We start from the raw sequence: 57,671 nt of genomic DNA on the forward strand, positions 1-57,671 counted from the left end.
GGCGATCGCTGCCTATCAGAAGCGGATGGGAATTGAAGAAATGTTCCGAGATTACAAAAGCGGAGGCTATTATTTAGAGGGAACAGGCTTAAAAGGTCAGCGGTTGATGACCCTCATTTTATTAATAGCACTCGCCTACAGTAGTGCCATCATGCAAGGAACAAATCTCAAAATGAAATCGGTCAAAAAGTACATTGTTCGCCCTCAAGAGTCACAAAGAAAATATGCAAGACGGAGTACCTTTGGCAGTGGTTTAGATAGCCACCAATGGCTAACATACCTGGAAAAATATGCCGACGCAGTTCAAGAGTTAATGACTTTAACCCCGACTAAGCGCTACTTTTACCAACAGGGGATGAGAGCTATAAGTCAGATTCAGTCTAGCTCTTAGCCATCTTGTCACCCCCCCAGGACAGTGGGTGTATCTTTTTGCTTAAGACTGAAAAAGAATCATTGTTTGGAAACATAAAACTTAATTTGGCAACGTTTAGACCAATTAGGATTAGTCCCAGGAACTTCCTTATATTTTCAAGGAATTAGGGTCAGAAAAACGCAGCCAGTAGCAGGATTTGATATTGCTTGTAAATGGAAATAAAATTACCGGGGAAGGAAAGTAAAAGACGCCTGGTTTATTTTAACAGATTTAGGCTCGTTGCCATTCGCGATCTCCGCTTATAAACAGCGAATGGGAATTGAAGAAATGTTCCGAGATTGCAAGACAGGAGGTTATAATCTAGAAGGGAGTGGTTTAAGGGGAGACCGACTGATTAAGATGATTCTGTTAATGGCTATCGCCTACACCTCCGCGATATTTCAAGGCATTGAAACTCAGAAAAAGCAGGTACAAAAATATGTATCTCGCCGCTCCGAACCGATAAAAAAATACCGTAGACGGAGTATATTTGGCGTTGGTAAGGATGGAGAACAGTGGGTTGATTATCTCGATCGGCATTTATTAGAAATTCAACAGTTAATGAAGTTGACTCGAAATAAACGTTGCTTTTATCAACAGGGTATACGGGCTGCCACCCTTATTGCGTCTATCTCCTAAACCTCTTTGTCACCCCCCCAGGTCCCGACCAAAGCAAGGGTTTCAGGCTACGACCTAAAAAGTTTCCCGACTATTGTCTTAACCGCCAAGGCGGTTCGCGGTTGCTATAAATGTTGATTTTTGAGTGTCTTAAAGCCAATCTTCTTGATCGCTTTTTTGCTTTCTATAAACCTCACCTTGGGCGTGAATTTTACGGGTTTGTTCGTAAAGAGTTTCTTCGGTATAATTCCATTTTTGCAGGACTTTTTTTAAGTCTGCTTGGATATCTCTAGCGCCGGGAAAGCCTCGGTAGCGAATTATTAATCTTGCTAATTCCGATAAATTGTAGTCGTTTGCTTCTGAGGCTAATAAAGTATTGACACTGGCTCGATCGCGCTTGTATTGCGGATGCTGCTGATCTTGAGTTTTTTCTACTGAATCCATACTATTTATGTTTCCCAATCATTTAGAATACCGAGATACCCGACTTCTTCAAGAAGTCAGGTATCTAATTAGACGTAGGACACGGCCGGGTTTAAGCCCCTACTGCACTTCTTCAGTCAGCCCCAGAAATTTTTGTGTTTGTTGAGTAATACCAAATACCCGATCGCCGTGACAAAAGATTTCCCAAGCGCGAATTCCCATAAAACCAATACCTGCAACCGTCAAGGGCATCGCTGCGGCACCTAAAAGCGCGGCAATGGGGGGAAATATCATGCACAGTGTTAACAGAATGCCAGTAATAACACCACCAGCAATGCCAGCTTTGGCGGTGGCGGTGGCGACTTGTTCGACTAACTCTGACTGGGTAATTTTGCCTTCAACGCACAATAGCGAGTTTTCTAAGATAGAAAATATTAACTCAATTACTGCTGCGGCGATCGCCCCTTTCATTGCAGCCCCAACAATTTCCGCAACTGCTGCTTTAAACGCAGCATCCGCTAAAACTTGCTTAGCAACTGCTAATTCTGCTGCAGTCATGTCTGCACCACCGCGAGCACGATTCACCCAAAAATATTCAAAAATCCCGTTAGCAGCTTCGCTTCCGCCTCCATTGACGTACGCTTGGATGTGACTCCAATCTTTATCTTGACAGAAGTTGCGAATTGCTTCTGGGCCTTGGGCACGAATTTGGGCGGGTATGGATTCAAATACTTTTGCTGCTTCTTGAACATTTCGCATTCCGTCACGCACCCCAGCCCTAGCAAATTTGAATTGCAGATTTGTTGGCAGGTTCTCAAAACGGATGTTATGTGCTATTTTAAAAGCTTCTTGAGTGGCGATCGCCCCGGCACTAACCATTGAACTTGGCGCTGATTGTACCCACGCCGTTAATACAGTTGCACTTTCCTCGAATTTTGCATCAATTTGGTTGCCTAAGTTTTGGATATCGGCAACAGTTTCTTGTACTTTAGCCGTTAGGAATTCGAGCGGATTATGGTTAATTTCCATGTTGCTCCAGCTTGCATCGTTAATGATTAAATTATTTTGACTATAACATTCCTCTTCAGTAAGTGTTATTGTTTACTGAATTGCTTCTATCTTCTAACTCCGGCTGTAAATTGAGAGCTTTTTTTTGATAAAATAAACCTTCATTGATTCGCCCTTCCTCTTCCAAACTTTTGCCTAAATTCCAATAAGCGACGGCTAAATCTGGTTGAAGAGCAATAGATTTTTGATAGTAAGTTATGGCGTCATCGAGCTGGCCTTGTTTGTAAAACATACTGCCCAAGTTAACATAGGCTTCTACCAAATTAGGATCGAATTCTATCGCCTTGGAGTAGGCGCGAATGGCCGCGTCTATTTTGCCTTGGGCTTGCAGGATATTGCCTAGAGTTTTGTAGGCGGCGGGGAAATTCGATTGCTGGCGAAGTGCTTGGTAACATGAGGCGATCGCCTCTGCAAATTTTTGTTGAGCATAATAAACTTCAGCTATCTTGTTGAGTGCGATCGCACTATCCGCTTGAAGGGCTAATATTTTTTGATATTGAGCGATCGCCTCGTCAAGTTTTCCTGATTTCTGGAGGCTCTCGCCCGCTGACAAATACTGCTCTGCTAACTCGGAATTTACGGTCATAGATTTTACTTTAACAGCCGACACTACTTTACCACAAGTGTTAGTTAGTAACCGCGATTTCTAGGGATATTCTGACTATTTTAAGTTTTAAATTTGTTTCTGTACCAGAATGCGGAAAAAAATAGTATGATTATTCTGAACCACCATCAACGCTAATTGCAGAGGAAATCTCATGCCATCACTAGCAGGAAAAGTGGCAATTGTGACCGGTGCATCGCGGGGAATTGGACGCGCGATCGCCCTGCGATTATCCCAAGAAGGGGCATCAGTGGTCATCAACTACGCCAGAGGCGCAGATCAGGCGAAAGATGTTGTGTCAGCGATTGAAGCAGCAGGCGGCAAAGCATTAGCCGTGCAAGCCGATGTCAGCAAAACCGCAGAAATTCGCGATTTGTTCGATCGCACTCTGGAAACCTATTCACAAGTCGATATTTTAGTCAATAATGCAGGAGTAATTCTTTACAAACCTGTAGCGGAAGTTACCGAAGCAGAGTTTGATAATCTGTTTGCAATTAACGTCAAAGGCACGTTTTTTGCTTGTCAAGAAGCTGCTAAACGCATGGCGGAGGGAGGAAGAATTGTTAATTTTTCCAGTTCGACAACGGCGATGCTACTGCCAACTTATGGGGCTTATGTGGCGACAAAAGGCGCGGTAGAACAGCTAACTCGATCGCTGGCTAAGGAATTGGGTGATCGCCAAATTACAGTCAATGTCATTTCTCCGGGCCCAACGGATACAGAACTCTTCACTTTTGGCAAAACCGCTGAACAAATACAAAGATTTACTCAAATGGCTGCTTTGGGAAGACTTGGAAAAGTTGAAGATATTGCCGATGTGACGGCTTTTTTGTGCAGCGAACAAGCCCGCTGGATTACTGGACAAAATATCCGCGTTAACGGCGGCATTGCCTAAAGATATACTTCAGTCAGCTTGCAGTGGACTTCGTTTGTATAGCAGCGATGTCAAGAGACTGTTGGTTAATCAACCAGGGGTTTCACCACTTATCCCTAAAAATGGTAGATCGGGAGTAAATGTCTAATTGACCATATAGCTGTTAACTACAAAGAGCGAACGCAAATGCTGCGTTCCCGAGGTGGGGGGTAACACCCTCTGCGAAATCGCCAACAGTCTCTTTCAATCGCCGAGTTTAAGAATCCTCAACCAAAATCTTTGATTTGGCTGGGGATTCTTCAACTTTGATGGGGCGGACAACCAAACAAATCAAGGAGACAGCCGCCATACCTTAATCGTGTCGTCAAAACTGCCACTGATCAGAGTTTTGTCTTGAGGATTAAAAGCCAATTCCACCCAAGTAGAATGACCCTTCAGCGTGCCGGCGATTTCGCCCGAACTCATGTGCCACAGCTTGATAGTCCCGCTCAAATCGGCGCTAGCGAGTTTGTCTCCGTCCGGACTGAAAGCTAGAGACTGAATTCGATCGGCATGACCGTTAAAAATCACTTCACCCGAGGGTGCGGACCAGTGTTCCTTGGTGATATCCCAAATCCTCACCGTATTGTCCCAGCCCCCACTGCCCAAAATTTTACCGTCAGGGCTGACAGTAAGAGCCGAAACAGCATCAAAATGACCCGTGAGAGTGGCTTGGAATTCCCCAGTCTTCCAATTCCACAGCTTGATAGTACCGTCGCCGTTGCCAGTAAAGAGAGTGTCTTTATAGGGACTGAAAGCCACCGAATGCACCTGGTCAAAAACCCCTTGGAGAGTTTCCAACTCGGCACCACCTTCCACTTGCCACAGCTTCAAAGTATTATCCTTACCGACGCTGGCGATGGCTTCGCCGTCTGGACTGAAAACCACCGAGAACACGCCGTCTGTGTGGCCGTCCAAAGTCCGAATTAACTTGCCAGAATAGAAATTCCACAATTTAATCGTACCGTCAGCGCTGCCGCTGGCGATCGTCCTGCCGTCGGGACTGACGGCCACCGACCACACAGGCCCCAAATGTCCTGCTAAAACCTTGAGTAGCTTGCCGCGACGCTTGTGCAACAGATGAATTGTACCGTCGTTGTTCCCGCTGACTATCACGCGGCCGTTGGGAGCGACTGCTACCGCCCAAACCGGGTTTTTGTCTCGCTCCGCCAGAGTCCGCACTGCAGGCAGGGACTGCGAGGCGTCACCGTTGAAATCCTGCATCGGTGGCGGATTGAACCGAATTTCGGGAATGCTAGAAACAGGTTCAGAAGAAGTGAAAGCCTGCGGTGCTGGAGATGGCAAGCGAATACCCAGCACTACGGACAGCAGGGCAACCGCACTTGCTCCCCACATCGCTAAAGTCCACTTGGGTTTGCTGAGAATCACGTCTACCGGTGCCGGGCCGTATTTCATGTCTGTGAGAATTGCCTCGGTCGATCCATAGCGTTTTGATGGTTCTCGCTGCACCATTTTATCCAGAATGCGGCCGAGTCGCGCCGAAACTGGTACTTTCAAATAATGCCTCCAGGCCCAACTTTCGGCTTTGATGTCAAACAAATCAAAGGGCGACATTCCCGTTAACAAGTGAATGCAAGTGAGGCCCAAACTGTAGATGTCGCTGCTCTTAATCGCTTGACCTTTAATTTGTTCCGGGGCCGCGTATTCGGCAGAACCTGTCACCGTTTCTATTTTCAGCGGCCCGCTGTTTGCCGGAATTGCCGCGCCGAAATCGACTAAAACTAGCCCCGAGGCACTTTCTTGGGACAGGGGGTATAGATCCTCTTTCCCTGCCAAAGCTGGGGATGCTTGGGGAGTTTTGCGGTGAATAATATTCGACGGTTTGATATCTCCGTGAATCAGTTGATGTTCGTGAACAAATTGCAGCACTGGCAACAATTCGCTCAGCAGATACCAAATTTGAATTTCTTTAACAACACCTTTTTCTGAAAGCCGATCGGCTAAATTGCGGCCTTCGATGTATTCTTGCACTAAATACTGGCAGCCTTCGAGTTCAAAAGATGCCAGCAGTTTCGGTATTTGCGGATGTTTCCCCAACTCGTCGAGAACTGAGGCCGAGCCGCGAAATGTCCGGTTTTGGTGTGTGCCACCGTCTGCGGCTGCTGCTGAGCCGCAGAACTGTTGAATGACGCAGCGGGGTTGCGAAGGTTGGTCTTCATCGACTGCTAAGAAGGTGCGGCAAGTGAGACTTTGACCGAGGGTGTGAAAGACTCGGTAGCGGCCTTTTAGCAGCAAGTTCGACTCGCAACTTTTGCATACTGTCGCGCGATCGAGATTTTGGGGATTCTGGCAATGGGGATTGGTGCAGTAACTCATTTGTCTTTCCGCTGGAGACCCCCGTCCGACATACTGGTTGGTGGGGGAGGAAAGCGGGGCGGTGCGTGCCGCTTCCTGTGGACAAATTAAATAATTAATTGGAATCTTTGCTTTATGATAATTCTTTCCCAGATTTTCGCCACAATTGCTTCGGTCGATCGCGCGTAAATAATTGCTGACTTTCCTGCGAGCGAGGTTTAATAGGTCTATCGTACCGAGCTCATTCGAGCGATCGGCGGGATTTGCTGTTACCGAATTACGTTATACTGTCATTGCGAATACTTTCAGTGCGATCGCAGCAAAGTAAAGCAATCGCGAGGCATTGCCAAATATCCGCGATTGTTTGTTCTATGGAGTCAATCTCAAACCTCAAATCTCTAATCTCAAATCGACTAACAGATTAAAACTTAGGCCACTTTTGCCAAACTAACTACTAACTTTTAACTATTACTTATGCCGTTAATTCGCGTTCCCAAACCTTGGGAAATTCTCGAACCCCAAATTACCCCAGAAACAGCATTTCTCAACCGCCGCCGCTTCATGACAAATTTAATTGGCGCCGGCGTGACTGCTTCGCTACTGCCGCTGACCGGCTGCCAAAGCAATCCTAGCTCAAAAACTGCTCTGGATCAAAGCTCAACCCAAGCATATTCGGGATTGAGCCGGAATTCCGCCTTTGCGAAAGTCGATCGAGCGATTACCGACGAAGCCTTAGCTACAAAATACAACAATTTTTACGAATACGGCGGCACAAAATCTATTTGGCAAGCCGCTCAAGCTTTGCCAACAGAAAACTGGAAAGTAGAAGTAAGCGGTTTAGTAAAAAATCCCCGCACTTATGATATTGACGACCTCTACAAAAAATTTCCTATCGAAGAACGAGTTTATCGATTTCGCTGCGTAGAAGCCTGGGCGATGGTAGTTCCTTGGGTCGGGTTTCCCATGAAATTACTGATGGCTGATGTCGAACCGCAATCAAAGGCTAAATTCGTTCGCTTTACCTCATTTTACGACCCCAAAATTACTCCCGGCCCCGGTTTGATGTCGCAATTTTATCCTTGGCCTTATACCGAAGGTCTGCGGGTCGAGGAAATGGCCAACGATTTAGCATTTTTTGCCACAGGCTTGTATGGCCGAAGGCTGCCAAAACAAAATGGTGCGCCGCTGCGGCAAGTGATTCCTTGGAAATACGGTTTTAAGGGCGCAAAGTCGATTGTAAAAATTGAATTTATCGAACAACAGCCCGCCACTTTTTGGAATACAATCGGCCCCAACGAATACGCCTTTGAAGCAAATGTCGAACCCGACAAACCGCACCCCAGATGGTCGCAGGCTAGCGAACGGGTAGTCGGTCCCGGTAACAGTTGGTCGTGGGAAACTCGCCCGACTTTGCCCTATAACGGTTACGGCGAATATGTGGCGAGTTTGTACAGTTAATTAAGTATGCGAGATGTAATTTGAGGAACAGGCTTTTCTGCTTCTCAAATTATTAATTTATCTCTTTTCTCTTTCTCTGCGCCCTCTGCGTTCTCTGCGGTTAATAAAAAAAAAAGATTTTTTTTCGGTTCAGCAAAATGAAATACAGGACACGGCAATGCCCTATCCCTACCCTATACCTGCACTTTGTTTGTAAATTTTACCTTGATTTTGCAGTCGATAGACTACAATAAAAATTGATGAAGCTACCAAGGAATTGTTAAATGGTAACAACAACATCAACTCCCGTAGAGCAGCAAACTACCCAAGAAAAGCGAGTTATTTTAAAAGGTGTCAGTTGGTCAACTTTTAAAGCCTTGCTGGCCGATGTTGGGGACGATCGAGCTTGGAGAATTGCTTACGATGAAGGAGTATTAGAAATCAGGATGCCGCTGGAAGAACACGAAGAACCCAAACGACTGATAGAAAGCTTTGTGGAAGCCATTGTAGATGAACTGGAAATTGAACTTAGGAGTCTTGGTTCGCTGACTCTTGAACGAGAAGATTTAACTCGTGCTGTAGAACCTGATTCCTGTTTCTACATTCAAAATGAATCTTTAGTTAGAGGCAGAAATATCAATTTGCCAAATGACCCGCCGCCGGATTTAGCAATAGAGTCAGATTACACAAATTCTTCTATCAATAAGTTTACAATTTATGCTGCTCTTGGTGTTCCCGAACTGTGGAGGTATCGCCGGGAATCTCTGCAAGTTTATCACCTTGTGGAGGGAAAATATGAAATGTGCGATCGCAGTTTAGCTTTTTCCTTTTTACCCGTTGCCGAAATTCCCGGTTTCATCGAACAAAGCAGAACAGTCGGACAGCGGGCGGCTGTGCGTTTATTTCGGCAAAGAATTAGAGAGATTTTGCCGATTCAAAGTTAACGCAAAAATCAGACTGTATTTTAAAATTTAGCCAATTAATTTAAATTACATCAGCGTTCATCAGCGGTTTTAAAAAAAAATAATTCCCATCTAAAATCACTTGAGAAATTCCTGCACTCTCTGCCAAACTCTTTCTAGCAAATCAGGTGTGCTAACATCAAACCATTCAATTTCAGGATACGCTCGAAACCAGGTGCGCTGTCTCTTCGCAAATTGCCGCGTGTGCAAAATTGTTAATTCTTTGGCTTCTTCAAGCTTAATTTCGCCAGCCAAATATTGTTTCATTTCCTGATAGCCCAGCGTGTTCAACAGTGGCAAGTCGCAACCGTATTTTTTACACAAATATTCTACTTCAGCTATCCAACCCTGTTCTAGCATTTGTTCTGTGCGCTGTTCGATACGATCGACCAAAACTTCGATATCGCAATCCAACCCAATTTGTAAAATAGGATAATTGGGAGGATTTTCGCCCTGCTGTTCGGAAATAGGGCGACCGGTGACATAAAATACTTCCAGTGCTCTTAAAGTTCTTACTGGGTCATTGAGGTGAATTTTCTCGGCGGCAGACCGATCGACCTGCTGCAACATCGCGTAACATTGAGATTGTCCGAGTTCGGCAAGTTGCGATCGCAATTCGGGCATCGGCGCTACCCTAGGTATTTTTAAACCCCTGACGATCGATTTAATATATAAGCCCGTCCCTCCAACCAACAACAGAGGAGGAGACAAGGGAAATTCGACATCAGAAATTAATTTTTGAGCTTGCTGCTGGTACTCTGCTAGCGTCAGAGTTTCTGTGGGATCGCAGATGTCAATTAAGTGATGCGGTACACAAGTGCGATCGACTGCCGTCGGTTTTGCTGTTCCGATGTCAAATTCGCGGTACACTTGACGGGAGTCCGCACTCAGGATCGAGGATTGCAGTCGCCCCGCCAAAGCCAAAGCCACTCCCGACTTCCCCGTCGCCGTCGCCCCGCAAATCGTAATTAATCTAGGCATAAGCTGTCGCACATTTCCCTATAAAAACTCTCAAATCCTCTCCTATCCATGCTTTCCCCTCTCTCCATCCACTGATTCACCGCGATCGGCCTGGGCAGTCCTCCAGCAATCTCAAAACTATTCCCCTCCCTCCCCCCAATAAATTTCCCTTCAGAAAGCCCTAGCATCGCCTTTAACGGTTTTGTGCTATAATTTTAGGAGTTTTCCCATTTTAGAAGCTTTCGGGGCTTTAGGCCTCATTATTGGAGCTATTTTTGTATGACCAGCAGCTACAGCGCCGACCAGATTCAAGTTCTCGAAGGTCTCGAAGCAGTCCGTAAACGACCGGGGATGTACATCGGTACCACCGGCCCGCGAGGACTCCACCATCTAGTTTACGAGGTTGTGGACAATTCCATTGATGAGGCGCTGGCTGGCCACTGCACTCACATCGAGATTGACATCAACGCCGACGGTTCCGTTACCGTGACAGACGACGGCCGGGGTATTCCGACCGGCATCGTTGCCAAGACTGGCAAATCGGGAATAGAAACAGTAATGACTGTACTCCACGCCGGCGGTAAATTTGGCGGTGGTGGCTACAAGGTTTCTGGAGGATTGCACGGTGTAGGTATTTCTGTTGTTAACGCGCTGTCCGAGTGGGTAGAAGTGACAGTTTGGCGCGACCAAAAAGAACATTTACAGCGCTACGAAAGAGGCAATCCAGTTACTGAACTTACTGCCAAGCCCAACAAAGGCACTCGCACCGGCACTTCAGTTTCTTTCTTGCCAGATACTCAAATATTTAGCACTGGCATTGAATTTGATTACACTATACTCGCCGGGCGCTTGCGAGAATTGGGTTACTTGAATGCGGGCGTGAGAATTACCTTTAGCGACCACCGTTTGGAACTGCTTAAAAGTAGCGAACCTCGCATCGAAACATACTGTTATGAGGGCGGAATCAAGGAATATATCGCCTACATGAACCGCGAAAAGCAGCCTCTGCACGAAGAAGTGATCTACGTGCAAGGAGAACGCAACAACGTGCAGATAGAAGTGGCTTTGCAGTGGTGCGTTGATGCTTTTAGCGACAACGTTCTAGGTTTTGCTAACAACATTCGGACGATCGACGGTGGCACGCACTTAGAAGGTTTGAAGGCTGTTTTGACGCGGACGATGAATTCGATCGCCCGCAAGCGCAACAAAATCAAAGAAAACGAGCCCAACCTCGCCGGCGAAAACGTTCGCGAAGGTTTGACAGCAGTGATTTCGGTCAAAGTCCCAGACCCGGAATTTGAAGGTCAAACTAAAACTAAGCTAGGAAATACAGAAGTTCGGGGAATTGTCGATTCCTTGGTAGGCGAAGTATTGACAGAATATTTGGAGTTTCGCCCCCAAGTAGCGGACGCTATTTTGGAAAAAGCAATTCAGGCATTTAAGGCCGCTGAAGCCGCCCGCCGTGCCCGCGATTTAGTGCGCCGAAAATCAGTCTTAGAATCGTCTCCTTTGCCTGGAAAATTAGCGGACTGTAGTTCCAGAGACCCTGCCCTATCTGAGATCTACCTGGTGGAGGGGGATTCTGCAGGCGGATCGGCAAAACAAGGGCGCGATCGCCAATTCCAAGCAATCCTGCCTTTGCGCGGTAAAATTCTCAATATTGAGAAAACAGACGACGCCAAAATCTATAAAAATAACGAAATTCAGTCGTTAATTACAGCCCTGGGTTTGGGCATAAAAGGCGAAGAATTCGATCCGGGTCAATTGCGGTATCACCACATCGTAATTATGACTGACGCTGACGTAGATGGTGCTCACATCCGCACGCTGTTGCTGACTTTCTTCTACCGCTATCAGCGCGCACTTGTAGACCAAGGTTACATCTATATTGCTTGTCCTCCTCTCTATAAAGTGGAACGGGGACGCAATCATTACTACTGTTACAGCGATCGCGAAATGAACAATCTCGTCCGCAATGAATTTCCGGCGAATGCTAATTACACGATCCAGCGGTTCAAAGGTTTGGGTGAAATGATGCCGACACAGTTGTGGGATACAACGATGAACCCAGAAACTCGGACGCTGAAACGGGTGGAGATTGAAGACGCTGCAGAGGCCGATCGCATCTTTACGATCTTAATGGGCGATCGTGTCGCCCCCCGCCGCGAATTCATCGAAACCTACGGCCCCAAACTCAACCTCCTTGACTTGGACATCTAAATTAATCATTAGTCATTTTTCGTTAGCTAACAGCTAATAGCTGAGGACTAATGACTAAACTTTTGCGGCCCTGATGCCTTCTGCCCTTTCGGGCGATCGGGCATCAGGGCCGTTTGATGTCTCTAGGTTTTGTTATAAAAATTAATACAATCTCTCATCAAATCGATCTAAGGTAAATGCTTAGGTAATTTTTAGATTTTTGGCGCATCCATCAGCTACCACAAAAATAGAAGGTTGGACAAATATAGCATGAGCATCAATTTAGCGACCAAATTGCGTGAGGGAACGAAAAAGTCCCACACAATGGCAGAAAACGTCGGTTTTGTCAAGTGTTTTTTAAAAGGCGTTGTAGAAAAAACTTCTTACCGGAAGTTAGTAGCAAACCTCTACTTTGTCTACTCGGCAATGGAAGAGGAAATGGAACACCAAAAGCAGCATCCGGTTGTTTCAAAAATTTACTTTTCTGAGTTGAATCGGAAACAAAGTTTAGAGCAAGATTTATTTTACTACTACGGTGCGAATTGGCGCGAACAAGTAGCTCCGTCAGCCGCAGCTAAAGCTTATGTGCAGCGGATTCACGAGATTTCGGCGACGGCACCGGAACTGTTAGTAGCTCACTCTTATACTCGCTACCTTGGCGATTTATCCGGCGGACAAATCCTGAAGGGAATTGCCCAGCGCGGGATGAATCTTTCCGAGGGAGAAGGCACTGCTTTCTATGAATTCCAGGATATTCCTGATGAAAAAGAGTTCAAAGCTAACTACCGTCAGGCAATGAATGAACTGCCGATTGACGAAGCAACAGCAGAGCGAATTGTTGACGAAGCTAATGCAGCTTTTGGCATGAACATGAAGATGTTCATGGAGTTAGAAGGCAATTTGATTAAAGCTGTCGGTCAGATGCTTTTCAATACCCTGACTCGGAAGCGCGGTGGTGCCAGTACCGAATTGGCTACTGCTGATTGAGTTAAAGCTCACTGGGGATAATTTGAGCCTCGTTTAAGAGGAAAACTTTAAATCCTGGGGGTTTGATGGCTGCTTTTACAGTCACCAAATCTCCGGGATTTTGCATGGCGGGCGATCGACTTTTTAACTCACAACTCAACACTATCACCTTCCCACGCCGCGATCGGGAGGCTGCTCGGCCGGGACAGGCAAAGAAGTGGGCCTTACCTGCCGCTCCAAATACTTGCTCAAAGCGTAAGCGATATCCCAGCGAGTCATCGGCTTCAAAGGATTAATCTTATTAGTTGCGAGATCGACATTAACAAACCCTTCATAAAGTGCAGTAGCCATAGACTTTCTAGCCCAAGTAGGAATGTCGCCTGCATCTGGATACTTAGCTAAAATTTCGGAAATGCTGGGTTCGGGAAACTGAAAAACCCCGTAAGCTTGAGCAAAAATCGCCAAAGCTTCAGCGCGACTCACCCTTTGATTTGGGAAAAACATTCCGTCGCGATATCCACTCATCGTTCCCGTTTTCAAAACAGTTTGAATCGCACTGTAAGCCCAATAACTCTTCGGTACGTCCGGCAATTCCATATCGGGTTTCTGAGCTGTTTTTCGCCGTTCCAAACCAAAAGTTTTCACTAAAATCATCGCCAAATCGGCGCGACTGACAAGGCCCTCAGCATTAAAGTTGCCACTGGCATCTTTATTCATCAATCCTGCGCTCACAACCCGGTCGATCGGGTCAATTATTTCTTGAGATTTAACCGCCATAGGCACTCCTTGCAGTAGGGCGATCGCCAAAAAAATACTCACTAACATTTTCACGATTTTAATCCTTTCTGTCGCTAAAACCATCATGAAAACAGCAGTAATATTTTTTCTGGTTCCATCGGTATTATTCTGTGGTTTCGGCGGTGCGCGACATTGGGGGATTATATATTAAAATCAAAGATTTGCTTCCGGCAAAGCGCCCTGCATTTTACCCAGCCAATCAATCAAATTATCCAATTGCTTTTGGGCCGTCAAAACCGCCATACCCCGAATAGTAACCTTCCCCTTGCTGTAGACAAAACGAGAGCGCAAATGTTCCGGCAAATTAGCCTTGAGCAAATTCCAAGCAGGTTCTTCCATAGCTGTTTCCAAAACTATGTGCTGCTTATTCTCCGGTTTGATCCGAGAAAAACCGATTTTTTTAGCGATTTGTTTGAGTTCTACCACACGGATAAGTTGCTGGGCTGGAAGAGGAATTGGCCCATAACGATCGCACCAATCGGCCTGAATCTGCTGTAACTCTTCTGGAGTATTAGCAGAAGCCACAGACCGATAAGCGCTCATCTTTTGATCCAAATCTGCGATGTAATCTGCAGGAATAAACGCCGTCAAAGTTAGGTCAATTTGCGCGTCTTCAACTTTCGGAATTTCCTGACCCTTAATTTCGCGAATAGCCTCCTCTAACATTTCAGCATACAAATCAAAACCGATCGCCTCCATTTGACCAGATTGTTCAGTACCCAAAACATCACCCGAACCGCGAATTTCCATATCTCGGACAGCCAACTGATAGCCCGAGCCCAACTGGGCAAACTCTTGAATTGCCCGCAGCCGCTGCCTTGCAGCATCAGACAGCTTATTCTGCTTGGGATAAAACAGCCAAGCATGAGCTTGAATCCCCGCGCGTCCCACCCGTCCCCGCAACTGGTAAAGCTGACCCAAACCAAAGCGCTGCGCGTCTTCAATTAAAATAGTATTGACTCGCGGAATATCCAAACCCGACTCAATAATCGTCGTGCACACCAAAATATCGAAATCTGCAGCACTGAAAGTCAGCATGACCGATTCTAATTCCGAAGCATCCATTTGACCGTGGGCGATCGCAATTCTGGCAGACGGTACCATCTCCTGCAACTGAGCGGCCAACTCATCAATCCCCTCAATCCGCGGCACCACGTAAAAAACCTGACCGCCCCTGTCCAACTCTTGACGAATTGCCGATCGCACCACTTCCGGGTTATAGGGAGCCAAATGCGTCTGAATCGGGCGCCTGCTGGGAGGCGGAGTCGCAATCAAACTCATCTCGCGAATCCCCGACAGCGACATATACAAAGTCCGGGGAATCGGCGTTGCTGTCAGAGTCAGAACATCTACCTCTGTTTTGAGAGCTTTAATCGCTTCCTTTTGCTTAACTCCAAACCGCTGTTCTTCATCCACCACCAACAAGCCCAAATCCCGAAATTTAATGGCTTTGCTCAAAACAGCTTGAGTACCGACAATCACATCTAATTCCCCAGTCGCCAAACGCTTGTGAATCTCCCGGCGCTCGGTTTCAGTGCGAAAGCGATTGAGCAAACCAACTTCGATCGGATAAGGGGAAAAACGCTCCGAGAGCGTGTGATAGTGCTGTTGGGTCAAAATCGTCGTCGGCGCGAGCAAAGCCACCTGCTTGCCCGCCGTAACCGCCTTAAAAATCGCTCTCAGAGCAACTTCTGTCTTACCAAAACCGACATCCCCGCAGACCAAGCGATCCATCGGTCGATCGCCCTCCATGTCGCGTTTCACATCCTGAGTTGCCTTCAACTGATCGGGGGTTGGCTGGTAAGGAAAAGAATCCTCCAATTCTTGTTGCCAAGGCATATCAGGAGGAAAAGCGTAACCTGTTTGTTTAGCTCTTTTAGCATAAAGATTCAGCAAATCCACTGCCAATTTTTTAACAGCTTTGCGAACCTTAGTTTTAGTTTTTTCCCAAGTTTGACCTGTCAGCTTGTTTAGATCCGGTACTTTATCGCCTACAGTCCGAAACCTCGACAAAGCGCCCAACTGATCTGCCGCCACTCTCAGAGTACCGTCAGCGTATTGAATCAATAAATACTCGCGAGTTTCGCGATCGATCGTCAAACGTTCCAATTTGATAAATTTACCCACTCCGTGCTGGCGGTGAACCACATAATCACCAGGGCTTAATTTATTCGGGTCTACTTGCTTAGAAGCAGCGCGACGGCGCTTGCGGACGTAGCTAAAAGTAGCAAGAGAATGCTGACCGTAAAATTCCCGATCGGTAATTAAAACAATCCGAAAAGTCGGCAGAATAAAACCTTCCAATTCTGCCAGCCCGCTGTACTTCAAAGCAACCGGAATGTGCTGCAATTGCAACTTGTCGATCGCCAAATAATCGCGCGGATTCACCACAAACTGAGCCGGACAGTCGTGTTCCGAAAGCAGAGAAACCGATCGGCTCGGTTGAGCAGAAACCAGAAAAATGGTAAAACCCCGATCGCGCTCTTCCCTGAGCATTTGAGACAGCTTCGCAAATTGGTGAGGCATCACCGGCACAGGCCGAGAAGCCAAATTAATCGCAGGCGCTAGCTGGTCGAGCTCCGCAGAGCTTTGAAATTTTTTAGAAGTAGAATCTTCTGCCAATTCAGAAAGTTCTAGCCGATCGAAAGCTGCGACATCTGCTATTGATTCAGCAAAAGTGCGGTGAATTTTCGGAACTTTCAAATTAGCAATTGGCAATTTTTCTGTTGTCTCATCAGCAACTGCCGATTCCCGATTGCAATTATTCCACTGTTCCTGTGCATTCTCAAACCAGCGGTCGCTGTGAGCTTCGCACCCTTGGGGTTCGTCAATAACAACTAAAGTATTTTCTGTCAAATAATCCAACAAAGATGCAGGTTGCTCGAACGCTAAACCCAACAGCCTGCGGACAAATTTTTCCCCTTCATTTTCCACTTCATTTTCGGGATCGAAAGAGCCTAGGTGGTTGATTGCGTCAAGCTTTTTTTCAGATAAAACTGCTTTAATAATTGTGTTAAAATTAGTAGGAGTTAAAACTAATCGCTCGACCTTATCGAGCGATCGCTGCGAAGACGGATCGAACTCCCGAATTTGCTCCAAATCATCCCCAAACCACTCCAGCCGCACCGGCAACTCAGCCGCCACCGGAAACACATCGACAATATCACCGCGACGGCTCCACTGACCCTCCATTTCCACCAGAGCCACCCGATCGTACCCCATCGACACCAGTTGGCGGTCAAGTATCTTCGAGTCTTGAACCGCACCTCGCTTCAGCGTCAGACAGTAGGGTTCAAAAACAGCAGGTGGCGGCAAGTGAGACTGGAGAGCTCTTTCGGTAGCTACAATCGCGATCGGCTTAGAATTAGCGTTTGTTTCTCGTTTTTCAACCAAATCCGCCAGCACCTGCATTTGTCCCCAAGTCATTTCGTTCTCGTCGGAGTAAGATAGCTCGTAGGGCGAAGCCTCCGAAGTTGGGTAAAAATGCACAGTCTGCCAGCCCATAGCCTCCAGCCCTGCCACCCAGCGGCCCGCTTCTTCTAGAGTGGCCGTCACTACCAGTAAACTCCGCCCTTCTTGCTGTGCGAGGGCGGAAGCTACTAAACCTTTGGGCAAACGAGCGATGCCGTTGAGTTGCAAGCAGCGATGGCGCTTGAGCTTGTTGAGGAGTTCTGTTGCTAGGGGCGATCGCCCCAGGGTACGAATTATTGAAGAGAAAGTCATGCGCTTTTAATTTTAATCCCCGATCGGCGAAGGCTCTTTCCCTTTGCCTGTTAAGGAGATTGTACGACAAACATCCATGATTGTGCCGCTGTGCTCTTGACGCATTGGAACTTAACTGGAGATAGATTTCTGCTTTAATATCTCGATCCTGCGATCGCGATCGAGCCCGGGACGTTAATCTAGTGACAGGTTTAGAAAAAATTTCGCTTTTGCGATCGAGATTCGCAGCTTGCAGGCTTCTCCTTTAACCGGGCAGAGCGCTTAGCCGTTACTACCGAAAATTTTAGAAATGTCCCCAAGTACCGATATTCTGATTGTTCTCCTGCTAATTTTCCTCAATGGCTTGTTTGTGATGTCAGAGATGGCCATCATCTCTGTACGGAAGGTGAGACTGCAACAGATGGCCAACCAAGGTTCAACCAATGCCCGCGTAGCCTTGGATCTGGCTAATGCCCCCAATCAGTTCTTACCGACAGTTCAAATCGGGATTACGATGCTGGCCATTCTGTCGGGCGCTTTTGGAGAAACGACGATTTCTAGAAGAGTAGAGCCTTTGTTGAACCTGATTCCTGTCCTCGCGCCCTACTCTAAGACGATCGCCTCAGTAGTAGCAGTTTTAACCATCACTTATCTGACCTTAATTATCGGCGAACTCGTGCCGAAGCGGCTAGCGCTCAACAACCCGGAGCCGATCGCTTCTAGCGTAGCAATTCCCATGCGAATGCTCTCAAAAATTGGCGCTCCTGCGGTTTATCTGTTAAGTCATTCCACTGACTTAGTGATGCGGATCATGGGGATTGTGCCTTCAACAGAACCGCAAGTTACAGAGGAAGAAATTAAAGTTTTAATAGAGCAAGGGACAGAAGCCGGAACCTTTGAAGAAGCCGAACAAGACATGGTAGAAAGAGTCTTTCGTTTGGGCGATCGGCGAGTCAGCGCCTTAATGACCCCGCGGCCCGATCTTACCTGGCTCGACCTCGACGACTCAGTAGAAGAAAACCGCCAAAAAATGCTCGGCAGCGGTCATTCTCGGTTTCCAGTGTGTCAAGGAGGCCTCGACAACGTGCTCGGTTTAGTACACGTTACAGATATGCTGTCGAGGACTTTAACCGGTCAACCCCTCGATTTAAGCGCTTCTTTACGGCGGCCTTTATTTGTACCGGAAAGCACGCGGGGGTTAAAAGTATTAGAGCTTTTCAAGCAATCTAGCAATCAAATTGCCTTGGTGGTAGACGAATACGGCGTCATTCAAGGATTGGTTACAGTCAACGACATTTTAGTCGAACTCGTTGGCGACTTTCCCTCGATTGAAGATGCTGACGAGCCCGAAGCCGTGCAGCGCGAAGACGGTTCTTGGCTGTTAGACGGAATGCTAGCAGTCGAAGATTTTTTTGAGCTGTTTGGAATCGAAGAGTCAGCAGAACACAAAGGAAGTTATCACACAATGGGCGGTTTTGTGATTACAAATTTGGGCAAAATTCCCACAGCAGCCGAGCATTTTGAGTGGAACGGTTTGCGCGTGGAAGTAGTCGATATGGACGGCAACCGAGTTGATAAGATATTGGTAATGCCGATCGACTCAGCGGGCGATCGACCTAGAACCCAACCAAACACCTAAAATTTAAACTCAGCGGTAAGGTGCGCTAGGCGCACCCTACATCAACCATTCAGCGGATATTTCAGACCTACTTCTTTTTGCTTCTAGCCTCATCTTTCCGCAAAGATTCCAGAATAGAACGACCTACATAATTGCTGAAAACCACCTCTCCAGCTTGATTGTAGTGGCAGCAGCTATCTACATAAACAGCCTCTTTAGTCTTGTCAAAAACATTGACAGCATTCACTAGATTGATATTATTTTTTTCCAAATTCGGAAACTTTTTGAAAAGAGCCGGATATCCAATTTGTACAGATTTAGCATAAGGAGTCTCCTTGTTAAAAGCAATCTGCTTTTCTGCTTCACCAAACACCCTTTTGGTCTGATAATATTGATTAGGCTGAAGAACATGAAAATAAGGTACATTACTAGCCGACAGGACTTTGTGCATAAAAATTGAACTTTTTGCCCAATTCCGTGCCATTTCTTCAAAAGCTACTGAATCCTGTAAAACCGACTTATTAGTATTGATATAAATAACGCTGGCACTGTCATCTTTTTGTTGTTTAGTCCGTTCTTCTTCAAACTTAAGAACATCGGTTTTATAGTTATTTACTAGATGTTGAACGTAAACAGAAGTCAAAGCATTGCACGCAGCTAAAGAGCAGTTTTGCCAACTTGACAAAGCCTGATTAATCCTAGTTTTATTTTCTTGAATTCTGAGAGTTGCTTCCATAGCCTTAGTAGAAAGGCTATTATTTGCGAAGTTAGCCAGCGGCGAAATATGCTGAATGCTTGGCATCGCCAAAGCGACTTTATTTTTATTGTTTAAATTAGAAAGTGCTACTTCATTAAAACCATCTATATTGACGACCATATCTAATTCTTGACCTAAAGCCAAAAAGTAGTTTAAAATTAATAATTGCTGCGGCTGTTTGTAGCCTCCCGTCGCAAAAGACAAAATTACAAATTCTTTATCTTTTAAACCGGGCAACTGTTTGAGGTATTTAGGTAAAATTTGATTCTGAACTTGAAATATGGCATAATCGGAAGCCACAGAACCGCCAAAAACTCCGATAAAAAACTGATTATTTTTAGTTTTTTTAAAAGGGTAATCGTAAGGAGAAATAAACCCATAATTATTGACTTTAAAACCAGGTCTAAAATCAGCGCTGGGTTGTTGAATAAACCCAAAAAAAGGATGAAACCTTTCGACAATAGACTGATTCAGTCGCACTCCTTCTAAATTAATTCCTAAAGCCGACTTATCTTGCGTCTTTTCTCTAGTATAGAAAAATTGCTTGTGCTTGACAAAATACCATCCCAAGGAACCAAGTTCCAGAAAAACAAGTAAAAGCGCTAAGTTAATTAAAGCAATTTTTAGAAATTCTTGTCCTTTTTTGAGGACTTTTAAATCTTTCATAAACCTCTATTTCGACTCCCTGACTACTTTAATAATAGAACTAGAAATATAATTTGCCAATACTTCTTCTCCCACTGAATTATAGTGGCAGCAGGCATCTTTGTAAACCGTGTCTTTTGTATTGTCTAAAATATTCACTGCGCTAAAAACATTAACCCCAGCTTTTTGCAAATCATCCACTTTGGACAACAATACCGGATAACCTTTTTTTACCCCTTCAATGTAAGGACTCTCTTTGTTAAGCGCGATTTCGTTTTCCTTGGCGGTAAAGGCTCGCTTAGTGGGATAATACTGGTTGGGCTGGATAAAGTGAAAATACTTAATCTTTCTACTTGATAAAATTTGATTCATCCCGATCGACGATTGGTACCACATCGATGCCATTTTGTCAAAAGCAGCGGCATCCTCGAAAACAGAGTCAGCTTTGGGAATGTACACTATACTGCTATTTGCCGTGTCTGAGTTGGATTGTTTGACTTGCGTATCGTACTTGACAACTGCTTGCTGGTAATTGTTGATTAATTGTTTCACCTGTAGCGAGGTAACAGCGTGACACAAAGCAAGCTGACAAGTTTGCAATTTGTCAATACCTGCTTTCAACTGTTTTTTGTTTTCGTTAATTTGTACTATCGAACTCATCGCTTCCGGTGACAAGTTGTTGTTGGCTAAACCCGTCAGAGGCTGTATGTGCTGAACGCTGGGCATTCCTATTTCTACTTGAGATTTGTTGTTTAAATTTGACAGTGCTACTTCGTTAAAACCGTCAATATTGATGACTAAATCTAATTCTTGACCCAAAGCCAGAAAGTAATTTAAAATTAATAATTGTTGGGGCTGTTTGTAGCCACCATTGCCAAAATTTAAAACAATAATTTCCTTGTTTGCAAATTCTGGATAAGTCTTCAATTTGTTAGACAATCTGCGATTTACGTATTCATTAACGGCAAAATTATTCGCAACTGAGCCCCCATAAACTCCGATAATAACTTGATTTTTATTGGTTTTAACAAACGGATATTCGTAGAGGGAAAAAAAGCCGTGTTTGTTGACTTTTAACTTTAATTTTTCATTGGTAAAAGCACCTTGTTTGAGTACGTAGCCAAAAAACGGGTGCAGTCTTTCTACGATAGATTCATCTACTCTAATTCCGAGCCGTTCAATATCTTCTACTACTTGTTCTTTGGCTTTAGTTCGGGTATAAAAAAACTGCTTTTGGTTGATAAAATAAAAAGCTAGCGACAAAGCTTCCAGACAAATAAAGGCGATCGCCAAATTAACCGCTATTATAATTAATATATTTTTGCTTTTTTCGAGTACCGTTGAATCTTTCATGAAATTTGACGGCTTACGGTTGTTTTTTGGGGACTTGAGACTGCTTCAAATTTTCGCACAAATTTCTGTTAATCAAGATACTAGCCAGCCGATGCCCTAGTTCATTCCAGTGACCCCCACAGGGTACAGAATTCTCAAAACCGTGGGCGCAGACTTGATATTTTTCCGTGTAACCTTGGATCTGTTCGGATAAATTCAGTACCCGAAAACCCTCGCGCGCGCCCAATTTTGCCAGCCGCCTATCGGGATAAAACAAATCCTGAATGTTGTTCTTTCTCATAAAATTTTTTCGCCTCTCGGCCTCCGGCCTAACTTGCATCGGATCGCCGATCGTCACAACCAAGAAATCAGCATTTTTCTGCACGACTTCATTCCGCATCGTCACAATCAAACCCTCTGTCACCCTCCAAGCCTCTTGCCAAGCTGCATCCTGAGGTTCCTTGAGGTTTTGGGTACTTAAAGTGGTAAAGTGTGCCGATAACTCCCGCTTTTTCCGCTCTAAGTCTACTTTTTTAATGACCTGCAAAATGCGCGAATTGTTGACGAGCAAACTGGGCATCCGGTCAACGAAAGAAACTGCTCTTTCGTTGCGGTCGATCGGCGCCAGATTGCGAAAAGACATATCCGGTACTAACTTGCCGCTAGCATCATAAGCAAAAAATGGTCGGTAGCGATCGTATTCCAATTGCGGCGAATTGTTAATTATATCATTGCCAATAAAAAAGGCAAGTATTACAATATCAGGATTGTAATCCCACACTTTTTTTCGCAGCATTATCAATTGTTGAGCAGTACCGTAGCCCTGCACCCCGAAATTCATGACCTCAACATTTTTGCGTCCCTTAACAGCTTCGCAGTTGCCTAACTTTCGTTCCAATTTCGACCAGAAAGTTTGTTCGACAGGTACCTGAATAGCTTCGGTGAAAGAATCGCCCAAAACCGCCACGCGCAAAGTATTTGGAGGTTTCGCTTTTGTATGTTCACGATCGCGCAAACCCTCGCTATTCACCTGCACAACACTCGCACCTTCCCCATTCCACTCCCCCGACGTACCCGGTTTCAGCTTCCAGCCCAAATTCGGATCGGAAGTGTGGAAACGAGTTGGCGCCGAGTCTACGAAATCTCCTATTTTTGGATAGCCCTCAACTCTAGCAACTCGCAACCCAACTTCACCAATTACCACCCCCATCAATAAACCGCCGAGTGTCAAACCCAAATTGACACCCAAATTTTTCAACTTGCTCATTCTTTCAAAACAGGGTGTAAATAAACGGAGCAATCACAGAACCCTGACTCAATACAATCAAAGCTCCCAAAAAGACTAAAGTCACAATTAACGGCAACAGCCAATATTTTTGGCGTTCTTTCATAAACGCCCACAAATCTTTGAGAAAATCTAAAGTTGCTTCAAACACTTAAAAAGGACGCTCCATACTAACTTTTGTTCTTGTTTTACTTGGGATGCGGTAAGTATCCATTTTGGGATTGAGTTTTCGTCGCATCGCATCTTCGCCGAAAATGTTTTTGATCACTCCCATCGGCCAAATTATCAGGTAAAAAACAATCCCTAGGACGATCGGCGTTTCGATTTTGTTAAGAATAAGTCCAAAGTGCATCCACGCGTGATAAACGGGATTCAGCGATTTCGGCGCAACCAATGCTAGCAGCACTAGCACTCCGCAGACTGCCCAAGGCCACCAAGGTAGAGAATGCCGCCGCAGTAAAGGTACTGCTAAACCGAACAGCACTGCAATTAAGCCGCCAATTAGCAGCCCGAAATCGCGCAAGCCCTTTTTATCGAGTTTTTTAATTTCGTCGCTCATGGGGAAGAAGGAAGAGGGAAGAAGGAAGAGGGAAGAAGGAAGAGGGAAGAGGGAAGAAGGAAGAATGACAATTGCCAACTAACAACTCACAACTGCCCACTGCCAACTGACTAATGACTAATCTAGTTCAAATTCATTTTTCCAAGCATCATCTTGTTTCCAAGGAATTTGTTCTGACTTGGGAAGCAAGTAATTTTCCAAAACTAGATAGTCCATTTCGGTTCGCATGAAACAGCGGTAAGCATCCTCTGGAGTGCAAACAATCGGTTCGCCTCGGACGTTGAAAGAAGTATTTACCACAATAGAACAGCCCGATCGCTTTTCAAAATGGCTGATTAAGTCATAGTAGCGAGGATTGGTTTCTTTGTGAACAGTTTGGATGCGAGCCGAGTAATCGACGTGGGTGACAGCCGGAATCTCCGATCGCGGAATGTTGAGCTTTTCAATGCCAAACAACTGCTCTTGTTCGGGAGTCATCGGAATACGGAGACTGGCTTTGACAGGTGCTACTAATAGCATATAAGGGCTAGAATGGTCAATCTCGAAATAATCCGCAACTCGCTCAGCTAAGATTGACGGAGCAAAAGGTCGAAATGATTCCCGATATTTAATTTTCAGGTTCATCACGGACTGCATTTTAGCACTGCGGGGATCGCCAATGATCGATCGACCGCCCAGAGCCCGCGGCCCAAATTCCATCCGCCCTTGGAACCATCCCACCACATTTCCCTGTTCCAAAATCTCAGCCAACTGCGGCATTAATTCGGCATCGTCCAATCGGTGGTAGCTGGCTTTGACAGCATCCAAATATTCGAGAATTTCTGCGTCAGTAAACCTCGGGCCCAAATAAGAGCCGCGCATTTGATCGTGACAAGTTAAATGAGCAACTGATTTCGCCACAGTTGCCACCGCTTGATTTGTAGTGACAACGGAAGTCCTCTCCTCAACCGCTGCGTTTGTAGTGACAAGTTCAGTCTTGAGGGATTCTATACTATTTGCTGTCGAGTTGGCGCTCACAGTGCGAGTTTGTTCGCAATACTGGTACCAAATCGCCAAAGCCGCGCCCAAAGCACCGCCAGCATCTCCCGCCGCCGGCTGAATCCAAATATCTTTGAAAATACCTTCCCGCAATAGTCTACCGTTAGCAACGCAGTTGAGAGCAACGCCGCCGGCAAGACAAAGATAATCGACATTCAATTCTTTTTTAACTGTTCTGCAAAGCCGCAAAACAACTTCTTCGGTAACAACTTGAATGGAAGCTGCAATGTCCATTTCTCGCTGAGTCAATTTTCCTTCAGCTTGACGCGGCGGCCCTTCAAACAGTTCGTCAAACTTCTTGTTTGTCATGGTTAAGCCAACTGTATAGTTGAAATAATCCATGTTCAAACGGAAAGTTCCGTCATCTTTGAGGTCGATTAAATAGTTGAGAATTTTGTCTACATACTTGGGTTCGCCGTAAGGTGCTAAACCCATGAGTTTGTATTCGCCAGAGTTGACTTTGAAGCCGGTGTAATAGGTGAAAGCTGAATAAAGCAAACCCAAGGAGTGGGGAAAATCAATTTCCCACTGAGGTGTAAGTTCGTTCCCGTCTCCCAACCAAACTGAGGTTGTTGCCCACTCGCCCACGCCGTCGAGGCACAAAACGGCTGCTTTTTGAAACGGGCTGGGAAAAAATGCCGATGCTGCGTGCGATTGGTGGTGTTCGGTAAATAGCAGAGATGGCAGTTTATTCGTTTTGCAGTTTGCCATTTCTGCAAGCTCTCTTTTGAGCATGGTTTTGAGGTAAAGCTTTTCTTTGAGCCATATCGGCATGGCTGTTAGGAAAGAGCGAAAACCTTGGGGGGCGTAGGCTAAATAGGTTTCGAGAAGGCGCTCGAATTTGACTAAAGGTTTGTCGTAAAAGACTATGTGATCGAGTTCCCGCAAATCTATTTTCGCTTCTTTCAAGCAATAAGCGATCGCATTCTTGGGAAATCTGGCGTCGTGCTTTTTGCGGGAAAATCTTTCTTCCTGCGCTGCGGCTATAATTTCTCCATCGCGAATTAAGGCTGCGGCGCTGTCGTGATAGTACGCCGAGATTCCAAGTATGTTCATTCGTCTCCTCACAAATCGCAATGCGTTTGTATCTGACTATTTAGAATAGCTATCGATTATAGCTGCTTAAGTGCGGATTTGGGCGAGTGTTTTGCGATCGCCTCTAATTTTACCTGGATCGATGTCGGTGACCCGCCGGAGGGCGATCGGCTGTTAGAGAGCATTTAAGCTAGCGCCGGCTAATCCTGCGCCCCCAAGCTCTGAAGTAAGTCACCACCGGGAATTGATAAAATTCACCTACCAACCACAGCACAATGCCTAAATGCGACAAAAAAGCTAAGCCTGTCCAAGCTACGGGCAGCCAGGACAACCGGCTGCCGGGAACCGGGGGAAAATAGTAAGCTGAAAGTCCCAGCAAGGTAGTGGGAAGGAAAATTAGACCAAGAGCCGCTGCAAAGTAGGGCCATCCGAATTCTACGCCTTCGAGGTGGGCTCCTATCCACTGTTTGCCGTTCCAGTGCCAAGTTACGGGCGGTTGGCGATCGGCCATTTGGAGCGATTGTCTTTCAACGCTTGCGGTATAAATGTGCTGGCAGAAGTTGCAAGCTAGGGCGTCCATCAGCGCTAGGGTGGAAATTTGACCGGTGCGGCACACGGGACAGGGATATGTATCTTGAGGGTTGAAAGGTCGGGTTGATTTTTTGGAAATCTGCATGGATCAGGCTGTTTGTCAAGATATTGAGCGATCTTAACAAAGTACAGAGATTATGGGTTGGCTGAGGGCGGTTTTTGTATCTAGATTGTTGGTGATTTAACAGGTTTTTTCACGCTTACGTGTCCTAGGGGTTAATGCAGTTTCATGGTGGATGATTCGGATTAATTGCGGTGATTGTTGCTGTAGCGAATTCTGGCTCCTGCCCAGTGAAGTTTTTCCCTCAAAGTGTTGTAATAAGAATAGTTTTTCCGCAAAATGATAAACTTGGCTTCGCAGTCTGCCCTCCGCACGTCTACGCGCTGTCCTGGCCAAATTGCAGTACCCAAAATGCCGTCTGTCCAGAGTTTGGTACTGAGTTCGTAATCTGCTAAAGGCCAAATGCTGACGACTGAACCGGGCGGGAGTACGATCGCCCGACTGGATAAACTCAAAGGGCAAATCGGAGTAACTGCGATCGCATCCATTCCCGAGTGCATAATCGGCCCGTTGGCAGATGCGGTGTAGCAAGTCGAACCGGTGGGAGTTGCCACAATTAAACCGTCGCCTTGATACTGATCGACTACTTCGCCGTCAACTTCCATTTCTAGAATACAGCTCGGCATTCGATCGGCTGAAGCAGGTTTGACACACATTTCATTTAGTGCCAAAAATCGATCGCTTTGGGGTTCGAGATTGCTTCTGTTTCCCTCAAAAACTGTTGCCTGCAACATCATCCGCTTCTGCACAGCATACCTATCTTCCGAAAGTCTGTCCCAAATCTCCTCAGTATTTTGGAAATCCTCAAAAGACTCGGTTAAAAACCCCAGATGTCCCCCCACATTCGCTGCCAAAATCGGGATGCCGTCAGCCGCCAAATTCCGCGCGGCAGCTAGGGCCGTACCGTCGCCCCCCAGCACTACCGCTAAATCAATAGGGCTGTTACTAGAAGCTAAAAACACCGGATACGGGTTATCTTTCGCGCCGCTGGGCCCCATTAAAACGTGACACCCGCGACTTTCTAATTGGCGGGCACACTGTTCTGCCCAACGCTGGCTGAGGGTATCTCTGGCTTTGTGGGCGATAATTACTTGTTTTAGTTGCACAACCTATCGATTTTAGATTTTAGATTTTGGATTTTAGATGATTAGATTTTAGACTGAATTGCCGCGAGCGGGACGATCGCAGTGCACATCGATTTTAGATTTTAGATGATGAGATTTTAGACTGAAGTGCCGCGACCGGGACGATCGCACTGTACTCGGAAAAATATTATTCCGATCCGCAGGGCATCTCCCCTCGGAGACTCTGCCTCTGGTTTATAGCAATTCCAAAAAGTAATCCAATTTTTGGCAAGCTGCAAACCCTTATCTCGTATCAATTCCGGTTATATCGGAATGATTAAACCGCAGAGGACGCAGAGGATACAGAGGAAGGGAAGAGAGATGAATAATTCCCATGAAGGGCAGATTTGATATCATCTGTCATTCCCAATTCTTTAATCGAAAATCGAAAATCGAAAATGGTATTATCCCTCGCTGCGGCTGGATTTGGGCCGCGGCCAGATAATGCTGGAATCGGCCGCGAGCAGGCGAGAAACTGCGATCGCCCCAAAGCGGTTGAGGTGGCTGGGGTCAAAAAAATAGTCGTTACGGCCCGGCCAGCGCTGCGACAAGTCGCGGAAAGCGAAGCCTTTTTGCCGCGAGAGTTGCTGCATTCGCTGCCGGAACTGCTGTTCTGCCCACAGGCGAGTTCCGTCTAAGTAGTCGTTGGTGAGGGGCAAATTAACGAAAATTAGGGGAATTTTGCGAGCTTTGGTAAATGCTACAACTGAATTAAAGGCTGTTGCTTGTTTGCCTCCGAGGTTGAAGTTTTCGTAGTCGCGATCGTACTGGCCTGAAACGTAAGCGCGTTCTCGATAATAAGTGTTGGGGTTGTAAGTGCCCGATATAGCCATGAATCCGTTAGAGTCGATCGAATCTGCCAATTGGTTGAGTTGTCTCATGGCTACTGTTGTGCGTCGCGAGACTGGAATCAATTGTGCTTTTTGGGTTGCTGCATTCGCTGCGAGCGGTTTTAACTCATATCTTGCAGCATTCTCAGCAACGGGCAAGATACCGGTTCCACTAGACAGGAATTTGATTGTGGGGTGGGTGTCAGCAACGGGCAAGATGCCGGTTCCACTAGACAGGAATTTGATTGTGGGGTGGGCATCTTGTCCGCCCCTGAAAGGTCGATCGACAGATGCCAATGCTTTGCGGAAAGTGTTGTTAGCGCAGGGCTGCGGGAATCTGTAACACAGCGGAATCTCGTTGGGTTCATCCGACGGCAGTTCGGGGCGAATGCCTGCTGCTAAAAGTTGGCTGCCTTCAGAATCGACGATCGAATTAAAAGTGCGATCGTCCCGGCCGCTGTTAAATCCGCGCACACCATCCGCCCAGACAATCATTTGAGGCAAATGACCCGGCTTCAAAAGCCGCCGCAGTTGAAAGTCAACTACTTGTGCAGTTGCGCCGTTGACTGAAAAGTTAAATACTTTTAAGCCGGGACGGCCCCTTTGGGCCAAAGATTGTTTTAGCTGTTTGGGATCGACGCCCTGCAATGCCCGGGAACTGCCGACAATCAAAACATCTGGCGGGCCGACCGCAGCAACGTAGGATAGGTAAAGTTCTAGTTGTTCGTTTAGCAAATCGCTGCTGAAGCTGACTGTACTGGCTTGCGATCTGGTTGCGCTCGCTTGCTGCTGGGAATAAACCAGGTTTCTCATGTACTCGATTACTTTTTTCTCCGCAAACGCCCGTCTGGGACTGCCGGCGGGAACCGCTTGCATCCAGGCGACGGCCTGTACCCACAGGGCGGCTACTTTGTCCCACTCTTGTTTTGAATTGGCTGATTGAGCCAAATTAGAAGCTTGGGTGGCAAAGTTAACTGCCTCGGTGAAGCCATCGTTTTGAGGGCATGAAGAAACGCTGACGGATTTTTTGGATTTGTTGGGGTTTCGGGCTAACAGAGACGTTGGGGACTGCGCTAAGACTGCGGATTCGATCGAACCCGATGGCGCTGCGGTGTTGGGCGGCTTCGTTGACGAACATCCCAAAGTTAAGGCTAGCAAGGCGGTTGCGGCGCAGGTACGTTTTAAGATGCTGGTGCTGATGCTAGCAATGTAGCGGCGAATCATAAAGCTTTCAGCGAGCGCGAAATATTACTAGATCTTACTAATTATCCGGCGGATCGAGCAGTTAGCTCAAACAGATGTTTTAACCATTCAATAAAAATTAAGGCGATCGGGGAATCGCAGCTAAGCACCTGCGCTGTTATTGCTTGTCCCATCGGCATTGCAGGCGTTTTCTGCCATGCCAGCCAAGTGTGGATTAGCGCTTTGGGATGATGAATTAAAGTGTAGCGGTGAAGTCCGGCTTGTTCGAGCTCTTGTAAAATTGCTTCGGCTTTCGGATGCAGGGTGTCGCCAGGGGGGATGAGATAGGCGACAAAATCTTCTAACATTCCAGGAAGTTGATTGTTTGGCATCAACCAAACTCCGACGCGAGGCAAGTATGGATCTGAAGGTGTGCAAACCCAGCCTTCGGGAGGGGGAGATTGGGGGATGTCTCGATAGCCGATCGAACTCAGTTTATGTTTAAGAGATTGCCACCGCCCACTTAAATTGCGATCGGCATCAACCACAATTCCCAACGTGCGTAAATTCTCTGCTTTCAATCTTTCGGGCAAGCCATTTAGCAGCGCTTCAATTCCTTCTGTACCGTCTTCTTGCGGCACTTCGACGGAAAATGTTTCTGGCAGTTGATATTGCTGGCACAAAGCCCAGATGACGTGTCGGTCATTCTTACCTTCTACCAATAACTGTTGAGGTTTTGGTTGAGGAGGTTTTCGTGCTTTTGGCATCAGCGCACCTCGATACTTTGGCGCACTGCAACGGACAATTCATCGGGAGTGTATTCAACTGCACGAATATCCTCGCCGCGCCGGCTCAAGCGAAATAATTTGCCAACAGAACTATCTTCTGACTGTTCTAAGGCTTCTTGAAATGCGGCTATGCAGTCCCAACTGTGGGTAGTTGCAAAGACTTGAACGTTCAATCGCTGTGCTGTTTCAAATATCAATCGCCACATATCAGTTTGCGTTTGATAGTAAAGACCTGTATCAATTTCATCAACCCACAAAAACCCATTCTCTGATGATACGGCTGCCATTGCTATACTAAGAATTCGTCCCATACCATCTCCCATACTGCCAAGAGGAATTGGGTGATTTTGTCCTCTAATTTTAATCAAAATACCGCTATCAGTAGTGGGATTGCTGGTAAAACTGATACGTTCTACATCGGGTTCTAAGATTTGCAGCGCTGCTACTACGCTTTCTTCTTTTGGTGTCAGTGTAATAGCATCCCAAAACACAGCCATATCGTTAAAAGCTATCGCAGTAGTTTTGAGTAAATTAAAATTATCTTGACTGGAACCGACAAGCGATAAATAGTTATTATTTCTCTCGGTCAATTTAGAAGAAACTAAATCAGCAATAGAACCATCGCGCAGCAGTGAAATTTTGACTGTGGCATTGTGATTGTAGCAAACAATTAACTCTCCTGACAAAAAACTTGTTTCAAGTTCTTCAGCTACCGGAATTAATACCTGTTGGTTTGTAGGGTTTGCTTGTATTTTGAATGAGAGTAGTTCTTCTTTCTGAGATTGAATGTAAATGCTTAGATCTGGAGTTAGTTGATGTCCGTAAAAAATATGTTCAAATTGATACTTGCTGCGGTTTACTGCTTGACCAGAAGCAAGTTGAGTCTGTATCTTGCTCTGTTCCCCGCGGCTACTTAGCACATCAAATACAGCTTGAATATTCTGTTGGTGTACTAATAAATAAATGGCTTCCAAAAAAGTAGTTTTACCGCTATTGTTCTGACCGACTATCAGATTAACTCTAGCTAGCTTGTCTATATGAAAATCTTTAAAACAGCGATAATTTTGGATGGTGAGATCGCGCAACATGGATTCCTCGCATATTAACTATATTCTATCATTTCTCCGTTCAGACTAGAAACCAGTATGGGATTCGATGACTGCTTCGGCTTCAAGGGCGATCGACCTCAATTTATCCAATGTATCCTGGTTCGCACTCTGCCATAACCCCCGCTGACGAGCTTCTAGCAATCTTTCCGCCATATCTCGCAGTGCCCAAGGATTGTTTTCTTGAATAAATGTCTGCACTTTCTCATCAAAAATGTAAGCCTCTGCGATTCCTTCATACATAAAATCCTCTACACAATTTGCCGTAGCATCGTAAGCAAACAAAAAATCAACAGTTGCTGCAATTTCAAAAGCACCTTTGTAACCGTGTCGCATGGCACCTTCTATCCATTTGGGATTCACAGCCCTACTGCGATAAACCCGCGCAATTTCCTCCCGCAGTTGCCGCACTTTCGGATTTTCTGGAATTGAATTGTCTCCGAAATAGGTTTCAGGATTTTTGCCTTGCAAATTGCGAATTGCGGCAGTCATTCCGCCTTGGAATTGATAATAATCATCCGAGTCGAGGATGTCGTGTTCGCGGTTGTCTTGGTTTTGCAGAACTATTTGCATTTGGCCGAGGCGTTTTTCAAATGCTTCGGGTGCAGAACATCCCCATTCACCCCCCCTAACCCCCCCTTGTAAAGGGGGGGGACAAGAGTTGGAATTAGCCCCGCCTTGGTAAGGGGGGGTTGGGGGGGTATTCTCTGGTTGTAAAAGAGAGGAATTAGATTTAGCCCCCCCTTGATAAGGGGGGGTTGGGGGGGTACTTGTATAGGCGTAACTGCTCCAATTAATGTAAGCTTTTGCTAAATCGCTGTCGTCTGTCCAGTTTTGAGCTTCAATGATGCCTTGAAGTCCTGCGCCGTAAGCACCCGGTTTTGAGCCAAAGACTCGAAATTGCGATCGCCCTTGCGCCTCTTCCTGACTCAAACCTGTAGATTCCCAATACAAAATCTCTTCCTTAACTTGGGCTGCTAAAGGATTGTTTTCTGCCGATTCCTCTAAATCTGCCACAGCTTTTACCGCACTGTCAAACAAATCAATTAAATTAAAAAAAGCATCGCGGAAAAAGCCAGAAATTCGCAAAGTAACATCAACGCGCGGCCGCCCCAAAACAGAAACTGGCAAGATTTCAAAATCTACAACCCGGCGCGAAGGGCCATCCCAAACTGGTTGAACTCCTATCAGCGCCAAGGCTTCGGCGATGTCGTCTCCCCCCGTCCGCATAGTGGATGTTCCCCACACTGACAAACCCAAAGTTTTCGGATATTCGCCGTTTTCTTGGGTGTATCTTTCGATTAAAGTTTCAGCAGCAACTCTGCCAACTCTCCAGGCGGTTTCTGTGGGAATGGCGCGGATATCTACTGAGTAAAAATTGCGACCGGTGGGCAATACATCTGGTCTGCCGCGAGTGGGCGCGCCGGATGCGCCGCTTGGTATGTGCCGCCCATCTAGTCCGCGCAAAAGGTTGGTAATTTCTTGGTTTGTTTGGAGGAGTGAAGGTAAAAGATAGTTATTTATCCAGTCTAATTCGTGTTTGGTTGCTTCTCCTGTTTGGGAATTTATAACCGCAGATGAACGCGGATTAATGCGGATGTTTTCGATTAAATTATCTACTAATTCAGCGGCTTTTTCTTCGAGTTCGGCTGTTAAATCGCCTGCTGTGCGGTGCTGAATTATCGACGTTGGATCGCAGGTTAAGGGGTCGAAATCGTAGCCTGAGTCTTCTGCTAGGGCGCGGGTTATGCCCGATCGCCCGTTGGTGGGATGGCGGGCGATCGCAATTATCAAATCTCTCAACTGTCTACCTTCGGGACACTGACCGAAAATGTGCAATCCGTCGCGGATTTGGGATTCTTTGAGTTCGCAAAGATACCCGTCTGTACGAGTGATAAATTCTGTAAATTCCGATTTATTTAGTTGTATTCCTAAGTCTTTATCTAAGTTTTCTTTGTTGGTGAGGGCGAGAATGCGATCGCGAATCATGGGCAATCTGGACGGATCTAAACTTTGGGCTTCGCAATACTCGTCGATTAAGGTTTCCAACTGCTGCAGAGGCCCGTAGAGTTCGGCGCGAGTCATCGGCGGTGTCAGGTGGTCGATTATCACGGCTTGCGATCGTCTTTTTGCTTGGGAACCTTCCCCCGGATCGTTGACAATGAAGGGATAAAAATTCGGCATTGCGCCTAATGCTACTTCTGGATAACATTTGTTAGACAATGCTATACTTTTACCGGGAAGCCATTCTAAATTGCCGTGTTTTCCGGCATGAATTATAGCGTCAATTCCCAACTTTTCTCGCAGCCAATAATAGTAAGCTAGATAATTGTGAGTTGGTTCTAAGTCTGGTGCGTGATAATTTAATGCGGGGTCAAGTTCGTATCCCCGCGATGGTTGAATTCCTACAAATACATTACCGAACTGAATTCCCGGAATCGGAAAAGACGTATTGTTACTTATAAAATCTTGTGCATAGCTTCCCGGAAGCCCCCATCTTTTACAAATTCCCTCCTGTACTTCCTGTGGCAAACTAGCAAAATATTCTTTATATTCTGCCAAATCCAAAGATTGATGAACAGGCCGCAATTCGCGTCCTTCCGGGTCATTTGTCACACCAGAAGTCAGGAGTTCAATTAACTCGTTGCCGCTAGCGGGGATGTTTTCAATTTGATAGCCAGCTTGCTGCATAGCTTTGAGGATTTCGACACAGCTAGCGGGCGTATCTAAGCCGACACCGTTGGCTAAGCGGGCGTTGCGGGTAGGGTAATTTGCTAAAATTAGGGCGATGCGTCTGTTGGCGGCTGGGGTTTGTTTCATCTTCACCCAATTCGCGGTTAAATCTGCTACAAATGAAATGCGATCGCCCGCTGCTACATAGCCTACTACATCTGTTTCTAATTCGCTGTTCCAAGTCTGTACGGCTTTAAAAGAAACAGCCCTAGTAATGATTTTTCCGTCTACTTCCGGCAATGCTACATTCATCGCCACATCGCGGGGCGAAAGTCCCTGAAGTTCCGTTTCCCACTGTTCCAAACCGCCACCGCTGAAGATTGCTTGCAATACGGGAACGTCTAAGGATTTTAAGCTGTTTTGTGCCGGTTCTTGACTGCTGAAACCCGAGACTGCAAAACTTGTGGTGTTGAGCAATAATTGAATGGGTTCTGATTCTTTGGGCTGGAAATATTCCAGCAATTCTATTTGCAAATCCGGTTCCCGCAGAGACGACACAAAGACGGGAACCGGTACTAAGTTTCGCTCTGCTAGAGCTTGACAAAGTGCATCAATTGGTGCTAAGTTTCCTGATAAGTAATGAGCACGATAAAATAAAATTCCGACCGTAGGGGCGGTGCCCCCGTGCCCGCCCTCGCCGTCCCCTTTAGGGCGTGTTTCCAAACCCGGCTCTCCCCCCCAGCCCCCCTTCTTAAGGGGGGAGCAAGAAGTGTCACCCTTAGTAAGGAGGGAGTCTTCTTTAGGGTGTGTGTTTAAACCCGGATCTCCCCCCCAGCCCCCCTTAATAAGGGGGGAGCAAGAAGTTGTCAAAGTCCCCCTTCTTAAGGGGGATTTAGGGGGATCAGAATCTGGTTGTAAAGTTGCAAAACACGCCCCCGCTTCTCCGCCCCATTCATAAATTCCGACGCGGGAAACTGTTTGAGGTAGAGGCGGATTATAAGCAGTTTTCAAGCAAGTATCGGCGGCAAATTTTAGTGCATTAACAAAGTTTTGGACTCCACCTTCTGTGAAATAGCGCCAAAGTTGATTGACTGCTGACAGCGATACATTGGAATGGCTGATTAAATCGGGATCGGGACTGTCTTCTCCCGGCATTACAATCAGTGAGGCGTTAGTTTTTTGCACAGTTTCTCGCAGGATTTCTAACCCGTAAGACCAATAAGAACGCCCTCCTAACAGTCTTAAGATTATGACCTCTGCACGTTCTAAAACTTCCTCGGCATAAGTATCAATGGTTAGTTGTTGCTGCAATTGAAGCAGGTTTACTGCGCGCACTTTGGGGAATGCTGCCGGCATTTTGGATGCGGCGGCTGCGAGAGTTTGAATGTCGGTGTCAGCAGCACTAATAAATACTATTGGTGCTGGGGTTTGCTGAATAAAAATTACTCCTTCTGCTTGAGGGTTCCAACCTCCGGGTGTGGCGGCTATTTTGTGCATTAATTTTTTTTATCTTAATAAATAGTGAGAAAAAGTGCGATCGCCTTGAGTATAACATGACTTATACATCAATAGAGGCGCGGGCTTGTTTCCCACCCAGACATCCCCGCCCAACCGAGAGAGGGCGAGCACGGGGGCACCGCCCCTACATTCGGCGAGAGAACGAGCGTCAAAGTCCCCGAAATCTCTACCTATAAACTGATAAATAAAACTCCCAAAATCATGATTCCCGCCCCTAAGAATCTTTGTTGAATATCTTTTTCCTTAAAAAGGAAATGACCGAACAATACACCCATTAACACGCTAGTACGCTTAATCGCAATCACTTGCACTACGAAAGCTAATGTCAAAGCTTGCATTTGAAAAATTATTCCAATAGCATTGATAAACCCCATAGCTGCTAGCATTGGTAATTGTTTGAAAATTTGTCGCCCTGGATTTGGGGTTTTGTGCAATAAAACTGGCAGTAGCAAAACACTCATGGTACCAAACAAAGAGAATACCCAAAAAATAGGGTTGGAATTTGTAACTCCTATTTTGTCAAAATTTGCGGCAATACTCCATAGTACTGCGACGATTAACATCAACTTGGGTCCGGGTTCATCCAGCAGTGCTTTGAATGGGGCTAAAGATCCTTTAGATTTCTCTTTTATATTTAATAAATAAGAGCCGGCTACGATTAGTAAAATGCCAATATAATCAAAAAAATTGGGATATTCACCGACAATTAACGGTGAAGTTACCAACATGAATAAGGGTGTCAAAGCTACCATCGGTAGTGTCAGGGATAAATCTGATAGTTTGATGGCTTTGATGTAGAGGAGGGCTGTGACAGCGTTGATGCTACCTCCGATTAATAGGGCGAGCCAAAATTGAGAGTTTAATGGCGGAATTCCTGTATATAATACCCAGGGAAGCAAACAGATGACTGAAAAAAATGAGAGAGACCAAGCGACGACATATTCGTCACTTTTTTTGAGGTTTTGTTTGCCAAAAACGTCTTTGACAGCTTCAAAAAAAGCGGTCAAAATTCCCAAAATTAACCAACTCATCCTAAATATGCGCTCCTGACTCGCTCGTCGTTTAGCAAATCCGTTCCAATACCTGTGAGGGTAATATTACCAGCTTCTAGTACGTAACCCCGATCGGCAATTTGCAGTGCTAAACTGGCGTTTTGTTCGACTAAGAGGATTGTAACGCCTGTTGAGCGCAGGTTTTGAATAATTGCAAAAATTTCTTTGACGATCGCAGGTGCTAAGCCTAAACTAGGCTCGTCTAATAATAGCAGTTTCGGGCGACTCATCAGAGCGCGGGCGATCGCCAGCATTTGCTGTTCCCCGCCGCTGAGAGTTCCTGCTAGCTGGCGGCGCCTTTCTGCTAGGCGCGGAAATATCTCAAATTGGCGCTCTAAATCGGCTTTTACTGCCGCCGAGTCCGATCGAATATAGGCCCCCAATTCCAAGTTACTCAACACCGTTTGCTGCGCCAAAACCCTCCGCCCTTCTGGACTGTGGGCGATTCCCAATTTCACAACTTCGTGAGCTTGGCGGCGGCTAATATCGCGCCCGCTATAAATAATTTGTCCTTGCCGCAAATTAACTATTTTAGAAATCGCTCTCAGGGTGGTACTTTTGCCCGCACCGTTGGCACCGATGAGACTGACAACCTCGCCTGCATTAATCGTGAGATTAATATTTTGTAGGGCTTGAATTCCCCCATAACTTACAGAAACATTTTTGAGTTCTAAGAGGATGTTTTGGGTGGTTTTGGGTGAGCTGTGTTGCATTTTGTGTGACTTGATTGTTGATAAAATTTTCTCTCTTTTCCCGCAGTTCGCTAGTCGGTTAGTCCGCGAGTCCGCCAGAGGTTTCAACCCCTGGCTCATAGCTGAATTCCTCTTAAGAGGACTGGGAGATACATTTAACAATAACTATTAATCTTACTCGTTTCCCCGCTCGGTCTGGTAACGCAGAACCAGAGGCTCGGCCTCGATTTTTTATGTTACCAAACGAGGCGGAGCCTGTAGATGTCGCTTCCCTGCCAGAGCCGGGGAAACATTTACAATTTCTACGTTTCATCTCCCAAATAAGCCTCAATCACCGCCGGGTCATTCCTCACAACAGCAGGTTCTCCCAAAGCAATAAGCTGACCGAAATGCAAGACGGCAATTCGATCGCACAACCCCATAACTAGCGGTACATGATGCTCGATCAATATTACAGTTAAATTGAATTGTTGGCGTACTTCTCGGATAAATTCGCTTAATTTGTGCTTTTCACTGGGATTCATCCCTGCTGCAGGTTCATCTAACAAGAGTATTTGCGGTTCTAAGGCTAAAGCGCGGGCAATTTCTAAGCGCCTCTGGTCGCCGTAGGGCAAGTTTTTGGCTTGTTCGCCCGCGCGATCGCCCAATCCGACTAAATCCAACAATTCTAAGGCTTTCCGCTGGGTTTGGCGTTCCATTGTGTTAGATGCTGGCAAGCCGAAAATCCCCGCCAGCACCGATAAAACTGGATTGCCCGATCGACTGTGGATGTGTCGGGCGATCGCCACATTTTCCACCGCAGAAAGTTCCCCAAACAACCGGATATTTTGAAAAGTTCTGGCAATACCTTTATTAGCAATTTGATAAGGCTTCAATTGGGAAATATTTTCATTTTGATAAATCAGGTTGCCGCTAGAAGCAGGTATCAGTCCAGTCATTAGATTAAATAGAGTTGTCTTGCCCGCGCCGTTAGGGCCGATTAATCCAAAAATTTCGTGTTTTTCAACTGTAAAAGATACGTTGTTTACAGCAATTAAACCACCAAAACGACGAGTTAATCCTTTGGCTGCTAAAACAGGATTGCTTGTTGAGAGGGTAAGGGGTTCGGAAATCATAAACACATCATAGAACGAATATAAGATATCTATAGCAATCCTCGCATCATTTGTAAATTTCTTACTCCCGAGCGAGCGGGTTCGGGGAGGGTTGGGGTGCGGTAAAAAATTTACGACTCCTGCAAGGATTCCTATAATTATGCCTGAGACGGCGGAATGTTCTTAAAGTGGCGCTTTTTAAGCAGTATTTAGGGCGATCGATTTCACCACAGACAAGCACAAATTTAGATCGTCCGGAGTCCTGAAACAGTTTGATGAGAATGTATACACAATTATTCAAATGGCTGAGACGGCTCATCAAATACAAGGATTCTGGCCCATGACGAAGCACTACCGACAAAGATTAGTTGCCGTAATTGCCCTGTCGTTTCTATCTTTCACATCCCCTTTGCTGTTGACTCGCAATGCTGCGGCTGGAATTAAGGACGAACCCACAGCTAATCCCAAACAGATTGCCTCCCTCACCGAGAAGTTAAAGAGTAACGATGAAACGGCACTTGATCCAGCTATTAAGCTGTTACGAAAAATAGGTGAACCAGCCATCCCTGATGGGATGGAAGCTTTGCAGGATCAGAATTTGTCAGTCGGCCAGAGTGCTGCTGAGGTTCTAAGACAAATTGCTCTTCCTGCTATTCCTGCCTTTGTCAAAACCTTGAAAGACTCAGATGTGCCGGTTGGTGCAGAAGCTAAAACTGCACTGCCGCAGCTAATTCTGTTGCTGAAAGACTCCGATGCAACTGTGCGTAGCCGTGCTGACTATGCTTTGGGAAGGATGGGTGCAGAAGCTAAAACTGCTGTGCCACACCTAATTCTGTTGCTGAAAGACTCCGATGCAACTGTGCGTAGCCGTGCAGCCAATGCTTTGGCAAGGATGGGTGCAGAAGCTAAAACTGCACTGCCGCAGCTAATTCTGTTGCTGAAAGACTCCGATGCAAAGGTGCGTAGCCGTGCAGACTATGCTTTGGCAAGGATGCGTGCAGAAGCTAAAACTGCTGTGCCACAGCTAATTCCCCTGCTTCAAGACTCAGATGTAACAGTGCGTAGCAGCGCAGCCTCTGCTTTGGGAAGTTTCGGTGCTGAAGCTAAAACTGCACAGTCACAGCTAATTTCCCTGCTTCAAGACTCAGATGTAACAGTGCGTAGTAGTGCAGCCTCTGCTTTGAATAAAATCCGTGCAAAAGCTTAAACTGCACTGCCGCAGCTAATTCTTTTGGTTAAAGACTCCTATCCAAATGTGCCTAGTAGTGGAGCCTCTGCTTTGGGGATGATTGGTGCAGAAGCTAAAACTGTTGTGTCGCAGTTAGTGGCTGTTGGCAAGGTGGAATTGAGAGTTAAATACTGACTGAATCGGCGCTGATTATAGCAATATGTACATTAGCCAACCCGACCCGGATCTTTGCAAACAAATCCATGTGTTTGATGAACAATGTCAGGCTTTTACTTTGATGAGGCCGGGAGTTGAGGGCGATCGGTGTTATTTCAAGAATGGTGTGCCGTCGCCAAGTCTGAGAGAAGGCAGGATTTATAGTGTAAAACCAAGGCGTTATAGAAAAACGGAAGCGGAATGTTCTTAACGTTTCCCTTTTTAAGCTAAACTTCCCTCTACGGGGAAGTTTAACTCAACTTCCGAAGCGATTACAGAATTTCATCGAGTAGAACACCACGGATGTAACCGTTCACGGGGTTTAAAGCCAGACGCGAGAAAATCGCAGAGTCCGATTAAGGTAAGCCAGTTACATAATTCCTAAACAAATCCGGTTACAGGTTACTTCTGCGGACTTGGAATCTTGCTGAGAAATAATTCCTTAGTCCGAGAATCGCGATCGTACATATGTATAACAGGAACAAGGCGATCGTCAACCATCACTTTGTCATCCTGAATATCCCAACATCTCTCATGATCTCCACACAGTGTGAGGACGGCACCACTCTTCAAATTATGTTTCACCGTTTGGTTACTGGGAAATTCATAGTTAATCACCTTATTGAACATTGCTTGATCTAGAGGCTTACGACGATGGCGTAGAGCCTCCACCACCATTAATTCAATTAATTGCATCATGAGATGGTTTCCTCCTAATACTGTCCCTGCACAGAGTATAGGTTTTCCCAACAGTTTTTCAAGAATTGTTTTTCCATAAACAGCATTCACCCATTCACTATCTACATTTTCGGGAGTGGGCGGCCCAAAATAAATACCTGCTTCTTCAAAAACGTGAAGCTTACTAGAGTCTAAGTCCTCGAAGGGAGAAGCTTGGAAAACAACATCACGCACATCTGAAGTCATAACCATTCGATAACTGGAGTTAACCTTAAGGAATGTATGGTAAGTAATCCACCGACCTGCTAGTGGATGAATCCAATTGGCAACCGTACTCCTATAATCCTCCTCTAAGTAGGTAGGGTTAGAGCCTGAACTTAGTCTAATTAAAGCTTGCAGTCCCACCATCTTTGCGTGATAGATGAGATTTAGGATTTTTGAGCTAGTAACCCACTTCCATACATTTTCAACTGGTATAAGGGTGATATTTTTTTCTAGAGCTACCTTTGCGAACTCATCCCCTAAGGCATTAATAAACACAACAATATCAACTTTATCTGGAGCGCAATGCTGACGAGTTGATGCAACGAACCTGTAGAAATCATCGAATTTACAGTTTGTTGCATAACCCATTATTAAGTCTTTCATTGTTTGTTACCTCAAAATCAGTAGATGTAAACACTCAAGATACTAACAAAGTCTTAATTGAGTCCGGGTATAGCCGTCTAACCGTTGACCCAAAACGCCTTCTGCGATCACCAAAAAGTTGGCAGAGCCACCAAGAATTGTGTCGCAGATATTGTGTTACCAATGTATAATAAATTATTCAGCCTAACATACCACAAATAACTCGTGTATGTCAACATCTTCTTACTGCCCGTCGTCATCTCCTTTTCTCGCTCGAATTAGGCGTACCACCCGACTCAAAAACCTGAGTGTTCGCATTTAAAAATGTTGCCTGCATTACATAATAAAATACCTTATAACTCTCCCCAAAAAACTCAAACCAACCGTCAGAGCGAGGTGAGAATATTTATTAATAAAAGCAGTGGGCGATCGTTATTTAGCAAAAATTATTTAGCAAAAATTTCCGGTGCAAAGGATACCGAATTTCTGCCACAAAAAATCACATCGCGTTATAATGTAACAATTACCGTACCGCCTGAATCTCCTTAACATCTCGCAGGGATAATTGTATAAAAATGTACATACCAGAGTCGCAGCCAACGCAAACAAAAGTGCTGCCGACGATGTACGCTCTACCAAGTGAAGACCCGGAGCACCCAGGCTTACCTGACGAATATCACCCTGGCAATCACAAAAGTTGTGAGACAGTGGCTTTCTCCCTAATTATCTAGCCTCGCGTATTCTCTAGTAGCGATATAAATCTGTACTACGAATCAAATCATCCCAAGTGGTACAAAACACCCGATTGGTATTTAGTTGTCGAAGTTTTGAGAGTTTACCGAGACAGAGACTTGCGCCAAAGTTACGCCATTTGGAACGAAGCCGTAACTCCTTTAATTGGCATCTAATTTCTGTCACTAGGTAGGCAAGATGAAGATTTGGGGCTGACAGAATCGGAACCAAACAAACCGCAGACTAAGTGGCAGATTTACGAGATAATTTTGAAGATTCGTTATTACTTTTTTTTAGGAAATACAAAAACCAATTGAGAGTATTTCGCTTAGTTGACAACCTTTACCGCGAACAAGTGTTAACAGGTGCTCGATTCTGGATACTGGAAATAAAGTTGAGTTTTGGTTTGCGGTAAGGTTCTTTTTTGGAACATCAGAGGTTGTGGCTGCGCTAGTATGATGTTAATGGCAATTTAGCTCGGACTCCAGAAGAATTTGCAAGACAGCGAGCTCAATTGGAAAGGCAGCTAGCCGAATCGGAAAGTCAGCGGGCAAATCCATTAGCCGATCGACTGCGAGCAATGGGCATTAATCCAGATGAGCTGTAAAATTAAGTAGCAGCATGAAATGGTGCAAGCTGCAAGCGCTGTCCATAAAAATTTATTAACTAAAAATAACTTATGCCTGAATCTACCTCACTGCGCGATCGCTACCTAGCCCTAATCGACAAAATTGTCGAAATCACCCTCAAAGGTCAAATTCGCTCCAAAGAACAAGTTTATCAAATGCTGGTGCAAGACATTAGCACTGGTACTGGCGAAATCTTTGAACGCTGTTTCGGCGAACGCCTTGATGCCGCAGAAAATCAAGTCAGAAATGAAAAAGACGAAATCAAACAAGCAAAGGCAAATCGCACCCTCCGAGCTCTCAAAACCATCCAAGGAGAATGGGAACGCTGGCAGAAAGATAACCGCGTCGATCGCGCAATTGCATCCTCAATCCAACAAATCGTTACTGCCGAATCTAACGCCCGCCTCCTGGCATTATTGCAAGTAATCGATCCGAATAAAGAACATCCGCTGACTCTGGCTCAATTGCAGCAATTGGCAAAATCTCTGCACCAACAAATGCTGCAAACTGCCAATCCCGAAACCGAACAAGATTTGCAGCAAATCACCGCCGGCATCGCGAAAGGTTTAGAATCTTGGCAGCGGTTGGAACCGGAACTCGTGGGCTGGATTTATCAGCCGCAGCAGCTAGGATTTGCCGGGAGTCCCGAACAAAATGGGCCTTGGGCTTTTTGGGCAAAAAAAGTTAACAGTCCCTTCCCCCAGGCTCTTTTGAATACTATTGCAGTCGGTGAATCTGTAGTTCAATTCGCAGCCCAGCAATCGAATTTAGATTTAGGCATATTGGTGGAAGCGGCGATTATTTTGCAGTGCTTGCAGCGGGCGTTGGCGACATGGTTTGACAAGCAAGTTTACGATTCCAAAGTGTCAACAAAAGCTTCAATTTCTACTTACATTACTTTTGCGGTAATTTGGAGTCAGCTAGCTAGTGGGTTTAATAATTCTACCAAGAGCGGCGAGCAGTTGGCAAATGCTTGTTTTCAAGTAACTTTGCAAATTTTGCGCGCTTTTTCTCAGCGAGAATATTTTCCGCTTTACGGGGGAATTTTTGCTTCGTTTGATGGTAAAGCCCTGCGGCATACTTTGGATTATTTAGACGAACCGCTGCGGCGAGTTGAAGGCACTCAAGCAAAAGCTCGGATTCTGACGCTTTTGGGTTATTCGATGCAGGCGGCTGGGGCCTACGAGCGATCGATCTTGTTGCACAAGCAAGCGCTGGAAATTGCCCGTACCGAAGGAGACAAAGCTTGCGAAGTTGCCAATCTCAATCACATCAGCCGCAACTATGTTGCTCAAAAAAATTATCAGGAAGCGATTAATTACAGCCAGCGGGCTTTAATTATGGCACGACAAGCGGGAGAAAGGCAAGGCGAGGCAAATGCCCTGGCTAATTTGGGTTACAGCGAAGTGTTTCAAGCGCGGCAGTTGGAGGAGGTGGAACCGGAGGTTTACGAGAGTGCGATCGGTTATTTGGAACAAGGTTTGTTGCTATCGGAAAAATTGGGCGATCGCCAAAGTCAAGCTTTTTGTTCCAGCAGTCTCGGTATTGCTAAAATCGCCCTGGAAAATGCTGAAGCTGCGATCGAATATTTGCTCAAAGGTTGGCAAGCGGCTCAATTCTCAGGGGATTTATATTTGCAAGGTCTGAATTTGGCTTACTTGGCTCAAGCTTATTACAGAATCAACTCACTAGAAAAAGCGATATTTGCGGGCAGTTTGGGGATGTATACTTTGGAACAAATTGGTGCGATGGAGTGGCGTCAATCGGCGGGTTTGTTGACAATTTTGCGCGGTCAAATGGGGGCGGAATCTTTTAAACAATCTTTGGCTAAAAGTCGAGCGAATATCATTCCGGCGATCGGTGTTGACGGCTACGATTACATCCCGGAGTTGCTGGAAAAATATCAGCAATCTATTTAACTCTTTGTTGTGGAACAGGCCGGAAAGCCTGTTGCTGACAGAAGTTTAAGGTGTAAGTTCTAACTCACCAAAAATCACCATTATCAATCAGTATTTCATGGGCGGGCTCTCCTGCCCACCCCACAACCAAATTTAAGTCTTTGTGGAACAGGCCGGAAAGCCTGTTCATGTGTTTTTCTGCACCCCAACCTCCAAATAATTAATGCTCAACTATCACCGGTGTGCCAACTGCGACTTTCTCAAATAAAGCCTGTGCGTCTTTATCAAACATTCTGACGCAGCCGTGAGAAGCCGCCCCCCCGATCGACTCTGGATTCGGAGTACCGTGAAAACCAATCACATTCTTGCCATCCGTCCAAAACCCCATCCACCTACTCCCTAATGGATTGTCGGGCCCAGCAGGAATAAGTTCTCCTGTCCAAGGATTTTGCCAAACTGGATCTTTGATCATTTGCATAACTTTAAAATTGCCTGTAGGAGTTTCCCACCCGCCTTTTCCCACAGCAACCGGGAAACTGGCTTGCACCTTATTTTGTCGGTAAACATAGACGCGGCGTTCTCGCAATTTCAGCACTAAACGCACTTCCTCAATAGGATTTACCGCAGGTTTTGGTTCCTGGGGAATATAACGAAATGGTTCTCCCAGGGGCGGCAGTTCTGGGGTTCCGAGATTCGGCAATTTTGTCTCGGATGTGGGCCGCTGCGCTGCGATCGCACTATTACTTGAATTAGCCACCACTTCGGCAGTCGCCTGCTGCTGTAGGCCGACCGACAGCGCGGCTGCACTCAAGCTCAGTACAATTAACTTGTTAAACAAAAATTTGCTCTTCACCATTGTTTTGTTCGCTAAACTCCTCACCAGCAGTTCCTACAAAGTTCCTATCTAATTATCCGCCAACCGCACCCGATCAGAAAAATTTTGAGATGGCTTTTTGACTGCAACTGCGCTGCACAGTTGTTAGTTGAAATTACACCACTGATAACTTGTAACTCAACACAAAGCTTAGGCAATAATACTACGAAAAAAACAAGGTTTTTATAAGTGGCTCAGTGGACTTACGCAAGAGAATGTCGTGAGAAAACCCGCTTTATGCGTAAATATTGCCAGAAAATGATTAAATTATACCTCCGACTAATTTGATTTTTTAGCCATGACCGACTGGCGATCGAGTATTCAAACTATGGCGCTCCTGCATCCTGCAAGCACAATCTGTCTTTGGGTAGAGTTGCCCCCAGCAACAGTTAGGTTGGCGGAAAAAAACTGCTACGGTCGATCGAATAAACTCAATATATCACGGCAACACTCTAGAGATGCAAACCGCTGAACTTGTTGTAAATCGGGAACTTATGATGTAAAATTTAGTCTTTCAATACTTGTTCGATAATCTTTTTTTGAGATTGTCATAAATTTCCTACTCTGGGGATTAAACTGGATTAGGTATAGAGGTTGGGACTTTCGCGCAGCGGAAGCAAACCCGACCCTGAATAGCAGTTAATGTGAGGTTTCAATGCGTCTTCAGAACATCAAATTATTGACAGGTGCAACACTGTCGGTGGTAATTTCGGCGGTCTCAGTAAATCCTGCGATGGCTAACCCTGCAACTCAAATAGCCCAAACGCAAACCACCACAACAGCAAACGCTAGAACCATTGTCGGTTTTGTCAAAAGTATTGTTGGTGATGTAGTAACTATTCGCGAAGAAAGCGCGCCGTACAGGACTCTCAGGATTCAAAGATGCGTCCTGAGAATTATTGGCCTCGTACCGGGAATGAAAGTCAGAGCCACCGTCGCCGGATCTCAGATACAAAATATCGCGGTGATCCCCGATTATAAGGTTGTAGCCACAACGGTTGCTCGTCCCGCAACCCCAGCACCGGCACCGCGTCCGGCCCCAGAACCGCCACCGCGTCCGGCTCCTCGTCCGGCTCCGGCTCCGGCTCCGATTCCTGCTCCCCGTCCAATTCCGGCTCCGGCTCCCCGTCCGGCTCCTGTGAGAGGACTTTGGTAGAGCTAGGTTATACCATTTTAGATTTTCGATTTTCGATTTTCGATGGGAATGACCAAAAGCAATGTGGTCACCAGCCCCGTGATTCATTCGTGGAGCGAGAAAAAAGCTCGAATCCGGATCGCAAGCCCTCGGAGTTATCAGTGGGGTCGCTTTCTTCAATCTAAAATCTAAAATCTAAAATCTAAAATTGATTGACTGATCAAGCTCAAAGTTGGAATCACAGGTCTACAGTTGCATTCTTTTTTGCAACTGGTATCAGTAAATCGAATTAAGCCACCGCGCCGGCGGTGGCTTAGCTGTTTAATACCAGTTAGAATAATAGAATTGTCCAGCAATTGTTGAGAAATCGCTGCTATGTATTACCTGCGTTTCTTGCTGCTAATTCTGCTGTTGCCGATGATTGCGTGCGATCGAGCTACAGATGCGATCGCCCCTGCTGTGGGCGACAGCGGCCCCGTGTCGCAAATTCCCTCCCGTGCACCGCTGGCAAATGTTGGGACAAATCAAATTGTACCGACCAAACCGCTTTCGCCGCAGCCAATCCGCATTGTTGCAACTTCTTTGCCGCGGCCAGGAGCCAGCGATAGCGCCTCAAAACCTCCTCAAGTAGTACCGATTCCCGCATCGCCAGTGCTGCAAGTCCCTCCTGGCTTTGTCGTCAACGTTTTTGCTGACAATTTAGACGCTCCGCGATGGCTGGCTTTGACGCCGACAGGCGATGTTTTGGTAACAGAAACCCGGCAGAATCGGATTACGCTGTTGCGGGATGCCAACCGCGACGGCGTTGCTGAGGTTCGCAAAACTTTTGCAAGTACCCAAAACGGTTTAAATATTCCTTTTGGCATGGCTTTTGCCGATCGCTATTTTTTCCTCGGAAATACCGCTGAAGTCCGCCGATTTCCCTACACAAAAGGGCAGGAACAATTGAGTGGTGCCGGTCAAAAAATTGCCGATTTACCGGGCGGCGGCTACAACCAACACTGGACGCGAAATGTTGTCGTTTCCCCCGACAAGAGCAAGCTTTTCGTATCAGTTGGCTCGCAGTCTAATGCCGATGTCGAGCCGCTGCCGAGGGCGTCTGTTCAAGTGATGAATTTGGACGGCAAGAACCAGCAAATTTTTGCTTCCGGTTTGCGAAATCCGGTGGGATTGGATTTTCACCCAACAACGAATCAACTCTACACAACAGTCAACGAACGCGACGGTTTGGGAGATGATTTGGTGCCGGATTACTTCACAAGAATTCGTCAAGGCGAGTTTTACGGCTGGCCTTACGCTTATTTTAAGCCGAATTTGCTCGACCCGCGCCACTCCAGAAACGGCAATAGCGATCGACCTGATTTAGCGGCTAAAACATTAATGCCGGACGTGCTGTTTCAGGCGCACTCGGCGGCTTTGGGGCTTCAGTTTTACGACGGCAAAACGTTTCCCAAAAGATTTCTCAACGGGGCATTTGTGGCGTTTCGCGGCAGTTGGAACCGGAACGCTGGAACTGGTTATAAAATCGTGTTTGTACCTTTTAATGCGGCGAACGGACGCCCTCAAGGTTACTATGAGGATTTTCTGACGGGTTTTCTCACAGATCCGTCGGGCCCGAAAACTTGGGGGCGGCCGGTTGGTTTGCTGGTTTTACCTGACGGGAGTTTGCTGTTTACTGAGGAAGCGAACAACCGGATTTATCGGGTGCAGTATCGCGGCTGAGGATTGGGCGATGGATTAGATCCCGACTTCTTCAAGAAGTCGGGGATCTGGTTGTTTAGTCAGCTTCAAACCTTGCTAAGTTGAGATTCACCGGAAAGCTTTTGAAAAATTAATAACCTATCTTCTTCCGCAGTTTCGCGATTTAAATCAGACAGTTCGTAATAGGAATCTGTTTCGGGCAAGTAGATTGCCGGTAAATTCTCAGGCAGGATTAAATAAGTGTTTTTCACCTGTAAATCCTTGTCTATATCTAATGAATATAGAAATCCGTCAACAGGATTTACAATTAACTCGTGCAATGAAACTTGTCCCTCTATGTAAAGCTTGAGAGTTACTCGTGCAACTCTGAAAACCAACCAGCGATTGTACAAATTATCTACATCGCACCAAGAATAAAGATAGCTATCGCCGTATTCATTCTCAAAAAGCGATAGCAGGGGGCCGTCGAAATACTCTAAAGTGACTATGCTTCTGAGAGATAAAGGAAATTTACTTAGTTTAAATCCTATTAATTGTTCCATTTTTTTGTACCTTACAATAAACAAGATGTTATTACAAATTTTGCTGCTAAATCAGCAGTAGCAAATTCATGTAGGCTCAAGTGACCGTTATCATCTATTTTGGAGACAACTCCATCTGTCTTGTCGATCGAGCCTGCTGCTATGTGAGTCCCCAGAGAATCGCGGAGTTTTTTTCTTTTTTTTGTTAGTTTTAAATAACGTTTTTCGGCATTTTCCTTGGTATCAAATAATGATAGCGCATAACCTTGACATCTGGTTGCTTCTGTTTCTGGTTGTAGGTTGCGCTGCGGAGTTATTATCAGCACTGGTTTAAAGTTATTAATAGATCGTTCATCATTGGGTTCAAATACAAATCTAAAAGCCAGCATTTCTTTAGGTTCATAGTCCTGTGGCGGGCATTGAGTTGAAAGCTTATCTATATATTCTTGGTGTTTGAAACACATATTGATAATTTTAGTAGCCGATTTGATTTTAAATTTTAAATGTTAGCAGAAAATCGCTATTTTTTATATCAATTGTAATCCGTGCTTTTGGCTGTAAAATCAGTGGGGCATTCCTCTTAACTATAGTATTTTTAAGTCTGTACAGCAAATAACCTAAAAATTTTGCGATCGCGCTTTAAAATCCAGAACCGGGTTGTCTCAAAAACTCTGCTTCTTCGGGGGTTGTTTCGCGACCGAGAATTTCATTGCGGTGGGGAAATCTCCCAAAACGCTGGATTATTTCCAAATGCTGCATCGCGTATTCAATGAATGAATCGCTGTCAGGTTCGCCGCTGAGTTGGCTAAATAGTTCGACAGATTTTTGCTGGTTTTCTAAGTTTTCGCTGTGTTCAAAAGGCAGATAAACAAATAATTTTTGTACAGTAAGCAATTCGCGCTCGAATTTATTATTAATAGCGTATTCGGCGGTGGCTAAAGCTTTGCTGTCTGTGGCGAATGCTTGGGGCGTTCCCCGAAACATATTACGCGGAAATTGATCGAGCAGTATAATTAATGCTAGGCAGTTTTCGGGGGAATCTTGCCATGAGTCGAGTTGACCGGAGGCGGCGAGTTCGTATTGCGACAGAAAGCGCGATCGCACTTGGGCGTCAAAATCCGCATCTTTTTCAAACCATTTCTTTTGGACTTTGCCAAACTCAGGAGAGTTCGATCGACCAAACCAAAAATCTAAAACTTCATTCATTAGCAATCTAGTATGCGATGGATTGTTGATTAAAGTTTCTGTGTCTGTAGTTGCACAATATGCGCTATCTGTCCAACTACAAACCGCAGCGATTAATGATTAGCAATGATGACTTAGGAACCTTTGTTGTCCGGTGCTTAAATTTACAAACTAGCAAACAGTCTGTCCCAAGTTTTGCCTCCCACAACTCCGTCTACAGGAATATCCGCTTGTCGCTGAAATCTTTTCACTGCATTTTCGGTTGTCGGACCGAAAACGCCATCAATTACAATCGGGTGTGGGGACAAGCCCCGCGCGTTCAACAACTTTTGCAGTTTCTTAACATCGTGCCCTTTCGAGCCGCATTTTAAAATCCTTTTATGGTGTCTCACTGCTGGTCGATGGCAATCATCAGTGTAGCAAACTGCGGAGCTCGCTGCATAGTTTGCTCTACTTGTTCCCGTCAAAACTAATAGGGCGAGAACTCCTAGTAAATAATAAAAAGTCTGCGATCCGGCCATATTTTCCCTGTTAATTTTTCAAGCGTTTTTTGCAAGTTGGACGATTGTTTGAGGGTGAGAAACCGGGTTTATAGGATGGGGGCATCCAATCTTGATTGACCGGGTTTCTGGCAACAGTCAACCGACATTCTACAATATAAGTGGCTTTACTGCAAAATCTCCGATCGTGCAAGTTAAATTTTGTTGCTCTTTGGTAGCAGCAAAGGTAACAATTACTTCGCAAGCAACTGCAACTGTCAGCATTACCAAGTTTCGCGCCAGCGGGTAATCGCAAACGTCATCATTCACCGCTGAAGGAACCCGATAGTGTTGGTTCCAAATTATTTCAGAGTAATCGGCAGCTAATCCGACGTGTACGCAGGGAAGAGAGACACTGGCACAGTAATCCTTGACTGCTTGCCGCCCGACACTGTTATCAAAAGTATCGATGACTGTGGCGCTGTTTGCCAGCAGCCGATCGGCATTTGCGGGTGTCAATTCTTTTGAGTGCGCGTCAATGCTGACTCCCAAAGCGCGGTAGAGGTTGTTGGCGAGAATTTTGGCTTTGAATGCGCCGATGTCCGATCGATAATAGGGTTGAGTGGAAAGGTTGCGTTCCTCAATGCGATCGCGATCGATGACTTTTAACTGACAAAAGCCCGATCGCGCCAGACTTTCTGTAATATTCGCACCCAAAGCGCCCGCCCCGCACACCGTTACCGGGAAATTTTTGATCTGCGACATCACTGCGGCACTTCTGTAAAGTTGTTCGTGAAAAAATATACTCATGGTAATTGGGAATTGGGCATTGGGCATTGGGCATTGGGCATTGGCCATTGGGCATTGGGCATTGGCCATTGGTTATTTCTTGATTATTTTTTATTAGAAAAACCAGGATCAACTAACAATTAACAACTAACAACTGACAACTGACAACTAACTATTAGATATTCCCCGATGTCCGATGCCCCATGCCCAATTCCCCATTCCCATTATCTATCTTCGACGACTCCAACCAATGAATGCAAGTCGAAGTCTTTGTCCAATCCGCTGAGACAAATCCCCGCACTCATAACTGTCAAGTCATTTTTGGCGATCGCAGAAGTGTGGTGTTCTCCCGTTCCGCTAGTCCATTCAACCAGCCAATAATTTTCGCGATCGAAAAAATCCCGCAATTCACCGCCTCCCATTTTCAACGCCCGCTGCAAGCGCTTTTCTTCCCGCACTTTCGGATCGAAATCTTTAATATTTCGGGACACCAATTCGTAAACAGTTCGCATTTCCGGTGTCATCCCTTTAAAGCGAATTTCTTGAGGCAAAATCAACTTTTTTAAAGCTGCTTTTAACTTCTCAGAGGGCAGCGGATCGGCGCGCCTGTCAATCTCTTCAAACCACAAACAATGACCATCCCAGCGCGCAACAATCGGCTCAAACTGCGAACCTTCTGTTACTAAATGAACTGGTACGGGTTTGGCAACACCCGTGCGCTGTTTAGCATCAGATTCGTTAACAGGATAAGCCAGCCAAGTTTGCCCTTGCAGCAGGCAAGCCAACTGCAAGCGAACGGGTACGAGCAGTTGCAAATACTCGGCTACTTGCGGCAAACTCGGTTCCTCAATCACCGCAGCAAATTTCTCATTGACTGGCCCAAAAATAGCCCATCCTTCAAAGTTGCGCGGCTGCGGTTGAAAAGTATAAACCATTGAGCTAACCCGTATCCGCACGCTTCCCCCCTGCACGCAAGGAGCCAGGAATTGGGTATCGAGTAGGTGCGCTTCTTGGGCCGCGAGTTTGCTGATAATTTTGCGAATATCTGCCACTGAATTGACCTCCGTAATCTTACTTTTTTTACCGACAGAACTTTTAATTTAAGCAAAAATAAAGCTTTGTAAACACTCTTGACACGAATCATTACCCTAATATAATATTGAGCGAGCATCCAATTTTAATCTTGTAGATCTCTCCAGTAAATATGCTGCAAAAGCTCTTTTCTAAGTTGGTTGTATTGACAGCTTTAACACTTCCGACTTTTGGATCAACCGAGGTAGCTAAAGCTCAGAACACCTATGGAGCTACTGCTTATTCTCCGACTTCTGACGCCACTGGTATTAGTTGGGATTATGCTACAGAGAAAGAAGCACTAAAGGCAGCAGTAGCTGTCTGCAATAAACAAAGCGAAGGTGCTAACGATTGCAAAGCGCTGACCTCTAATAGCAATAATTGTGGAGCGATCGCAGTAGGCAAAGGAGGAGCAGGTGCGGGCTGGGCCGGCGATAAAGCAGCAGCAGAAGCTCAAGCTCTCGCCGGTTGCAGCGAACTAGATGGCGGCAACTGTAAAGTGCAGCTTTCAGCTTGCAACAACTAATTAAACGGATCAAAATCGGTGGAAGAGGTGTATATGTGGGCTGCTAAAGCAGCTTAAAAAATAGTAAATGTATGGTGTGCATTGCACACCATACCAAATACAACTCAGCTAAAATGAGGGTACGCAATGCACACCCTACGCAGTTAATCTCCTACTTCGGAAGTAACTGCATCGGGTGGCAGCAAACTTTCTAATCTATCTTTAGACCAATATTCAGTAGGGTAAGCAAGTGCAATAATATCAGAGAGTCGAATCAGCCACGTAACTTGCCCGTAAGCATCGAGATGTTCCGCCTGTTCGTTAGGGGGAACTATCACCAAAAGTTCCACAAACTCCCCGAACAAATTAGTCGGGATGCCGCCGAAACTACTATTATTTGTTTTAATCCAAACTTTACTGCCTCGATCGAGAGCTTCTTGGAGTCGCTGGCAGAGCAAACTGGATTTTTTGAGCTGGGATTTTTTGGCTTTCGACTTTTTTCCCATAGTTTTAAGAAGTTAAAGTAGTTGTATTGTGGGTTGCACAGTTCGTTGCACAGTTCGTTGCACAGTTCGTTGCACAGTTCGTTGAGATTTAGCGCGATCCTCTTCGAGGGCTTCGCTAACGCAGTTTGGTATAGAAACGGACTGGAGCAAAAAGGTCTATCGCCCCGTCGCTACCCCATCACTCTAGTCTATAAGAAAGCGCTGTACTGCGATCGTAATAACAATTTAATCGCAAAATGGGGAAATGACACCAGCTCAAAAAAAATGCCACTGTCGCCAAACCCCAAACCCTGGTTGTCATCAGTGATTCCCAATCTAAAATCTCAAATCTAAAATGGTATTACCTGCCGTATCATGTTACACAATCAGTCAACAAGGCCCGTGTTTCCACTGTGTCCAAATGCAGTATAATCGGCGGAATCTTCCCCAATCGTTTAAGTAAAACAATGGACTGGCGAAACCTCCTTCATCCAAACCCGAAAGCTTCAACAACTCAACCAGCAGCACCAGAAACTCGATTATCTGTAGAATTTTTGCTGGGACTCTTTGCTGCGGGATGGACTCAACAGCAAGTGTTAGAGAAATATCCTGCACTGACTTCGGAAAAGTTGCGGGCTGCTTTAGCTGCTGCGGATTCAAAATTAGTGTCATCCATCGCTAATCCAGAGTTACTAGAAATTATCGCTCAAACGAAAGAATAATTGAAAATAGGTAAAAAGTTGTCGCTTGAGGATATTGAGGGAGATGTTTGGGAGTAAACAGCGATATTAAATCTCAACTTCCCCCTAAATTTTCTTTAACTCTTTCCCGAAACTCCAACACCGCCTCAAGGCGATCAGGTTGCTCCACATAATCTGAATTTCGCTTGCTTATTGGTTTGGCCGAACATACAACTCTAATTTGAGGATGCGAGAGTAGATTTGCCTAATAATATCCTCAATCTCGTTGCTCTTTTGCTCCAAATCTGCATCAAAAGCACCGTCGTGCAAAATTTTGCTCCGAATGTCATAAGCTTCTTCAACCGTAGAAACTGCATCTAAATTTTCAGGAAAATGTTCCTTGACAAGGCGCCTAATCGCTCGAGAAACTGATTCCTGCTTTAGTTCGTTAATCCGACCTCTGAGTGACGATTTAATATCGTCTGGAATAGAGGTAGTGTTTAATTGATCGACAAAACTCTTCACTAACTCTTTAAGTTCTGATATCTCATAAGCTTCTTGCTGGGCGAGTGGTTCAAGGGAAGAAACCAGTCCAACAAATCGAGTACGCTCAGTAGTTTCGAGTCTGGCAGATGCAAACAGCTCCATTGATACTAAGAGTTTTTCATCAACATCAATATTAGCTGAAAATATTTGGTTGACAAGCTCCACCATTCTACTGCTGTTCATAACCACGGTGGCACTTGCCGTTGCCATACATCCACTTCCGCTCTCTTGGGTACGATCGTATACCATACAAGGTCGTGGAGTATGATAATCAAGGCGAAGTGGATGCTTCCTTGATACGGCTTCCCATAGCAGAGCCAATGAGAGCTTTAATCCCTTCTGTTCAGCTTCAGCCGCCGTCGCAAATCCTTCCACGTATACATCTAGTTTTTGCGGCTGTTGTCTCCCGAACTGGCTCTCATCTTGTAATGGTGATATACGGACAATAGACTTATCATCAACTAGGAGGCACGCTTCACCATTAAAGCCTAATTCATCTCCTACATCCAAGATGATTCCAACCTTTGCTCCGTAGGGGTGACGCTTTGGACTTTCATCAATTATTTGTCTGGGTTCAGGTTTCTTTGTGCTCATTAGGTGTTTGCCAAAATGATAGAGCATTTAAATATTGAGCGCTACCTGACAGGGTGACAACCCCGTCAGGTCTATGATACCCTAAAAATAAGTAAGGTGCCCACGGAGCACCCTACAATTTACTTATCATCCCTCACAGGCAGGGACGTATCCAGAATTTCCATCAACAATTCCAGCCGCGAAGGACGACTCAACATCGGCACTAAATTCGGCAAGGAGTAGTAATCGCCCGAAAACGTAAAGGTTTCCACCGATACTTGTTTGTCCTTCAATTGCTTCTGGACATATTCGCACCAAGCACCAACTCGCACAATCACAACATCAGGAATTACCCCCAAACTGCGGCAGTAATTCTGATAAGCATCTGCAAAATAAGGTGCAGCGTTTTCGCCTTCATCTGTTACCATAATGAATTGCTCGACAACCTGCTTTTTAATTCGCATTGCTTCCACCGCGCAACCGCAACTTGTGCCGCCGCCAGCGCGAATGTGCTTGAAAGCGCGTTCCCAGTCTGTCAATTCGCTGCCGTTTGCTTGCACTGGATACGGCATCGTGTCAAAAGCATAAACGAACAGTGCAGCCTCGGAAATGCCGGAAATCAAGGCAGCTAGACGCTTACCGATTTCGATCGCACTTTCCATCGAACCCGACTTGTCAATCAACAAACCCGTTGCTTTCGCAATCTTGCCGCGCTTCTTCACCTGTTCGTTTGTCACGGCTTCCAGCTTCGCCGCCGTTGCTGCGTCGAAGTTCGCGCCCGCGCCCGCAACACTCGCTTTGTAAGCAGAAACCCGATCGCACTTTGCCGCTTCATCCAGCTTCGAGTCAATCAACTGCTTGACTTCGGCGTGATCCATCGCGCCGCGCGACTGAATCGATTTCAAATTGTTGATGACTTCCTGCGGCGACATCGAGTTAATCAGCGCGGCCAAAACCGTTGGCGTTAGCTGTCTGATCGCACCAACTGCGATCGTATACGGAATCTTGTACTCAACAATCAAATTCGCCTGTTCCGCAGGTGTCGCCGCCTTGGCCAACTGCTTCAAAACGAATGCCAGAGAGTCTTCCGGCGGATTGTCTTTAAACAGAATAGCATTAGCGCGATCGCTGGGCTTGACGTGCAGCGCTGCGTACAAATGCTTCATCGCCTTGCGGTTGCGGAGGGCGGCGCGATCGAAAAACTGTGCATTCTTTTCCCGCGATTTCAGATAGCGAGTGACAGCAGTGCGCGCGCTGCGGGGCACCTTATTCTGGTGCTGCTTCATAAAGTCCACAATCCGTGAAACCTCGTAGGGAGGGAACTCTTGCAGCATCATAAAACCGGCCTCTCGGTGTTCCGTCAGCGCCGAAGTCAGCAAATTTCCGGCAAAAACTTCCTTGTGATCGCGCACGTCGCCGTGACGTTGATACCACACCGCTAAATGACCGTAAAAAATCGGGTCTAATTCGATAATTAACTTGTGAATTTCTGCTACTTTTTCTAATTGGCGGTGAGGAGTTGTAAGCAGACTGTTGAGCATTTCCAAACGCAAATCGCGCTCTGCTGTATTCATATTCATTGGTGTTACCTTCCTATTCGATTTTGGATTTTGGATTTGAGAAGTATTCAAAATCGGTGGTTGGCAGTTGTTGCACGCTAGCAAGTGAAATTTAAAAATCACCGCGCAAGTTTGGGGAGCTTTTTTTTAGTAAACCTATGGCTAAACCTAATAGGGTCTGTATGTAAGCTCTCGCGATTGGGGCGCGGCAAAAACTGCGATTTTAAATTAACTATTTCAGGGAAACTGTTTCTAATTCGATCGCTCTCAAGTCTGGTTCAACCCAGCTATTTCGGGCTTCCCAGGACATCAGGCGATCGCGCGTGTAGTAGCGAAATGGTAAAGTGCGATCGGCATATTTTGCAATCAAACCGTTAGCCAGATGTACGATCGATCGATTTTGGCTTTCATCGGCGAGATACCGGCGAATAGTCCGCACCCAAAACAGCGTTAGTGTTTCGTGATACCCGCTGTTTTTTGTGGTTTCAATTCCTTGAGCCGAGTTGTAACGTTTAATGCCATTGCGAATCGCATTTATCGCTTCTTGCTCTGAGTCATAACACAGATACCAAAGGGCAACGGTTAAATGTGCTTCGTGCGTCCATTGACTTCGCGACAGGTTGCCTTCTTGGAAGGCATGAATCAGACTGTCTATCTCCTTGGGCGATCGGTAAATTGCCAGTTTTTTTCTCATGGCTAATACCCAATTTATTTTTGAGGACGGAAGTCTTCAATACAAACAGGATTACTTAATTATTATCCTGAATTAACAACAAGAGTTTATAGCGCCTAAAAGGTCACTTCGCGCAAGTCAAGAAAGCCGTTGGCACATACGCAGGAGTTGAACCCGCGACCAGTTCCTTAAGAGGGAATTGCTCTACCAATGAGCTAGTATGTAAGCTTCCTTTGTTGGGGCGCGAAGTGGAACTTTTAAGCGCCGGATAGATATAAAAAATTCAGCTATAAAAGACAGCGCACAAGTCAGAGAAGCTTTTCTTTAGCCTCTCGGCAGGTAGGAATTGAACCTACTATTCGATTTTAAGTCGAACGTTTCCAGTTTGTAAGCTTCTTTAGTTGGGGTGCGCTGCCTAATACGTGCTTTCAGTGAATTTCTAGCCGTAAACAGCTTCGGGGCGGACAATTAAATCACCGCTGGGACGGCGATCGAGAACGTAAGACTCGAAGCGAGATCCCTTGACATCAAAATGATTTGCCAGACGTTCCTTAATAGCCTTGTCGCTCATTCCTGCCGCGATACCCAG

General features: G+C 45.8%; 49 protein-coding genes, 1 tRNA gene and 1 pseudogene (1 of these 51 running past the window's edge). 15 read left to right on the forward strand and 36 right to left on the reverse strand.

Features of this window, described 5'->3' with window-relative positions:
• Together QUB14_RS17370 and QUB14_RS17375 are read left to right on the forward strand one after the other, a co-directional pair.
• Nucleotides 1–391, forward strand: a pseudogene (locus QUB14_RS17370) (IS4 family transposase); the annotation flags it as partial.
• 294 nt (nt 392–685) lie between these two features.
• Nucleotides 686–1,051 (forward strand): hypothetical protein, encoded by a 366-nt coding sequence (locus QUB14_RS17375; protein ID WP_333218373.1) that lies wholly within the window; start codon nt 686–688, stop codon nt 1,049–1,051.
• A gap of 129 nt (nt 1,052–1,180) precedes the next feature.
• Here the strand turns inward: QUB14_RS17375 and QUB14_RS17380 are convergent, their stop codons facing one another.
• The 3 genes from QUB14_RS17380 to QUB14_RS17390 form a co-directional block, all read right to left on the reverse strand.
• Entirely contained in the window at nt 1,181–1,474 is a 294-nt protein-coding gene (locus QUB14_RS17380) for a DUF3288 family protein (protein ID WP_190657093.1), read from the reverse strand.
• A 99-nt stretch (nt 1,475–1,573) separates the two neighbouring features.
• Nucleotides 1,574–2,482 carry a hypothetical protein gene (locus QUB14_RS17385; protein WP_333218372.1) on the reverse strand — a complete coding sequence of 303 codons (909 nt, stop codon included), beginning with the start codon at nt 2,480–2,482 and terminating at the stop codon, nt 1,574–1,576.
• A gap of 55 nt (nt 2,483–2,537) precedes the next feature.
• The gene (locus tag QUB14_RS17390; RefSeq protein ID WP_333218371.1) at nt 2,538–3,107 is read right to left on the reverse strand and encodes a tetratricopeptide repeat protein; all 570 of its coding nucleotides are present in this window, start codon (nt 3,105–3,107) and stop codon (nt 2,538–2,540) included.
• Between the two features lie 172 nt (nt 3,108–3,279).
• Between QUB14_RS17390 and QUB14_RS17395 the strand changes: the two genes are divergently transcribed.
• Nucleotides 3,280–4,020 carry an SDR family oxidoreductase gene (locus QUB14_RS17395; protein ID WP_333218370.1) on the forward strand — a complete coding sequence of 247 codons (741 nt, stop codon included), beginning with the start codon at nt 3,280–3,282 and terminating at the stop codon, nt 4,018–4,020.
• Nucleotides 4,021–4,329: 309 nt separating this feature from the next.
• On the opposite strand, the gene QUB14_RS17400 is transcribed toward QUB14_RS17395, so the two are convergent.
• Nucleotides 4,330–6,375 carry a serine/threonine-protein kinase gene (locus tag QUB14_RS17400; RefSeq protein WP_333218369.1) on the reverse strand — a complete coding sequence of 682 codons (2,046 nt, stop codon included), beginning with the start codon at nt 6,373–6,375 and terminating at the stop codon, nt 4,330–4,332.
• Between the two features lie 453 nt (nt 6,376–6,828).
• On the opposite strand from QUB14_RS17400, the gene msrP reads away from it, so the two are divergent.
• Nucleotides 6,829–7,812 (forward strand): protein-methionine-sulfoxide reductase catalytic subunit MsrP, encoded by a 984-nt coding sequence (msrP, locus tag QUB14_RS17405; protein WP_333218368.1) that lies wholly within the window; start codon nt 6,829–6,831, stop codon nt 7,810–7,812.
• A 263-nt stretch (nt 7,813–8,075) separates the two neighbouring features.
• On the forward strand, nt 8,076–8,735 hold the full coding sequence (locus tag QUB14_RS17410) for a Uma2 family endonuclease (RefSeq protein ID WP_333218367.1): 660 nt from the start codon (nt 8,076–8,078) through the stop codon (nt 8,733–8,735).
• A 96-nt stretch (nt 8,736–8,831) separates the two neighbouring features.
• Here the strand turns inward: QUB14_RS17410 and miaA are convergent, their stop codons facing one another.
• Nucleotides 8,832–9,734, reverse strand: coding sequence for a tRNA (adenosine(37)-N6)-dimethylallyltransferase MiaA (miaA, locus tag QUB14_RS17415; protein ID WP_333218366.1), 903 nt, complete (start codon nt 9,732–9,734; stop codon nt 8,832–8,834).
• Between the two features lie 258 nt (nt 9,735–9,992).
• Between miaA and gyrB the strand changes: the two genes are divergently transcribed.
• On the forward strand, nt 9,993–11,933 hold the full coding sequence (gene gyrB / locus QUB14_RS17420; protein WP_333218365.1) for a DNA topoisomerase (ATP-hydrolyzing) subunit B: 1,941 nt from the start codon (nt 9,993–9,995) through the stop codon (nt 11,931–11,933).
• A gap of 249 nt (nt 11,934–12,182) precedes the next feature.
• Nucleotides 12,183–12,899, forward strand: a complete 717-nt coding sequence (locus QUB14_RS17425) for a heme oxygenase (biliverdin-producing) (protein ID WP_333218364.1) — start codon at nt 12,183–12,185, stop codon at nt 12,897–12,899.
• 144 nt (nt 12,900–13,043) lie between these two features.
• Here the strand turns inward: QUB14_RS17425 and QUB14_RS17430 are convergent, their stop codons facing one another.
• Both QUB14_RS17430 and mfd read right to left on the reverse strand, forming a co-directional pair.
• Nucleotides 13,044–13,703 (reverse strand): S-layer homology domain-containing protein, encoded by a 660-nt coding sequence (locus QUB14_RS17430; protein ID WP_333218363.1) that lies wholly within the window; start codon nt 13,701–13,703, stop codon nt 13,044–13,046.
• Nucleotides 13,704–13,829: 126 nt separating this feature from the next.
• The gene (gene mfd, locus QUB14_RS17435) at nt 13,830–17,399 is read right to left on the reverse strand and encodes a transcription-repair coupling factor (protein WP_333218362.1); all 3,570 of its coding nucleotides are present in this window, start codon (nt 17,397–17,399) and stop codon (nt 13,830–13,832) included.
• A 289-nt stretch (nt 17,400–17,688) separates the two neighbouring features.
• Here mfd and QUB14_RS17440 point away from each other — a divergent pair, with 289 nt between their 5' ends.
• Nucleotides 17,689–19,017 (forward strand): hemolysin family protein, encoded by a 1,329-nt coding sequence (locus QUB14_RS17440; RefSeq protein ID WP_333218361.1) that lies wholly within the window; start codon nt 17,689–17,691, stop codon nt 19,015–19,017.
• A gap of 67 nt (nt 19,018–19,084) precedes the next feature.
• Here the strand turns inward: QUB14_RS17440 and QUB14_RS17445 are convergent, their stop codons facing one another.
• The 15 genes from QUB14_RS17445 to QUB14_RS17515 all read right to left on the reverse strand — a co-directional run bounded on the left by QUB14_RS17445 (nt 19,085) and on the right by QUB14_RS17515 (nt 38,379).
• Nucleotides 19,085–20,419 carry a hypothetical protein gene (locus QUB14_RS17445; RefSeq protein WP_333218360.1) on the reverse strand — a complete coding sequence of 445 codons (1,335 nt, stop codon included), beginning with the start codon at nt 20,417–20,419 and terminating at the stop codon, nt 19,085–19,087.
• A gap of 6 nt (nt 20,420–20,425) precedes the next feature.
• Complete coding sequence (locus QUB14_RS17450) at nt 20,426–21,751, reverse strand: hypothetical protein (RefSeq protein WP_333218359.1); 1,326 nt, start codon at nt 21,749–21,751, stop codon at nt 20,426–20,428.
• A 13-nt stretch (nt 21,752–21,764) separates the two neighbouring features.
• Entirely contained in the window at nt 21,765–22,997 is a 1,233-nt protein-coding gene (locus tag QUB14_RS17455; RefSeq protein WP_333218358.1) for an SGNH/GDSL hydrolase family protein, read from the reverse strand.
• Nucleotides 22,998–23,001: 4 nt separating this feature from the next.
• Nucleotides 23,002–23,166: a DUF5989 family protein gene (locus QUB14_RS17460; RefSeq protein ID WP_190657062.1), complete on the reverse strand. Its 165-nt coding sequence runs from the start codon at nt 23,164–23,166 to the stop codon at nt 23,002–23,004.
• Nucleotides 23,167–23,574: an SxtJ family membrane protein gene (locus QUB14_RS17465; protein ID WP_333218357.1), complete on the reverse strand. Its 408-nt coding sequence runs from the start codon at nt 23,572–23,574 to the stop codon at nt 23,167–23,169. It lies immediately after the preceding gene.
• Nucleotides 23,575–23,691: 117 nt separating this feature from the next.
• The gene (locus QUB14_RS17470) at nt 23,692–25,668 is read right to left on the reverse strand and encodes a carbamoyltransferase (RefSeq protein WP_333218356.1); all 1,977 of its coding nucleotides are present in this window, start codon (nt 25,666–25,668) and stop codon (nt 23,692–23,694) included.
• 169 nt (nt 25,669–25,837) lie between these two features.
• Nucleotides 25,838–26,323: a hypothetical protein gene (locus QUB14_RS17475; protein ID WP_333218355.1), complete on the reverse strand. Its 486-nt coding sequence runs from the start codon at nt 26,321–26,323 to the stop codon at nt 25,838–25,840.
• A gap of 161 nt (nt 26,324–26,484) precedes the next feature.
• A complete protein-coding gene (locus QUB14_RS17480; RefSeq protein ID WP_333218354.1) occupies nt 26,485–27,405 on the reverse strand; it encodes an NAD(+) kinase in 921 nt (306 codons plus the stop codon).
• A gap of 422 nt (nt 27,406–27,827) precedes the next feature.
• The gene (locus tag QUB14_RS17485) at nt 27,828–29,477 is read right to left on the reverse strand and encodes a hypothetical protein (RefSeq protein ID WP_333218353.1); all 1,650 of its coding nucleotides are present in this window, start codon (nt 29,475–29,477) and stop codon (nt 27,828–27,830) included.
• A 41-nt stretch (nt 29,478–29,518) separates the two neighbouring features.
• Nucleotides 29,519–30,202: a DUF3226 domain-containing protein gene (locus QUB14_RS17490; protein ID WP_333218352.1), complete on the reverse strand. Its 684-nt coding sequence runs from the start codon at nt 30,200–30,202 to the stop codon at nt 29,519–29,521.
• Entirely contained in the window at nt 30,202–31,311 is a 1,110-nt protein-coding gene (locus QUB14_RS17495; protein ID WP_333218351.1) for an AAA family ATPase, read from the reverse strand. Before QUB14_RS17495 ends, QUB14_RS17490 begins: the two co-directional genes overlap by 1 nt.
• Nucleotides 31,312–31,356: 45 nt before the next feature.
• Nucleotides 31,357–35,499, reverse strand: coding sequence for a cobaltochelatase subunit CobN (cobN, locus tag QUB14_RS17500; RefSeq protein ID WP_333218350.1), 4,143 nt, complete (start codon nt 35,497–35,499; stop codon nt 31,357–31,359).
• A 191-nt stretch (nt 35,500–35,690) separates the two neighbouring features.
• Nucleotides 35,691–36,551: an EamA family transporter gene (locus tag QUB14_RS17505; RefSeq protein WP_333218349.1), complete on the reverse strand. Its 861-nt coding sequence runs from the start codon at nt 36,549–36,551 to the stop codon at nt 35,691–35,693.
• A complete protein-coding gene (locus tag QUB14_RS17510; RefSeq protein ID WP_333218348.1) occupies nt 36,548–37,285 on the reverse strand; it encodes an ABC transporter ATP-binding protein in 738 nt (245 codons plus the stop codon). The genes QUB14_RS17505 and QUB14_RS17510 overlap by 4 nt, the downstream gene beginning before the upstream one ends.
• Nucleotides 37,286–37,566: 281 nt before the next feature.
• Nucleotides 37,567–38,379, reverse strand: coding sequence for an ABC transporter ATP-binding protein (locus tag QUB14_RS17515; protein WP_333218347.1), 813 nt, complete (start codon nt 38,377–38,379; stop codon nt 37,567–37,569).
• A 319-nt stretch (nt 38,380–38,698) separates the two neighbouring features.
• Between QUB14_RS17515 and QUB14_RS17520 the strand changes: the two genes are divergently transcribed.
• The gene (locus QUB14_RS17520) at nt 38,699–39,565 is read left to right on the forward strand and encodes a HEAT repeat domain-containing protein (protein ID WP_333218346.1); all 867 of its coding nucleotides are present in this window, start codon (nt 38,699–38,701) and stop codon (nt 39,563–39,565) included.
• 24 nt (nt 39,566–39,589) lie between these two features.
• Nucleotides 39,590–39,721, forward strand: coding sequence for a hypothetical protein (locus QUB14_RS17525; protein ID WP_333218345.1), 132 nt, complete (start codon nt 39,590–39,592; stop codon nt 39,719–39,721).
• Nucleotides 39,722–40,144: 423 nt separating this feature from the next.
• On the opposite strand, the gene QUB14_RS17530 is transcribed toward QUB14_RS17525, so the two are convergent.
• Nucleotides 40,145–41,068, reverse strand: coding sequence for a hypothetical protein (locus QUB14_RS17530; RefSeq protein WP_333218344.1), 924 nt, complete (start codon nt 41,066–41,068; stop codon nt 40,145–40,147).
• Between the two features lie 1,390 nt (nt 41,069–42,458).
• Between QUB14_RS17530 and QUB14_RS17535 the strand changes: the two genes are divergently transcribed.
• On the forward strand, nt 42,459–44,327 hold the full coding sequence (locus QUB14_RS17535; protein WP_333218343.1) for a tetratricopeptide repeat protein: 1,869 nt from the start codon (nt 42,459–42,461) through the stop codon (nt 44,325–44,327).
• A gap of 199 nt (nt 44,328–44,526) precedes the next feature.
• Here the strand turns inward: QUB14_RS17535 and QUB14_RS17540 are convergent, their stop codons facing one another.
• The gene (locus QUB14_RS17540; protein WP_039887571.1) at nt 44,527–45,162 is read right to left on the reverse strand and encodes a L,D-transpeptidase; all 636 of its coding nucleotides are present in this window, start codon (nt 45,160–45,162) and stop codon (nt 44,527–44,529) included.
• 673 nt (nt 45,163–45,835) lie between these two features.
• On the opposite strand from QUB14_RS17540, the gene QUB14_RS17545 reads away from it, so the two are divergent.
• Together QUB14_RS17545 and QUB14_RS17550 are read left to right on the forward strand one after the other, a co-directional pair.
• Entirely contained in the window at nt 45,836–46,336 is a 501-nt protein-coding gene (locus QUB14_RS17545) for an autotransporter (protein ID WP_190657036.1), read from the forward strand.
• 354 nt (nt 46,337–46,690) lie between these two features.
• The gene (locus QUB14_RS17550) at nt 46,691–48,037 is read left to right on the forward strand and encodes a sorbosone dehydrogenase family protein (RefSeq protein ID WP_333218342.1); all 1,347 of its coding nucleotides are present in this window, start codon (nt 46,691–46,693) and stop codon (nt 48,035–48,037) included.
• 65 nt (nt 48,038–48,102) lie between these two features.
• On the opposite strand, the gene QUB14_RS17555 is transcribed toward QUB14_RS17550, so the two are convergent.
• From QUB14_RS17555 to QUB14_RS17580, 6 genes are all read right to left on the reverse strand, one after another.
• Nucleotides 48,103–48,558 (reverse strand): DUF6575 domain-containing protein, encoded by a 456-nt coding sequence (locus tag QUB14_RS17555; RefSeq protein WP_333218341.1) that lies wholly within the window; start codon nt 48,556–48,558, stop codon nt 48,103–48,105.
• 11 nt (nt 48,559–48,569) lie between these two features.
• Complete coding sequence (locus QUB14_RS17560; protein WP_333218340.1) at nt 48,570–49,001, reverse strand: hypothetical protein; 432 nt, start codon at nt 48,999–49,001, stop codon at nt 48,570–48,572.
• Between the two features lie 175 nt (nt 49,002–49,176).
• Entirely contained in the window at nt 49,177–49,743 is a 567-nt protein-coding gene (locus QUB14_RS17565; RefSeq protein WP_333218339.1) for a DUF924 family protein, read from the reverse strand.
• Nucleotides 49,744–49,886: 143 nt separating this feature from the next.
• Nucleotides 49,887–50,243, reverse strand: coding sequence for a peptidoglycan-binding domain-containing protein (locus QUB14_RS17570; protein WP_333218338.1), 357 nt, complete (start codon nt 50,241–50,243; stop codon nt 49,887–49,889).
• A gap of 129 nt (nt 50,244–50,372) precedes the next feature.
• Complete coding sequence (locus tag QUB14_RS17575; protein WP_333218374.1) at nt 50,373–51,011, reverse strand: ThiF family adenylyltransferase; 639 nt, start codon at nt 51,009–51,011, stop codon at nt 50,373–50,375.
• Nucleotides 51,012–51,214: 203 nt separating this feature from the next.
• On the reverse strand, nt 51,215–52,042 hold the full coding sequence (locus QUB14_RS17580) for a hypothetical protein (protein WP_333218337.1): 828 nt from the start codon (nt 52,040–52,042) through the stop codon (nt 51,215–51,217).
• Nucleotides 52,043–52,194: 152 nt separating this feature from the next.
• Here QUB14_RS17580 and QUB14_RS17585 point away from each other — a divergent pair, with 152 nt between their 5' ends.
• Nucleotides 52,195–52,587, forward strand: coding sequence for a DUF4189 domain-containing protein (locus QUB14_RS17585; protein ID WP_333218336.1), 393 nt, complete (start codon nt 52,195–52,197; stop codon nt 52,585–52,587).
• 143 nt (nt 52,588–52,730) lie between these two features.
• On the opposite strand, the gene QUB14_RS17590 is transcribed toward QUB14_RS17585, so the two are convergent.
• Nucleotides 52,731–53,072 carry a hypothetical protein gene (locus tag QUB14_RS17590; RefSeq protein WP_190657022.1) on the reverse strand — a complete coding sequence of 114 codons (342 nt, stop codon included), beginning with the start codon at nt 53,070–53,072 and terminating at the stop codon, nt 52,731–52,733.
• A 446-nt stretch (nt 53,073–53,518) separates the two neighbouring features.
• Here QUB14_RS17590 and QUB14_RS17595 point away from each other — a divergent pair, with 446 nt between their 5' ends.
• Complete coding sequence (locus tag QUB14_RS17595; RefSeq protein ID WP_333218335.1) at nt 53,519–53,773, forward strand: DUF433 domain-containing protein; 255 nt, start codon at nt 53,519–53,521, stop codon at nt 53,771–53,773.
• A 168-nt stretch (nt 53,774–53,941) separates the two neighbouring features.
• On the opposite strand, the gene QUB14_RS17600 is transcribed toward QUB14_RS17595, so the two are convergent.
• The 5 genes from QUB14_RS17600 to QUB14_RS17620 form a co-directional block, all read right to left on the reverse strand.
• Nucleotides 53,942–54,871 (reverse strand): hypothetical protein, encoded by a 930-nt coding sequence (locus QUB14_RS17600; protein WP_333218334.1) that lies wholly within the window; start codon nt 54,869–54,871, stop codon nt 53,942–53,944.
• Between the two features lie 119 nt (nt 54,872–54,990).
• Nucleotides 54,991–56,430: a hypothetical protein gene (locus QUB14_RS17605; RefSeq protein WP_333218333.1), complete on the reverse strand. Its 1,440-nt coding sequence runs from the start codon at nt 56,428–56,430 to the stop codon at nt 54,991–54,993.
• A 211-nt stretch (nt 56,431–56,641) separates the two neighbouring features.
• Nucleotides 56,642–57,103 carry a hypothetical protein gene (locus QUB14_RS17610; protein ID WP_333218332.1) on the reverse strand — a complete coding sequence of 154 codons (462 nt, stop codon included), beginning with the start codon at nt 57,101–57,103 and terminating at the stop codon, nt 56,642–56,644.
• A gap of 130 nt (nt 57,104–57,233) precedes the next feature.
• Nucleotides 57,234–57,306, reverse strand: a tRNA-Lys gene (locus QUB14_RS17615).
• Between the two features lie 215 nt (nt 57,307–57,521).
• Nucleotides 57,522–57,671, reverse strand: the 3' portion of a protein-coding gene (locus QUB14_RS17620) for a hypothetical protein (protein WP_333184028.1). It continues 51 nt past the right edge of the window; 150 of the gene's 201 nt are visible here — the last part of the coding sequence; the start codon falls outside the window, past its right edge; the stop codon is at nt 57,522–57,524.

Origin of the sequence: Microcoleus sp. B3-D2, from assembly GCF_036705345.1 — a bacterium.
GTDB lineage: Bacteria > Cyanobacteriota > Cyanobacteriia > Cyanobacteriales > Microcoleaceae > Microcoleus.

Bases quoted from the DNA above. Each gene is read 5' to 3' on its own strand.
- QUB14_RS17455 (WP_333218358.1), bottom strand. From the start codon at position 22,997: ATGAGCAAGTTGAAAAATTTGGGTGTCAATTTGGGTTTGACACTCGGC.
- QUB14_RS17595 (WP_333218335.1), top strand. From the start codon at position 53,519: ATGGACTGGCGAAACCTCCTTCATCCAAACCCGAAAGCTTCAACAACT.
- QUB14_RS17495 (WP_333218351.1), bottom strand. From the start codon at position 31,311: ATGTTGCGCGATCTCACCATCCAAAATTATCGCTGTTTTAAAGATTTT.
- QUB14_RS17505 (WP_333218349.1), bottom strand. From the start codon at position 36,551: ATGAGTTGGTTAATTTTGGGAATTTTGACCGCTTTTTTTGAAGCTGTC.
- msrP (WP_333218368.1), top strand. From the start codon at position 6,829: ATGCCGTTAATTCGCGTTCCCAAACCTTGGGAAATTCTCGAACCCCAA.
- QUB14_RS17375 (WP_333218373.1), top strand. From the start codon at position 686: ATGGGAATTGAAGAAATGTTCCGAGATTGCAAGACAGGAGGTTATAAT.
- QUB14_RS17565 (WP_333218339.1), bottom strand. From the start codon at position 49,743: ATGAATGAAGTTTTAGATTTTTGGTTTGGTCGATCGAACTCTCCTGAG.
- miaA (WP_333218366.1), bottom strand. From the start codon at position 9,734: ATGCCTAGATTAATTACGATTTGCGGGGCGACGGCGACGGGGAAGTCG.
- QUB14_RS17555 (WP_333218341.1), bottom strand. From the start codon at position 48,558: ATGGAACAATTAATAGGATTTAAACTAAGTAAATTTCCTTTATCTCTC.
- QUB14_RS17535 (WP_333218343.1), top strand. From the start codon at position 42,459: ATGCCTGAATCTACCTCACTGCGCGATCGCTACCTAGCCCTAATCGAC.
- QUB14_RS17385 (WP_333218372.1), bottom strand. From the start codon at position 2,482: ATGGAAATTAACCATAATCCGCTCGAATTCCTAACGGCTAAAGTACAA.
- QUB14_RS17605 (WP_333218333.1), bottom strand. From the start codon at position 56,430: ATGAATATGAATACAGCAGAGCGCGATTTGCGTTTGGAAATGCTCAAC.
- QUB14_RS17490 (WP_333218352.1), bottom strand. From the start codon at position 30,202: ATGCCAAAAGCACGAAAACCTCCTCAACCAAAACCTCAACAGTTATTG.
- QUB14_RS17400 (WP_333218369.1), bottom strand. From the start codon at position 6,375: ATGAGTTACTGCACCAATCCCCATTGCCAGAATCCCCAAAATCTCGAT.
- QUB14_RS17440 (WP_333218361.1), top strand. From the start codon at position 17,689: ATGTCCCCAAGTACCGATATTCTGATTGTTCTCCTGCTAATTTTCCTC.
- QUB14_RS17530 (WP_333218344.1), bottom strand. From the start codon at position 41,068: ATGAAAGACTTAATAATGGGTTATGCAACAAACTGTAAATTCGATGAT.
- QUB14_RS17485 (WP_333218353.1), bottom strand. From the start codon at position 29,477: ATGATTCGCCGCTACATTGCTAGCATCAGCACCAGCATCTTAAAACGT.
- QUB14_RS17570 (WP_333218338.1), bottom strand. From the start codon at position 50,243: ATGGCCGGATCGCAGACTTTTTATTATTTACTAGGAGTTCTCGCCCTA.
- QUB14_RS17600 (WP_333218334.1), bottom strand. From the start codon at position 54,871: ATGAGCACAAAGAAACCTGAACCCAGACAAATAATTGATGAAAGTCCA.
- QUB14_RS17470 (WP_333218356.1), bottom strand. From the start codon at position 25,668: ATGAACATACTTGGAATCTCGGCGTACTATCACGACAGCGCCGCAGCC.
- QUB14_RS17510 (WP_333218348.1), bottom strand. From the start codon at position 37,285: ATGCAACACAGCTCACCCAAAACCACCCAAAACATCCTCTTAGAACTC.
- QUB14_RS17560 (WP_333218340.1), bottom strand. From the start codon at position 49,001: ATGTGTTTCAAACACCAAGAATATATAGATAAGCTTTCAACTCAATGC.
- cobN (WP_333218350.1), bottom strand. From the start codon at position 35,499: ATGCACAAAATAGCCGCCACACCCGGAGGTTGGAACCCTCAAGCAGAA.
- QUB14_RS17540 (WP_039887571.1), bottom strand. From the start codon at position 45,162: ATGGTGAAGAGCAAATTTTTGTTTAACAAGTTAATTGTACTGAGCTTG.
- QUB14_RS17475 (WP_333218355.1), bottom strand. From the start codon at position 26,323: ATGCAGATTTCCAAAAAATCAACCCGACCTTTCAACCCTCAAGATACA.
- QUB14_RS17465 (WP_333218357.1), bottom strand. From the start codon at position 23,574: ATGAGCGACGAAATTAAAAAACTCGATAAAAAGGGCTTGCGCGATTTC.
- QUB14_RS17515 (WP_333218347.1), bottom strand. From the start codon at position 38,379: ATGATTTCCGAACCCCTTACCCTCTCAACAAGCAATCCTGTTTTAGCA.
- QUB14_RS17425 (WP_333218364.1), top strand. From the start codon at position 12,183: ATGAGCATCAATTTAGCGACCAAATTGCGTGAGGGAACGAAAAAGTCC.
- QUB14_RS17380 (WP_190657093.1), bottom strand. From the start codon at position 1,474: ATGGATTCAGTAGAAAAAACTCAAGATCAGCAGCATCCGCAATACAAG.
- QUB14_RS17545 (WP_190657036.1), top strand. From the start codon at position 45,836: ATGCGTCTTCAGAACATCAAATTATTGACAGGTGCAACACTGTCGGTG.
- QUB14_RS17590 (WP_190657022.1), bottom strand. From the start codon at position 53,072: ATGGGAAAAAAGTCGAAAGCCAAAAAATCCCAGCTCAAAAAATCCAGT.
- QUB14_RS17410 (WP_333218367.1), top strand. From the start codon at position 8,076: ATGGTAACAACAACATCAACTCCCGTAGAGCAGCAAACTACCCAAGAA.
- gyrB (WP_333218365.1), top strand. From the start codon at position 9,993: ATGACCAGCAGCTACAGCGCCGACCAGATTCAAGTTCTCGAAGGTCTC.
- QUB14_RS17550 (WP_333218342.1), top strand. From the start codon at position 46,691: ATGTATTACCTGCGTTTCTTGCTGCTAATTCTGCTGTTGCCGATGATT.
- QUB14_RS17445 (WP_333218360.1), bottom strand. From the start codon at position 20,419: ATGAAAGATTTAAAAGTCCTCAAAAAAGGACAAGAATTTCTAAAAATT.
- QUB14_RS17610 (WP_333218332.1), bottom strand. From the start codon at position 57,103: ATGAGAAAAAAACTGGCAATTTACCGATCGCCCAAGGAGATAGACAGT.
- QUB14_RS17430 (WP_333218363.1), bottom strand. From the start codon at position 13,703: ATGTTAGTGAGTATTTTTTTGGCGATCGCCCTACTGCAAGGAGTGCCT.
- QUB14_RS17520 (WP_333218346.1), top strand. From the start codon at position 38,699: ATGACGAAGCACTACCGACAAAGATTAGTTGCCGTAATTGCCCTGTCG.
- QUB14_RS17575 (WP_333218374.1), bottom strand. From the start codon at position 51,011: ATGAGTATATTTTTTCACGAACAACTTTACAGAAGTGCCGCAGTGATG.
- QUB14_RS17450 (WP_333218359.1), bottom strand. From the start codon at position 21,751: ATGAAAGATTCAACGGTACTCGAAAAAAGCAAAAATATATTAATTATA.
- QUB14_RS17390 (WP_333218371.1), bottom strand. From the start codon at position 3,107: ATGACCGTAAATTCCGAGTTAGCAGAGCAGTATTTGTCAGCGGGCGAG.
- QUB14_RS17585 (WP_333218336.1), top strand. From the start codon at position 52,195: ATGCTGCAAAAGCTCTTTTCTAAGTTGGTTGTATTGACAGCTTTAACA.
- mfd (WP_333218362.1), bottom strand. From the start codon at position 17,399: ATGACTTTCTCTTCAATAATTCGTACCCTGGGGCGATCGCCCCTAGCA.
- QUB14_RS17395 (WP_333218370.1), top strand. From the start codon at position 3,280: ATGCCATCACTAGCAGGAAAAGTGGCAATTGTGACCGGTGCATCGCGG.